At 55.6% G+C, this 49,233-nt stretch carries 48 protein-coding genes and 7 tRNA genes; 18 read left to right on the forward strand and 37 right to left on the reverse strand.

The window, feature by feature from the left end; genetic code table 11:
* Positions 1–310: 310 nt before the first annotated feature.
* The 7 genes from TH5_RS20615 to infA form a co-directional block, all read right to left on the reverse strand.
* Positions 311–1,381, reverse strand: coding sequence for a linear amide C-N hydrolase (locus TH5_RS20615; RefSeq protein ID WP_114123453.1), 1,071 nt, complete (start codon positions 1,379–1,381; stop codon positions 311–313).
* Positions 1,382–1,568: 187 nt separating this feature from the next.
* Positions 1,569–1,895 carry a hypothetical protein gene (locus TH5_RS20620; RefSeq protein ID WP_114123454.1) on the reverse strand — a complete coding sequence of 109 codons (327 nt, stop codon included), beginning with the start codon at positions 1,893–1,895 and terminating at the stop codon, positions 1,569–1,571.
* A 216-nt stretch (positions 1,896–2,111) separates the two neighbouring features.
* A tRNA-Phe gene (locus TH5_RS20625) sits at positions 2,112–2,187 on the reverse strand.
* 97 nt (positions 2,188–2,284) lie between these two features.
* The gene (locus tag TH5_RS20630; RefSeq protein ID WP_114123455.1) at positions 2,285–2,491 is read right to left on the reverse strand and encodes a DNA gyrase inhibitor YacG; all 207 of its coding nucleotides are present in this window, start codon (positions 2,489–2,491) and stop codon (positions 2,285–2,287) included.
* Between the two features lies 1 nt (position 2,492).
* The gene (locus TH5_RS20635) at positions 2,493–3,911 is read right to left on the reverse strand and encodes a ribonuclease E/G (RefSeq protein ID WP_114123456.1); all 1,419 of its coding nucleotides are present in this window, start codon (positions 3,909–3,911) and stop codon (positions 2,493–2,495) included.
* A gap of 2 nt (positions 3,912–3,913) precedes the next feature.
* A complete protein-coding gene (locus TH5_RS20640; RefSeq protein WP_114123457.1) occupies positions 3,914–4,492 on the reverse strand; it encodes a Maf family protein in 579 nt (192 codons plus the stop codon).
* Between the two features lie 129 nt (positions 4,493–4,621).
* Positions 4,622–4,840, reverse strand: a complete 219-nt coding sequence (gene infA / locus TH5_RS20645) for a translation initiation factor IF-1 (RefSeq protein WP_007092059.1) — start codon at positions 4,838–4,840, stop codon at positions 4,622–4,624.
* Positions 4,841–5,077: 237 nt separating this feature from the next.
* Between infA and TH5_RS20655 the strand changes: the two genes are divergently transcribed.
* Positions 5,078–5,584, forward strand: coding sequence for a GNAT family N-acetyltransferase (locus TH5_RS20655; RefSeq protein WP_114123459.1), 507 nt, complete (start codon positions 5,078–5,080; stop codon positions 5,582–5,584).
* A gap of 1 nt (position 5,585) precedes the next feature.
* Here TH5_RS20655 and TH5_RS20660 read toward each other — a convergent pair whose 3' ends face one another.
* The 7 genes from TH5_RS20660 to TH5_RS25685 form a co-directional block, all read right to left on the reverse strand.
* Positions 5,586–6,032 (reverse strand): arsenate reductase ArsC, encoded by a 447-nt coding sequence (locus TH5_RS20660; protein ID WP_062953316.1) that lies wholly within the window; start codon positions 6,030–6,032, stop codon positions 5,586–5,588.
* Between the two features lie 6 nt (positions 6,033–6,038).
* Positions 6,039–6,515 (reverse strand): UPF0262 family protein, encoded by a 477-nt coding sequence (locus TH5_RS20665; RefSeq protein ID WP_167443611.1) that lies wholly within the window; start codon positions 6,513–6,515, stop codon positions 6,039–6,041.
* Between the two features lie 50 nt (positions 6,516–6,565).
* Positions 6,566–7,861, reverse strand: a complete 1,296-nt coding sequence (gene hisD / locus TH5_RS20670) for a histidinol dehydrogenase (RefSeq protein WP_114123461.1) — start codon at positions 7,859–7,861, stop codon at positions 6,566–6,568.
* On the reverse strand, positions 7,851–8,510 hold the full coding sequence (hisG, locus tag TH5_RS20675) for an ATP phosphoribosyltransferase (protein ID WP_007092064.1): 660 nt from the start codon (positions 8,508–8,510) through the stop codon (positions 7,851–7,853). The genes hisD and hisG overlap by 11 nt, the downstream gene beginning before the upstream one ends.
* Positions 8,511–8,569: 59 nt before the next feature.
* Complete coding sequence (gene murA / locus TH5_RS20680) at positions 8,570–9,862, reverse strand: UDP-N-acetylglucosamine 1-carboxyvinyltransferase (protein WP_114123462.1); 1,293 nt, start codon at positions 9,860–9,862, stop codon at positions 8,570–8,572.
* Positions 9,863–9,944: 82 nt separating this feature from the next.
* The gene (dcd, locus tag TH5_RS20685; protein ID WP_037989813.1) at positions 9,945–10,499 is read right to left on the reverse strand and encodes a dCTP deaminase; all 555 of its coding nucleotides are present in this window, start codon (positions 10,497–10,499) and stop codon (positions 9,945–9,947) included.
* A 142-nt stretch (positions 10,500–10,641) separates the two neighbouring features.
* Positions 10,642–10,815 (reverse strand): hypothetical protein, encoded by a 174-nt coding sequence (locus tag TH5_RS25685; RefSeq protein WP_167443609.1) that lies wholly within the window; start codon positions 10,813–10,815, stop codon positions 10,642–10,644.
* A gap of 177 nt (positions 10,816–10,992) precedes the next feature.
* Between TH5_RS25685 and TH5_RS20690 the strand changes: the two genes are divergently transcribed.
* From TH5_RS20690 to TH5_RS20715, 5 genes are all read left to right on the forward strand, one after another.
* Positions 10,993–11,067 (forward strand) — tRNA-Thr (locus tag TH5_RS20690).
* Positions 11,068–11,096: 29 nt separating this feature from the next.
* Positions 11,097–11,171: transfer RNA gene (locus TH5_RS20695), tRNA-Thr, on the forward strand.
* Positions 11,172–11,200: 29 nt separating this feature from the next.
* Positions 11,201–11,275: transfer RNA gene (locus TH5_RS20700), tRNA-Thr, on the forward strand.
* 29 nt (positions 11,276–11,304) lie between these two features.
* Positions 11,305–11,379 (forward strand) — tRNA-Thr (locus TH5_RS20705).
* 224 nt (positions 11,380–11,603) lie between these two features.
* A complete protein-coding gene (locus TH5_RS20715) occupies positions 11,604–12,422 on the forward strand; it encodes a hypothetical protein (RefSeq protein WP_114123464.1) in 819 nt (272 codons plus the stop codon).
* A 14-nt stretch (positions 12,423–12,436) separates the two neighbouring features.
* On the opposite strand, the gene TH5_RS20720 is transcribed toward TH5_RS20715, so the two are convergent.
* Complete coding sequence (locus TH5_RS20720; protein ID WP_114123465.1) at positions 12,437–13,468, reverse strand: NAD-dependent epimerase; 1,032 nt, start codon at positions 13,466–13,468, stop codon at positions 12,437–12,439.
* A 198-nt stretch (positions 13,469–13,666) separates the two neighbouring features.
* On the opposite strand from TH5_RS20720, the gene TH5_RS20725 reads away from it, so the two are divergent.
* Both TH5_RS20725 and TH5_RS20730 read left to right on the forward strand, forming a co-directional pair.
* Positions 13,667–14,422, forward strand: a complete 756-nt coding sequence (locus TH5_RS20725; protein ID WP_244204991.1) for a putative metalloprotease CJM1_0395 family protein — start codon at positions 13,667–13,669, stop codon at positions 14,420–14,422.
* 286 nt (positions 14,423–14,708) lie between these two features.
* Positions 14,709–15,362 carry a response regulator gene (locus tag TH5_RS20730; RefSeq protein WP_062953309.1) on the forward strand — a complete coding sequence of 218 codons (654 nt, stop codon included), beginning with the start codon at positions 14,709–14,711 and terminating at the stop codon, positions 15,360–15,362.
* 53 nt (positions 15,363–15,415) lie between these two features.
* Here TH5_RS20730 and TH5_RS20735 read toward each other — a convergent pair whose 3' ends face one another.
* The 7 genes from TH5_RS20735 to TH5_RS20765 form a co-directional block, all read right to left on the reverse strand.
* Positions 15,416–17,374: a response regulator gene (locus TH5_RS20735; RefSeq protein WP_244204992.1), complete on the reverse strand. Its 1,959-nt coding sequence runs from the start codon at positions 17,372–17,374 to the stop codon at positions 15,416–15,418.
* Positions 17,375–17,471: 97 nt separating this feature from the next.
* Entirely contained in the window at positions 17,472–18,470 is a 999-nt protein-coding gene (acuI, locus tag TH5_RS20740) for an acrylyl-CoA reductase (NADPH) (protein ID WP_114123467.1), read from the reverse strand.
* Positions 18,471–18,562: 92 nt separating this feature from the next.
* On the reverse strand, positions 18,563–18,943 hold the full coding sequence (locus tag TH5_RS20745; protein WP_114123468.1) for a YkvA family protein: 381 nt from the start codon (positions 18,941–18,943) through the stop codon (positions 18,563–18,565).
* A 58-nt stretch (positions 18,944–19,001) separates the two neighbouring features.
* Positions 19,002–19,277 carry a hypothetical protein gene (locus TH5_RS20750; RefSeq protein ID WP_062958414.1) on the reverse strand — a complete coding sequence of 92 codons (276 nt, stop codon included), beginning with the start codon at positions 19,275–19,277 and terminating at the stop codon, positions 19,002–19,004.
* Positions 19,278–19,403: 126 nt separating this feature from the next.
* A complete protein-coding gene (locus tag TH5_RS20755; protein ID WP_114123469.1) occupies positions 19,404–20,336 on the reverse strand; it encodes a glycosyltransferase in 933 nt (310 codons plus the stop codon).
* Between the two features lie 27 nt (positions 20,337–20,363).
* Positions 20,364–21,308, reverse strand: coding sequence for a glycosyltransferase family 9 protein (locus TH5_RS20760; RefSeq protein ID WP_114123470.1), 945 nt, complete (start codon positions 21,306–21,308; stop codon positions 20,364–20,366).
* A 3-nt stretch (positions 21,309–21,311) separates the two neighbouring features.
* Positions 21,312–22,340: a glycosyltransferase gene (locus tag TH5_RS20765; protein ID WP_244204993.1), complete on the reverse strand. Its 1,029-nt coding sequence runs from the start codon at positions 22,338–22,340 to the stop codon at positions 21,312–21,314.
* 160 nt (positions 22,341–22,500) lie between these two features.
* On the opposite strand from TH5_RS20765, the gene ygfZ reads away from it, so the two are divergent.
* Positions 22,501–23,415: a CAF17-like 4Fe-4S cluster assembly/insertion protein YgfZ gene (ygfZ, locus tag TH5_RS20770; RefSeq protein WP_114123472.1), complete on the forward strand. Its 915-nt coding sequence runs from the start codon at positions 22,501–22,503 to the stop codon at positions 23,413–23,415.
* 85 nt (positions 23,416–23,500) lie between these two features.
* On the opposite strand, the gene ppdK is transcribed toward ygfZ, so the two are convergent.
* The 6 genes from ppdK to TH5_RS20800 all read right to left on the reverse strand — a co-directional run bounded on the left by ppdK (position 23,501) and on the right by TH5_RS20800 (position 30,850).
* The gene (gene ppdK / locus TH5_RS20775; RefSeq protein ID WP_114123473.1) at positions 23,501–26,164 is read right to left on the reverse strand and encodes a pyruvate, phosphate dikinase; all 2,664 of its coding nucleotides are present in this window, start codon (positions 26,162–26,164) and stop codon (positions 23,501–23,503) included.
* Between the two features lie 58 nt (positions 26,165–26,222).
* Positions 26,223–28,286, reverse strand: a complete 2,064-nt coding sequence (glyS, locus tag TH5_RS20780; protein WP_114123474.1) for a glycine--tRNA ligase subunit beta — start codon at positions 28,284–28,286, stop codon at positions 26,223–26,225.
* 3 nt (positions 28,287–28,289) lie between these two features.
* Positions 28,290–29,180 carry a glycine--tRNA ligase subunit alpha gene (locus tag TH5_RS20785; protein ID WP_007092414.1) on the reverse strand — a complete coding sequence of 297 codons (891 nt, stop codon included), beginning with the start codon at positions 29,178–29,180 and terminating at the stop codon, positions 28,290–28,292.
* A gap of 247 nt (positions 29,181–29,427) precedes the next feature.
* Positions 29,428–29,661, reverse strand: a complete 234-nt coding sequence (locus TH5_RS20790; RefSeq protein WP_097053101.1) for a hypothetical protein — start codon at positions 29,659–29,661, stop codon at positions 29,428–29,430.
* A gap of 85 nt (positions 29,662–29,746) precedes the next feature.
* Positions 29,747–30,532, reverse strand: coding sequence for a tRNA1(Val) (adenine(37)-N6)-methyltransferase (locus tag TH5_RS20795; RefSeq protein ID WP_114123475.1), 786 nt, complete (start codon positions 30,530–30,532; stop codon positions 29,747–29,749).
* Positions 30,533–30,592: 60 nt separating this feature from the next.
* Complete coding sequence (locus TH5_RS20800; RefSeq protein WP_114123476.1) at positions 30,593–30,850, reverse strand: putative signal transducing protein; 258 nt, start codon at positions 30,848–30,850, stop codon at positions 30,593–30,595.
* A gap of 235 nt (positions 30,851–31,085) precedes the next feature.
* On the opposite strand from TH5_RS20800, the gene TH5_RS20805 reads away from it, so the two are divergent.
* The 6 genes from TH5_RS20805 (at position 31,086) to TH5_RS20830 (ending at position 36,325) form a co-directional block, all read left to right on the forward strand.
* The gene (locus TH5_RS20805; RefSeq protein WP_167443610.1) at positions 31,086–32,096 is read left to right on the forward strand and encodes a polyprenyl synthetase family protein; all 1,011 of its coding nucleotides are present in this window, start codon (positions 31,086–31,088) and stop codon (positions 32,094–32,096) included.
* A gap of 87 nt (positions 32,097–32,183) precedes the next feature.
* Positions 32,184–32,260: transfer RNA gene (locus tag TH5_RS20810), tRNA-Pro, on the forward strand.
* 203 nt (positions 32,261–32,463) lie between these two features.
* Positions 32,464–32,540 (forward strand) — tRNA-Pro (locus tag TH5_RS20815).
* A gap of 605 nt (positions 32,541–33,145) precedes the next feature.
* Complete coding sequence (locus TH5_RS20820; RefSeq protein WP_062953294.1) at positions 33,146–34,207, forward strand: TRAP transporter substrate-binding protein; 1,062 nt, start codon at positions 33,146–33,148, stop codon at positions 34,205–34,207.
* A 115-nt stretch (positions 34,208–34,322) separates the two neighbouring features.
* Complete coding sequence (locus TH5_RS20825; RefSeq protein ID WP_114123478.1) at positions 34,323–34,910, forward strand: TRAP transporter small permease subunit; 588 nt, start codon at positions 34,323–34,325, stop codon at positions 34,908–34,910.
* Positions 34,911–34,933: 23 nt separating this feature from the next.
* On the forward strand, positions 34,934–36,325 hold the full coding sequence (locus TH5_RS20830; RefSeq protein ID WP_114123479.1) for a TRAP transporter large permease: 1,392 nt from the start codon (positions 34,934–34,936) through the stop codon (positions 36,323–36,325).
* Positions 36,326–36,450: 125 nt separating this feature from the next.
* Here the strand turns inward: TH5_RS20830 and spbR are convergent, their stop codons facing one another.
* On the reverse strand, positions 36,451–37,590 hold the full coding sequence (gene spbR / locus TH5_RS20835; RefSeq protein ID WP_114123480.1) for a SpbR family protein: 1,140 nt from the start codon (positions 37,588–37,590) through the stop codon (positions 36,451–36,453).
* Between the two features lie 266 nt (positions 37,591–37,856).
* Between spbR and TH5_RS20840 the strand changes: the two genes are divergently transcribed.
* Positions 37,857–38,252 (forward strand): c-type cytochrome, encoded by a 396-nt coding sequence (locus TH5_RS20840; protein ID WP_062953290.1) that lies wholly within the window; start codon positions 37,857–37,859, stop codon positions 38,250–38,252.
* Between the two features lie 75 nt (positions 38,253–38,327).
* On the opposite strand, the gene TH5_RS20845 is transcribed toward TH5_RS20840, so the two are convergent.
* Both TH5_RS20845 and TH5_RS20850 read right to left on the reverse strand, forming a co-directional pair.
* Positions 38,328–39,068 (reverse strand): DUF6969 family protein, encoded by a 741-nt coding sequence (locus TH5_RS20845; RefSeq protein ID WP_114123481.1) that lies wholly within the window; start codon positions 39,066–39,068, stop codon positions 38,328–38,330.
* 137 nt (positions 39,069–39,205) lie between these two features.
* A complete protein-coding gene (locus TH5_RS20850; RefSeq protein ID WP_114123482.1) occupies positions 39,206–40,075 on the reverse strand; it encodes a formylglycine-generating enzyme family protein in 870 nt (289 codons plus the stop codon).
* Between the two features lie 337 nt (positions 40,076–40,412).
* Here TH5_RS20850 and TH5_RS20855 point away from each other — a divergent pair, with 337 nt between their 5' ends.
* Positions 40,413–40,733: a hypothetical protein gene (locus TH5_RS20855; protein ID WP_208638502.1), complete on the forward strand. Its 321-nt coding sequence runs from the start codon at positions 40,413–40,415 to the stop codon at positions 40,731–40,733.
* Between the two features lie 85 nt (positions 40,734–40,818).
* On the opposite strand, the gene TH5_RS20860 is transcribed toward TH5_RS20855, so the two are convergent.
* The 6 genes from TH5_RS20860 to TH5_RS20885 form a co-directional block, all read right to left on the reverse strand.
* Positions 40,819–41,247, reverse strand: a complete 429-nt coding sequence (locus tag TH5_RS20860; RefSeq protein ID WP_062953286.1) for a universal stress protein — start codon at positions 41,245–41,247, stop codon at positions 40,819–40,821.
* Positions 41,248–41,261: 14 nt separating this feature from the next.
* Positions 41,262–43,853, reverse strand: a complete 2,592-nt coding sequence (locus TH5_RS20865) for a TRAP transporter permease (RefSeq protein WP_114123489.1) — start codon at positions 43,851–43,853, stop codon at positions 41,262–41,264.
* A 208-nt stretch (positions 43,854–44,061) separates the two neighbouring features.
* Entirely contained in the window at positions 44,062–45,039 is a 978-nt protein-coding gene (locus TH5_RS20870) for a TAXI family TRAP transporter solute-binding subunit (RefSeq protein WP_062953284.1), read from the reverse strand.
* A gap of 205 nt (positions 45,040–45,244) precedes the next feature.
* Positions 45,245–46,075, reverse strand: coding sequence for a beta-keto acid cleavage family enzyme (locus tag TH5_RS20875; protein ID WP_114123483.1), 831 nt, complete (start codon positions 46,073–46,075; stop codon positions 45,245–45,247).
* Complete coding sequence (locus TH5_RS20880) at positions 46,075–47,436, reverse strand: aspartate aminotransferase family protein (RefSeq protein ID WP_114123484.1); 1,362 nt, start codon at positions 47,434–47,436, stop codon at positions 46,075–46,077. Before TH5_RS20880 ends, TH5_RS20875 begins: the two co-directional genes overlap by 1 nt.
* On the reverse strand, positions 47,433–48,335 hold the full coding sequence (locus TH5_RS20885) for a MurR/RpiR family transcriptional regulator (RefSeq protein ID WP_114123485.1): 903 nt from the start codon (positions 48,333–48,335) through the stop codon (positions 47,433–47,435). The genes TH5_RS20880 and TH5_RS20885 overlap by 4 nt, the downstream gene beginning before the upstream one ends.
* Positions 48,336–48,611: 276 nt before the next feature.
* Between TH5_RS20885 and TH5_RS20890 the strand changes: the two genes are divergently transcribed.
* A partial coding sequence (locus tag TH5_RS20890; protein ID WP_114123486.1) for an ATP-binding response regulator occupies positions 48,612–49,233 on the forward strand: 622 nt, incomplete at its 3' end.

The raw sequence follows: 49,233 nt of genomic DNA on the forward strand, positions 1-49,233 counted from the left end.
GTGGGTAGTCTTTGGACCGTCTGCTGTCGGGGATGGCGAAGGCCAGCGGTGTGTCGAGGCTTCCGATGGTTGCGGGAAGTGCCATCATTGCCTGAGGCGACCGGAACGAGCAGCGAGCCAGCGGGCCGTCTGCTGGCGGGGGTGGCGAAGGCCCGCGATGCGTCGGGCTTCCGGGATGGCAGGAAATGTCGCCATGGCGGAAGTGAGCGGAGCGGGTCGGAAGCCCGAAGGTGGAACGGATGCTGCCCGATATCGGTGCGTGGTTCCTGTTACCCGTCAGCCAAACTTTCGGCCATGATTGCAGGCGTGCTCAGTCGGCAAGTCCCTGAAACCTGAACGGCTTTTCTTCTTCGAAGGACGGGGCGGCATCCCCGGCATAGACATTGCGCTGATCCGGCCCGAGGTCGAGCTTTTTCACCCTGCCGGTTTCCGGACTGAAATCGATATTCTTGAGATCGACCCAGAAGGTGTTCGGGGTCAGGGCGGATTCAAAGAAATACAGCATTCGCTTGTGATCGGCGACTGTGCGCCAGCGGGTGGAGGAAATGTTGGGTTCGTTTGGTGTTGAAATGCCAAACGGGACCGAGACATTGCGGATAACGCTGAACACACTGGCAAGGGCAACGACCGGGTCCTCGTCCTTGGGGATTGCGTTGATATAGAACGCGGCGCGGGCAAACCGGTCCGCGGACCGGTTGGTGCCGGGCAGCATCACGGTTCCGCCGACCTGCTTCCAATAGGCATTCTGCGCAAGCTGATGTTCGAAAATGGGCGAGTTTGTCATGACCTGATAATCGCGGTCATGATGGATGACCTGTTTGCCGTCGATATATTCGATAATCGCGCTGTCGCCCGTGGCATCCGAGATCGAGAGATGCAGGGTCGCGAGCCGGTCTTCGCCCGGCATTTGATCGGTGACGACGACAAAGGGTTCCTTGGCGAGTGCCGCAACCGCATCAGACACCGTCGCAAAATTATCGAGCACATATTGCGCCCATGCCGCAATCGAAAGACCCGGCTTTGTCCCGTCATAGGGCGGATATTCGGACTCGACCAGCCAAAGCACATTGGCCGACAATCCGGCTTCGTTCAGACCATCGGTCGTTGCGATGTCATAGGCGCTGGCGATGACGCTGCCATATCTGGAGACCCATCTGACGGAATTTGGCCCGACTTCTCCGCCCCGTTCCATACCGCGCGGGAAAATCCACAGATTGGTGGCAATATCGGATTTCCAGTCCATGGAGCGCGCGGTGATCACATCGTTATCCGCCCCGTGATAGACGGCCCGCGTGCAGGCACTGGCAACGGGAAGAAGGACGGCTGAGGACATCAGTCCCGAGACAATCATCATCGTTGCAATGCGTGTCCGTCGGTCCATCGGGTTCTTCCTTTGCGCAATCCGATTTCATCCTGCCTGATCGCGATTATGTCGGGCACAGCAACCAACCGCAACCATTGCGAAAGTGTTGAAGGATAAAATTCAATTTGACTGGAATTTGTCCAGGGGCGTGAAAATAGGTATGTGGTCCTACTTTATGAGCCCCAGATAAATGCAAAGGGTTCATTTATCTAACGTGAATCTCCACCAACAGCTGCGGCGTGAGGTAAAGAGACAGACTATCTTTGAACTTTTGGGCCTTCTCCTGCGACGTAAAGTGAAACTGCATACCAGACGCCGACTCAAAGTCGTCATCCGTTGCATTATCTGTCACACAAAATCCGTCAACATGCTCACCAAGAACGCGCAACAGCCCCGCAGCTATTTTCGCCTCCAACGGCTCATTCAATACCGAAAACAAAGCCGTCGAGGACGCCGCTCTATTTCTCCATCTCAAATTGACATTATATGTATGTGCACTGCATTCATTAACAGAGTCGAGTAAACCAGCCATCGTTTTCCTCCATCAATTAGTTGAGTCATGGGAAACGATACACGCAATTAGAGAAATGCACATTTTATATTAGTGAAAATCTTATATGAGCGGCGCTTACAACACATCAAACTGTGCAAAAAAGAATGCCAAACTATGCAAAAAGCCGCGCGCCGCTATAAATTGCAGGCACAAAAAACCCGGCCAGTGGCCGGGTCATTTTGGGCTACCTAAAGATGGTGCCCGGGGGCGGATTCGAACCACCGACACGCGGATTTTCAGTCCACTGCTCTACCAACTGAGCTACCCGGGCATTCTTTAAGCGTCTCCGTTTCCGGAGCGTTCCCTGCGGAACGAGCGGGGTTATACAAACTCCTTTGGGGCTTGTCCAGCCTCAAATCGCATTTTTTTTATGCGTGAAAATCTTCTTCATCTTCAAGGTCTTCAAGATACTCCGGCGGTTCGGTCGCCGGGACGGCGTAGCTTTCGTTCAGCCATTTGCCAAGGTCGAGATCGGCACAACGTTTCGAACAGAACGGCTTGTATTTTTCCACCACCGGCTTGCCGCACATGGCACAGCCCGAGCCTGCTGTTTTAACTGTGTTTTTTTCAACCATTTCAGAGTTTCTCCAGCCTGTAGTCTGCGCGTGACAGGGTTTCATCGGCGGCCAGTTCCGGCGCCATCCCCATCGCACGTTCAAGAATTTGTTGCCCAGAGCTGCCCGGCGCAAGGGTATCGACCATTTCCGGGGCGACATGAAGCCGATAACGCCCCGCCTGCCCTGCCCGCACATCGCGAGTCACAGAACGCAGGACAGCATTCAATGCGGCTGCCCGCGTTGGCACAGGATCGGGCCTAAATGCGTGCATCAGTTCGGCAAGGGCAATGCCGCCGCGCTGCCGGGTCAGTTCGAACAGGCCCAGCCGTGTAAAGCCGCCGAACTGGACCGCACCGTCCATTTCCGGGCCAAAGGCATCGCGAAGGGCGGTTTCGAACCGGTCGCGCGATGCCTTGCCGGCCATACGAAGCGGATCAATCACCACCAGACCGCCAATATTGCGCAACTGCAATTGCCGGACGATTTCGGGTGCGGCGCGCAGATTGACCTGTTCGGCACGCCGTGCCTGATCATGATCGGCATCCGATCCGCCCGCATTCACGTCAATCGCACACAATGCCGTCGTCTGTTCGACCGCGATCCAGCCACCGCCCGGAAGCGGCACACGCAGTTGCAGCGCGGTTGCGATATCGTCCTCGATATCCTGATCATCAAACAGCAGGCGCGCACCATCATGACGCACCAGATGGTCAGCTTCAAAACCACGTGCGCGCAGCAGGCCCCGCAGGCGAACAAATTCATCCGCTCCGTCGACCATGCATTCCCGGCCCGCCATGACATGACGTTCAATCATCTGATCGGCATCCGATAACGCCTTGAACACCAGAACCGGTTTTACGGGCGATGCAAGAGCGGTTTGGGCCCGCGCCCAGACAGCGCGGAGCTGCTTAAGCTCGCCAGTCAGGGCAGCGTCATCCCAATCGATTGCCAGACTGCGCAGCGTGATGCTTTCTTCGCGCGCGACCAGCCCCCTGAACAGGGCCGACAATGACGCACGCCGGTCTTCGTCCTTGAGCTTGCGCGGAAGTTCAATGACCCCGCTTCCGCTTCCTTTGGGTTCGTGAGGCCGCAGGATCATGCCGAGCCCCTCGATCGCAATACGACCGGTCAGCTTCGGGCCTTTATCCTCGAACCCAAGGCGGGAGATCTGCACGATGACCCACTGGCCTTCGTGAAGCGGGCCATCCACACGGTCAAACGGCAACAGGCCATCGGCAATGCCATCAAGGGCGACCATGGCTGCGGCCATTTCAGGAAGAATTTTGGAAACCCGGCCCAGATGAATGTCAAATCGCGCCGGACCACCACGATCAATCCACAAACGCGTCAGCCGGTCATCACGGATCAGGGCAATGCGCCGTTCGCATGCGACGGCATCAATCAGCAGGCGGTCTGTCTGAGTTCCGCCAGCGTCCATAATCACACATCCTGCCGGAAGCCAAGGCCGCGCAGCATACCGTCAACCTCGCACAGCGCCAGGCCAACCACGTTGGAATAGGACCCGGTGATGCTTTTAACGAAGGTTGCGGCATGTCCCTGAATGGCATAAGCGCCCGCCTTGCCCTGCCATTCGTCATGGGACAGGTATCGCGCAAGATCGTCTTCGCCAAGGCGGCGGAAAATCACCTGCGTTTCGATCACACGTGATCGGGTCGTACCATCAGGGGCAACCACGCAAAGACCGCCATAAACACGATGGCGACGACCGGACAACAATGTCAGGAATTTGCGGGCCTCGGCATCATCGGATGCCTTGCCAAGTGCACGACGGCCGCAGGCGACAACCGTATCGGCGGCAAGGACAAAGCTGCCCGCATGATCGGTGGCAATCGCACGTGCCTTTTCCTCGGCCAGGCGGAGTGCCAGCCGACGCGGACTTTCATCATCATGCGGTGTTTCGTCGATATCGGCAGGGATAACCTGATCCGGCACAATTCCGATCTGTGCCAGCAGCTCAAGACGCCGCGGCGATGCAGAGGCCAAAATCAGTTTCGACAAGTCGCGGCTCCCCCACAGACATCCAAAGCCAAACCAGAAGGGTTGTAGACACAGCAAAACGCAACCATGCGCGCAAACCTAAACTGCGCGCCCGGCAACGTCAATTTTTGCGGTATTACAGGTTCCGGATTACTTGAAACGGAAGGTAATACGACCCTTGGTCAGGTCATAAGGCGTCATTTCGACGCTGACGCGGTCACCAGCAAGAACACGAATACGGTTCTTGCGCATCTTGCCCGAGGTATGAGCAAGAATTTCGTGATCATTGTCCAGCTTCACGCGAAACATCGCATTGGGCAAAAGTTCGACAACGGTGCCCTGAAACTCGATAACGTCTTCTTTAGCCATGAGACTCCTAGCTTTCGTATTGCAATACCAACTACCGGTGGCCCGCAAACTGCTCCGAACGCGCAAAAAGGTCAAGCCCTTTCACGCAAGGCACAAAGCGGCCCTGCACTGCATTTCATTCATGCCCTTAAATTCGATGCCTTCATTGACGGGCCAAACATACAACGGGGAAATGATGTTGTTTCCCATCCCCGATCCCCTTTATGGTTCCAAGGCCCCCATCAAGGACCTTTGATCATGTCTGCCAACCATCCGATGCCCGTAAACCCGCCCCAAATCCGGCTCGCAACAGCGCGGGACGTTGACGACATTCATGCCATGCTGTTTGAAATTGCCCGAACCACCGGGTGCGAGGATAAATTCAAAAGCAAACCCGAAGACCTGGCGCGTGACGGGTTTGGTTCCCACCCGGCGTTCGAGGCGCTGATTGCACATGACGGGGATACACCGGTCGCACTTTGCCTTTATTTTCCAAGCTATTCGACATTTCGCGGCAAGGCCGGAATTTACATTCAGGACCTGTTTGTCGCCCCGGAATATCGCGGTGGCGGTTTTGCCCGTCACCTGATCGCACAGGCCGCCGCACGGGCCCGTGCGCAAGGCGGGCACTATATTCGCCTGTCGGTCGATGCCGAAAACGTCATCGGGCAGCGGTTCTATGCCCGCATCGGGATGCGACATGCCCATGATGAACGCATTCATGTGCTGGACGGGGATGCGTTTGACGCGCTGATCGACGGTTAGGTTAGACCTTGGGTGCCGGACCGACCGGAAACCGTTCAAGGATACGTTTTTTGATCTGGTCGCGGACCTGCCGATAGGCTTCAAGGCGGACTTCACGCGAACCTTCGACAATTGTGGCATCGAAGGTATTCCAGAATTCGACATCACACGCCATGGTGCGGGTCATTTCGACCGCCCTGTGCTGGGCTTCGGGTGACAGGGTAATGATCAGGTCGAAAAACCCGTCTTCAAGTTCGTCAAATGTCTTGGATTTATAAGTCGAGATATCCAGCCCGATTTCTTCCATGACCGCGACGGCAAAGCCGTCAAGATCACCGGCGCGCAAGCCGCAGCTTTCAACATAGACCTTTGTCCCGTGATAATGGCGCATGATTGCAGCCGCCATCACGGATCTTACAGCGTTGAAGCTACAGGCAAAAAGAACCGAACCGGGAAGTTCTTCTGCCACCGTGCCTTAACCCCGGATATGAAGGACGCAGATCAGGGTAAACAGGCGACGCGCGGTATTTTCATCAATCGTCACCTTTTCCGACAGCAGTTCGCGAAGCTGTTCCGATCCCTCGTTATGCAGGCCGCGGCGCGCCATATCGATGGTTTCGATCTGCGCGGCACTCGCCTTTTTGATCGCGTCGTAATAGCTTTCGCAGATCATGAAGTAATCCTTCACGATCCGGCGGAACGGGGTTAACGGCACGACAATGGTTGTCAGGTTTGCGGTATCGTCATCGCCGCGCACATCCATATAGATGCGGTTGTCTTCGATGCGCATATGAACCGAATACGGCCCTTCGAAGCCACCTTTCGGTTCGAAATGGTTGTCTTCGAGAAGGTCATAGATGGCCACCGCCTGCTCATGCTCGACCTCGGGGCGGCGACGCACCTTGTATTTCTCGTCGAGATAGATACCGGCAATGCATTGGTTATCTGCAATTTCTGCCATCTTAGTCTCCCTGCGATCCCTCGGCGCTGCACTGCAACAGCTTACATGCGGTTGGACCGGATCGCCACAGAAAGTCCGTGTGCCTGCAAACCTTCGCTTTCGGCCAGTGCAATCGCCGCCGGGCCGATCTTGGCCAGACTTTCAGGCGTGCATTTGATCAATGACGACCGCTTGATGAAATCAAGCACACCCAGACCCGACGAGAAACGCGCCGAACGGGCGGTTGGCAGAACGTGGTTTGGTCCGGCAACATAGTCGCCAATCGCCTCGGGCGTGTAACGACCCAGGAAAATGGCACCGGCATGATGAATGTCTTCGGCAAGTGCGTCCGGGTCATCCACGGCCAGTTCAAGATGTTCCGGTGCAATCCGGTCAACCAAGGCCGGAGCCTGCGTCAGATTTTCCACCAAGACAATTGCACCAAAGTCGCGCCAGCTTGCCCCGGCGATTTCCGCACGCGGCAGTTTTTCAAGATGCGCATCAATGGCTTCCTGCACGCGATCGGCAAAATCCGCATCATCGGTAATCAGGATCGACTGTGCGACCGGATCATGTTCGGCCTGCGACAGAAGATCAGCCGCGACCCAGCTTGGATCATTGCTGCCATCGGCAACCACCAGGATTTCCGACGGGCCGGCGATCATGTCAATCCCGACCTGCCCGAAAACGCGGCGCTTGGCGGCGGCGACAAAGGCATTGCCCGGACCAACGATCTTGTCGACCGGCTTGATGGTTTCCGTGCCGTATGCAAGGGCGGCAATGGCCTGCGCCCCGCCAATCCGGTAAATTTCGTCAACACCGGCAATGCGTGCGGCGGCCAGAACCAGCGGGTTCATCTTGTTATCAGGGGTCGGCACCACCATCACCAGACGTTCGACACCGGCAACCTTGGCCGGAATGGCATTCATCAGCACCGACGACGGATAGGATGCCAGCCCGCCGGGCACATAAAGCCCCGCCGCCGACACCGGACGCCAGCGCCAGCCGAGTTCGACCCCGGTCGCATCGGTATAACGTTCATCAGACGGCATTTGCCGATCATGGTAGGATCGAATGCGTTCAGCAGCCAGTTCCAGCGATTTCAGAAGATCCGCATCGATTGCGGCAACGGCGGCATCGACTTCTTCCCGGGTCACAACCATGCCGGCGGCATCGATATTCAGGCGGTCGAATTTGTTGGTGTAATCACATACCGCGATATCGCCGCGTTTGCGGACATCGGCAATGATATTGGCAACCGCGGCATCCACATCGGCATCAGATTCCCGCTTCATGCCCAGAAGCTTGACAAAGCCGTCCTCGAAATCGGCGTCCGTGATCGAAAGTTTAATCGGCATTGCGCACCTCGGAAAAACGGTCGATCCAGGGCTGAACATCGGTCGGGCGGGTTTTAAGGGCCGCCCGGTTGACGATCAGGCGCGAGGTGACATCGGCAATATGTTCAATTTCGCGAAGCCCGTTAGCCTTTAACGTGTTGCCGGTCGACACAAGGTCAACGATACGACGGCACAGGCCAAGTGTTGGTGCCAGTTCCATCGCCCCGTTCAGCTTGATGCATTCGGCCTGCACACCGCGCGCGGCAAAATGATTGCGGGTGACATTTGGATATTTGGTTGCGACACGAACATGCGACCAGCGCGACGGATCATCACCATCGATCATTTCCTCGGGTTCGGCCACGGCAAGGCGGCAATGGCCGATATCCAGATCAAGCGGGGCATAGATTTCGGAATAATCGAATTCCATCAGGACATCATTGCCGCAGACCCCGATATGGGCCGCCCCAAAGGCAACGAAGGTTGCTACGTCGAAGCTTCGCACACGAATGATATCGATATGCGGATGATTGGTGGCGAAACGCAGGGCCCGGGATTTCGGATCGTCAAAGGCGGCTTCCGGTTCGATACCGGCCGCGCGCACCAGCGGCATTACCTCGTCTAGAATGCGCCCCTTTGGCAGGGCCAGCACCAGCTTTTCGTCACTCATCAATCAGTCGCCTTACGCGTTTGTCTGTCGTCCCGGCCCCAAGGCCAATGATCCCGCAATTATGCAGGAACACGGACACGTTCGATCTGCGCCCCGCAGGCGCCAAGTTTTTCTTCCAGCCGCTCATAACCGCGGTCCAGATGATAGACACGGTTAATAATCGTCTCGCCCTCGGCTGCCAAGCCTGCAAGTACCATCGATACCGATGCACGCAGATCGGTCGCCATGACTTCGGCACCCGACAGCTTGGCGCTGCCGCGTACGATGGCGGACCGTCCATGCACGTTGACATCAGCGCCCATGCGGCTCAGCTCCGGGACATGCATGAAACGGTTTTCAAAAATCGTTTCGGTGATCATGGATGCCCCATTGGCCACCGCCATCAGCGCCATGAATTGCGCCTGCATATCGGTCGGGAAGCCCGGATAGGGTTCGGTCATGACATCGACCCCCTTAAGGGCGGCGCGATTGCCGCGCACGATCATGCCATCCCCGGTTTCCTCGATCTCGACGCCTGCCTTGCGCATGGACACGATCAGGCTTTCGATCAATTCGGCCTTTGTTCCGACCAGCTCGATCTCGCCGCCGGTGATGGCGGCGGCAATCGCATAGGTCCCGGTTTCGATACGGTCGGGCACCACGGAATATTCCGCGCCATGCAGGCGTGGCTTGCCGGTGACTTTCAATGTGTCGGTCCCGATACCTTCGATCTCGGCCCCCATCGCGACAAGGCAATGGGCCAGATCGCTGACTTCGGGTTCACGCGCAGCATTGGCGATTGTCACCACACCATCGGCAAGGGATGCCGCCATCAGGGCGTTTTCGGTCGCGCCAACGGACACCTGCGGGAACAGGACATGACCGCCCTTGAGCCCCTCTGGCGCGCGGGCTTCGATATAGCCCTCGGTCAGGTGGATTTCAGCGCCCATGGCTTCAAGCGCCTTCAGATGCAGGTCAACCGGACGGTTACCAATCGCACAGCCACCGGGCAACGACACACGCGCCACACCGCAACGTGCGACCAGCGGCCCCAGCACCAGAACCGATGCCCGCATTTTGCGGACCAGATCATAAGGTGCGGTTGTCGATGCGATTTCCTTGGCCGTCATTTCCAGAACGCGACCGGTATGCCCGCCATTGGGCGCATGACCGTTCAGATGCAACGCGACACCATGCTGCGCCAGCAGATTGGCCATCGATGTGATATCGGCCAGATGCGGCAGGTTCGAAAGGGTCAGCGTTTCATCGGTCAGAAGGGCTGCTGCCATCAACGGAAGGGCCGCGTTCTTGGCACCGCCAATTGCAATTTTGCCCTGCAACCGGCGGCCGCCGGAAATCTTGATCTTGTCCATTCAATCCTCGTATGACCATGCCGGTTGCGGCATGGCGGTTACTCGTGTCGTTGGCGATGCCACCTTTATGGCATTGCCTTTATCACAGGCGCGGCAGCGTGACACCTTTTTGGCCCATATATTTTCCTGCGCGATCCGCATAGGAGGTATCGCATTCGCTTTCGGCTTTCAGGAAAATGAACTGGCAGGCCCCTTCATTGGCGTAAATGCGCGCCGGAAGCGGCGTGGTATTGGAAAATTCAAGGGTCACGTGCCCTTCCCATTCCGGTTCCAGCGGCGTGACATTGACGATGATGCCGCAGCGGGCATAGGTGGATTTGCCAAGGCAGATCACCAGCGTGTCGCGCGGAATACGGAAATATTCCACCGTACGCGCCAGCGCGAAACTGTTGGGCGGGATCACGCAGACATCGGTCTGGCGATTGACGAACCCTGCATCGGAAAATTCCTTGGGATCGACAATGGCCGAGTCGACATTGGTGAAAATCTTGAATTCGTCGGCAACCCGGGCGTCATAGCCATAGGAACTGACCCCATAGGAAATGACACCATCGCGTTTGAAACCGTCGACAAACGGTTCGATCATGCCTTTTTCCTGCGCCATCTGGCGTATCCAGTGATCCGGTCTTACCGACATATCGCCACCCCTGTTGTGCTGATTGGCATTGTGCCATTGGTTTTACCCGCGGGGGGCATGCAAGATCAACCGGACGATGCGGGCAACGGGGCCAAATTGGCATTTTTCTTGAGATGGGGCTCTGAAACCGGTGGGAAGCGGACTAATCCTTGTCCGAACCGCTGCCCTGATCGTTGGCATCGGCATCCTGTTCCACGGCCTTGCGCGAACGTTGCTGCTGTTTTCGGCGCGCCAGATTGGCACGCAGGGCCTCGGCCTCGCGCTTTTTGCGCTCTTCATTGGTTGCGGGATATTGTTTGCTTTGCTGTGCTGTCATCTTGCCAATACGTTTCTGGTTCCAAAGGTCGGGCTTTTATAGAATATTCCGAGGCAGAATGCAGCCTTGACCAACAAAATTGCACCATCCGCGCAAGATCAAAAATCTTCGCATAATTCGGGCTTGACCAATTACCAGCCAGTGGCCTATAACCCGCCCGCACCGCAAGGGCTCGATGCTGCTGTAGCTCAGGGGTAGAGCACTCCCTTGGTAAGGGAGAGGCCGGGAGTTCAAATCTCCCCAGCAGCACCATTGCCCGAACGATCAGCCTTTTTTTAAGGGCTGCTGTAGCTCAGGGGTAGAGCACTCCCTTGGTAAGGGAGAGGCCGGGAGTTCAAATCTCCCCAGCAGCACCATTGCCCGAACGATCAGCCTTTTTTTAAGGGCTGCTGTAGCTCAGGGGTAGAGCACTCCCTTGGTAAGGGAGAGGCCGGGAGTTCAAATCTCCCCAGCAGCACCATTGCCCGAACGATCAGCCTTTTTTTAAGGGCTGCTGTAGCTCAGGGGTAGAGCACTCCCTTGGTAAGGGAGAGGCCGGGAGTTCAAATCTCCCCAGCAGCACCATTCTCAGCCAAACATTCCTGCCGGGTTCGAGCGACGCGCACATTGACTGCGCGAGGGCGCCTTTTGCCGTCCAAGATGCAATTTCTGCCTATTCCTTTGATGCGGAAGGCTATCTTTTGCATAGCAATTGATCCGATCCCCCTCTTCGAATGGCAACTTTTGCGTGTAAATCCCGGCATATTAATTGCTTGGATTGTTTCCTCAATTGCCATGGGGAATGCATCATGACCATCCTGACAAACACATATAGCGCCAGCTCGGCAAACGCGGCCTATGCGTCTTCGACGCAATCTTCAAACGGGTCACATCCGACCTTTAGCGAGGAAATGTATTCCGATCCGGAAATGCGCCCTTATCTCGAACAATATTACGAGAAAGCCTATGCCCCGATGCGCGAACGCATCGCGGCGATGCGCGAGGATGGATATACGCCCAAAACCATCCAGACCGAAGACGGTGGTGTCGCACAGGAAATTTCGGCGGATCAATATGAAGCCATGATACCGGATTTCGACAAATGGCTTGAAGGTCAGAAAACCATCATTCCGGGGCTTCATGACTCTGTCGACATATTCCGCGAAGGTGCGCAAAGGCATGTTGATTATCTGGAAAAACATCATCCGGACAGTCAATCGGACGTGCGGGCCGTATTTTCCAACGGTGATCAGATTCTGGGATATCTGTATGAAAACGGGGGAATGGTGACGCATGATAGAGGCAGCCATCTGCGGACATATAGCGATCAGGCAGACAAGCTGGGTTTGAGAGGCCAGGCGCGTGTTGATTACATCGCCGATGCCGTATCGCGCGATTATTCCAGTATCGATGTTTCGCGCTATGACGACCAGAATGCGCCGACACGGCGTGAATTTTCAGAACGCTGGTATCCTGATCACGATGTAGACCAGGGATACCAAGCCAACCTGCAAGAGGCACGATCACAGCTTGCAGCGGCGGAAGAACGCTATCGCCAGCAGCAAAGCAACATCACCGAGATGCATGGCTATCTTCTTGGCCTGATGGAACAGGAACAGCAGGCCTGAGCGGACCGAGTGCGTTATCCGTAAAAGGACCTGTACCATTCGACGAAACGACCGATGCCGGTTTCAATCGAGGTTTCCGGCTTGAAACCGACGGCATCGGTCAGGGCGTCAACATCGGCATAGGTCGCCGGAACATCGCCCGCCTGCATCGGCAGCATGTTTTTCTCGGCGGTCTTGCCAAGTGCCTTTTCGAGCGTTCCGATCATATGCATCAGCTCGACCGGGCTGTTGTTGCCAATATTGAACACCCGATACGGGGCAGAACTGGTTGCCGGATCCGGCTTGGCCGGGTTCCAGTCGGGATTTGGCGACGCGATGGTTGAAATGCAGCGATAAACACCTTCGACGATATCATCGATATAGGTAAAATCGCGGCGCATTTTACCTTCGTTGAAGACGTCAATCGGGCGGCCTTCCAGAATGGCTTTGGTAAACAGGAACAGCGCCATATCCGGACGCCCCCAAGGACCATAAACCGTAAAGAAACGCAGGCCCGTGGTCGGCAAGCGATACAGATGGCTATAGGTATGCGCCATCAGTTCATTGGCTTTTTTGGATGCGGCATACAGGCTGATCGGGTGATCGACATTGTGATGCACCGAAAACGGCATTTCGGTATTCATGCCGTAAACCGAACTGCTTGACGCATAGACAAGATGCTTCACGCCGTTATGACGGCAGCCTTCAAGGATATTGGTAAATCCAACGAGGTTGGCATCAATATAGGCATGCGGATTTTCAAGCGAGTAACGCACACCGGCCTGGGCCGCGAGGTTAACGACATAGGTCGGCTTTTCCGTCGCGAACAGATCAGCAATACCATCGCGATCTTCAAGGTTCATGCGGACAAACCTGAAGCCGTTGCGCCCTTCAAGCCGTCCAAGGCGGGCTTCTTTAAGCGACACGTCATAGTAATCGTTGACGTTATCCAGACCGACCACCGTACTGCCCTGATCCAGCAGTTTCTGGCAAAGGTGCGATCCGATAAAACCGGCAGCCCCGGTTACCAGAACCTTTTCATTCGCGGGAATGACAAAGTCGGACATCACGATCAGTTTTCCTGTCTTGGAAGGTTGCTGCCATAGAATATCGGCGCACTAAAAGCACAGGCATTCCTGTAACAGGACAGGCTTTGCCGTGCAAGACAGCATGCTTCGGCTCAGACATCACAGGCGACCTCAGAGACACCGGACGAGACTCCCGGTAATTTTCCTGCTATCCTTAAGTATCGAGTTCGCATCACCATGGAAAACCGTTTCGATCCGATGATTACGACCGGTCAAGCCATAACCAACCCGGCCAGCGGCGGATTGGGCATCGTCCTGAATGTCAGGGAGATTGCACAAACCGCTGATGGCAGCGTTTTGGCCGAATATGACGCGATCGAAGTCAGACGGGGTCAGGAAGCCGGCCTGTCGAATGGACCTTATGGCATTGGTGGCGAAGCGGCGGGTAGCGGGCTTCGCACACGCATCGTTGATCCCAGAACCCTGACCGAAGCGCAGGCCGTTGCCAATGGTGTGAGCCGAAGTGAATATCGCGAGGCCCTTGAGGCAAGTGATCAGCAGGCCGAAAGCAGCAATGCGGGATCAAAAAACCCTGCTGATCTGAATGCGGCCGAAAAAGCCGATATTGCGCGATTGCAGGCGCGTGATTCTGCCGTGAAGCAGGAAGAGAAAGCGCATGCCGCAGCGGCAGGTCAATATGGCTCTGCCCCGCAATATGAATATCAGATCGGGCCGGACGGGAAGGCATACGCCATTGGCGGGCACGTTGATGTCTCGGTAAATATTTCGGGTAGCGCAGAAGACAAGGAACGCGCCTTGGCAACGCTTCAGAATGCAGCCCTTGCCCCGAATGCTCCATCAGGGGCTGACATGGCCGCCTTCCGGCAGGCAAGCCTGCATCGTGCAACAACCACTAGCGATGAACAAAATCCGATCCCCGGCTATGGACAACCAAAAAACGACGCGAACGACATTTTTTCGATTTATGCCTGATCTCTAAAGCAAGAGACTTCAAAATTCAGCCGGTTTCACTATGCAACACGCGATAAACATTTTATCATTTCCTGACAAATACTATCCTCACGGATAGCATCACCCCCTGAAATCCATCCTGCAGTTTGACAGGACATCAGAATTATTTAATGCTGCGCTCGCGTCCGGGGGGACGCGAAATTTGGAAGATGACAACTTTGCGCGATTCCGTATCACTTGGGTTCGGAGCGCGATACCGGTACCGCCTTTTGCGGGAGACGGCTAAAAACGGGTACGGCACAATAACATGAACATCCTGCTAGCGGACGACCACGACCTCGTCAGAGACGGGATCACATCCTTTCTGAAAACGGCAGCCCCGGAAGTCGAAATTGCCCAGGCAAAGGATTTTGCCGAGGCACTTTCCATCGTTGATGGCGACACGCCGGTCGAACTGACGATCCTTGATCTCAACATGCCGGGCATGAACGGCCTTTCCGGGTTAACCGTAATGCGCCAGAAGCATCCGGAAATTCCGGTTGTCATCCTGTCGGGCTCGGTCAAACGCAGTGATGTGCTCAATGCACTTGAACATGGCGCGTCGGGTTATCTGCCCAAAACGCTGTCTGGCAAATCGCTGATCAATGCGCTTCGCCTGATCCTGTCGGGCGAGAAATACATTCCGTCAGCATTGCTCGAAGATGATGGCAGCAATAGCCGCCCGGGTGAGATTGATCTGGATGGTCTGGCACCGGACAACCCCCTGCGTCAGCTTACCAACCGTGAACGCGAAGTCCTGGCGCTGCTGACCAAAGGTCTGTCGAACAAGGAAATCGCCAAGCAGCTTACGGTACGCGAAATCACGGTTAAGGTTCACCTGACCGGTATTTTCAAAAAGCTCGGTGCCGCCAACCGCACGCAGGCAGTGAAAATTGCCATGCAGCTTGGCTGGGAAGCTTGATCTTCCAACATATCCTGAAGCTTCCAGAACCCGGCCAGTGGCCGGGTTTTGTTTTAACCGGCCACGACTTCGGAAATTTCGTCAAGCGTGGCCAGAAGCTCTTTCAGATCAAGCGGCTTTGACATTACCATCACCGGTGCGTCGTCCCCGTCCTCGACCGGGCGATCGGCGTCTCCGGGATGGCCGGTCATAACGATGACCGGCAAGGCAGGATTGCGTTCCCGAAGGGCGCGAACCAGACTGTTTCCATCCATCTGGGGCATCCGGATATCGGTAATGAGAATATCGGGCTGGACCACACCGGCCATTGCCAGGGCATCCTCGCCATCACTTGCCGCGGAAACGGAAAATCCCTGTGCTTCCAGATAGGCCGCGATAATTTCCATCGCGTCAATTTCGTCATCGACAACCATGATGCGCAAATTTCGGGATCGGGTTTCAGGAAGCCTTTCCTGCTGCGGCAGCAACGGCACATCATCAGGATCGTCAACGTCGTTGCCGGCATTTTCACCGATATGAACTGCCGGCAATACGATTTCGAAACAGGCACCATCACCTTCGTTGCGAACATCAATATGTCCGCCCATACCCTCGACAATGCCATAGCTGACCGAAAGCCCAAGCCCGGTTCCCTTGCCAACATCCTTGGTTGTGAAAAACGGGTGGAAAATAAGACCGATGGCGTCTTCCGGGACCCCGCCGCCATTATCATTTATCGCAATCCGCAACACTTCCTGATCCGCATCCAGCATCGCGGTCAAACGAATCAATCCACCAATACCACCGGCATCATCGCCATTTTCCGTGATCGCATCGCGGGCATTGGTCAGCATATTGACCAGAACCTGTTCCAGTTGCACCTGACGGCCAAGGACCTGACAGTTTTCCGCAGCAGGAACAACATCGACGACAATCCCCGCCAGACGGCAATCATGTTCCACCATGTCAACAGCACGGGTAACCGCGCGCATGGGATCGAAAAGCTCGAAATCATCTTCGTCCGGGCGACTGTAAATCTGCAAATGCCTAATAATTTCGGCCATGCGCCGGGTCTGACCGCTGATCAGGGACAATCGCTCTCGCTGGAACGAGGGTTGAACCTTTTCAAGTTCATATTGCAGCGCGCAGGTATCGGCCGCCATCCGGATAACGTTAAGCGGCTGGTTCATTTCATGCGCCACGGATGCGGCCATTTCACCAAGTGTCGCAAGCTTCGATGTCTGAACCAGCTGCCTTTCGATCTTGCGCTTTTCCGTCACATCCTCGGCAAGCATCAGCATCGCCGGAGCCCCTTCATGGGTGAAGGCAATGGCAGAAACCTCAAGCTCCACATTCTCCCCGTCGCCCCGACGGCACATGATAACGAAATCAGCCCGCCCGGTATAACCACCGGCATAGCGCGCAATATATTCGCCCATGATTTCGCGGCTATCGGGATGGACCATTTCCATAAAGCTGCGTCCAACCAGTTCCGAACTGTCGCTGCCGTGCAGAATGGAAACACCCTGCTGATTGATATAGGCGATTTCTTCTCCGCTCAGCACGGAAATCAGTTCGGGCGCAAGCTCCACCAGCTTGCGATACCGTTCCTCGCTTTCCTTTAGCGCCTGTTCGGCCCGCGAACGTTCAATCGCATAACGGATTGACCGCCGAATGGTTCGGCCGTCGGGGAATTCCTTGGTCAGATAATCTTCTGCGCCGTGCTGAAGGGCTTCAAACGCCAGTTCCTCATCCTTATGCCCGGTCAGAACAACGACCGGGGCACTGTTGGCACAACTTCGAATGCGGCGAATGGTTTCGACCCCCGATGAATCCGGCAGGGTCAGGTCGAGCAGAACAACATCAAACGCCCCGTCCGGCGACACATCATTCAGCAACGCCATGGCCGAGGCGAGGTCGGATCGGTGTTCGATTTCGAACCGTTCACCGGTTTCCTCCAGCAATGTCTTTACAAGAAAGGCATCGCCGGGATTATCTTCGACCAGAAGGATACGAAACCGGTTTTCGGTCATAAGGCGCGGCCCATTCATTTCAGTACTTTGACAAGCACCGCCAACACATCATCGTCAACGGCCGGGTTCAGTCGGATTCTGCATTTATTTGCGCCGACTAGCAATCCTGCACATCAATCAGCAACCGCCCCCTGACCTGCCCTTTGAGGATTTTTTCGCCCCATGGCAGGATATCGCGAAGCCCGACCTTTGTTGTCACAGTATCGAGTTGCGCCATCGGCAACTCCTGTGCCAGACGTTTCCAGGCTGTGACGCGCTTTTCATAGGGGCACATCACGGAATCAATTCCGATCAACCGGACCCCGCGCAGCAGAAACGGAATAACCGTTGCAGGCAAATCCGGCCCGCCTGCCAGCCCGCAGGCGGCAACGACACCATGATACTTCATTTCAGATAAAACATGGGCCAGTGTCGTGCTTCCGACACTGTCAATCGCGCCAAGCCAGCGCTCGCGCAGCAATGGTTTGCTGGCATCCGTTAACGCCGCGCGATCAATAATCGACGTTGCACCAAGTCCACGCAGATAATCATATGTGTCAGCCCGGCCAGTCGACGCCGCAACGCGATAGCCAAGATTTGCCAGAATGCTGACCGCAACCGACCCGACACCGCCTGCAGCCCCGGTAACAAGGACTTCACCATCCTGATCGGGGGACAGCCCCTGCTCTTCCAGTGCCATGACCGCCAGCATGGATGTAAAGCCTGCGGTACCGATGGCCATGGCGTGTGCGCCATCAAGTCCATCTGGCATTGGCACCAGCCAATCCGCGTTGACGCGGGCATATTGGGCATATCCGCCCCAATGTGCTTCGCCGACCCGCCATCCGGTCAGGATGACCTGATCGCCGGAGGCATAACGCGGATCATCCGATGAAATCACTTCGCCGGCAAAATCAACGCCAGGCACATGCGGATATTGCCGGACAAGACGGCCAAGCCCGTTCAGGATCATGCCGTCCTTGTAATTCAGGGTCGACCAGTCAACCCGGACAAGAACCTCGCCCTCGGGCAGGTCTTCAATCGCGATATCCTGAAAACCGGCCAGAACCGTTTTATCCTGCTGGGTTAGAACCAGCCCGCGGAACGCCTTTTTCATGGTTGCTTCCCCGTTTTTCGTTACGTGACCGGGAAAGAAGATTAATGCTCGATGGCAAAGGCTGTCAAAGACGCAAAGGTAGTGCTTTGCTCTTAACCGCCGGATGGATTTTTCAGGAAGGATTCATCGGGCCCTGTCAGCAGTCCGATACCGATCAGAACAACGATCAGAACCACCAGATAAAGCCATTTGCGCGAGGTTGCTGGATTATTGGCACTGTCGGGACTATCGGTTGCCATGCCTTCCTTTATGGGTGGCGGCAGACTGCGATAGGAAAGCCAGCCAAGCAACGGCACAATAACCAGATCGTCAATCCATCCGATCCCGGCAATCACATCGGGCAAAAGATCAATCGGACTGACGAGATAGACAATCCCCATCACCAGCAAAATCTTGCTGCGTATCGGCACATCGGACCGAAACAGGCTGCGTAAAAGATTGGGGATGATCGCCCAGACGGATGCCTTGGCCATGGGATACTCCGGAAAATGACCCGTTACGCAACCATTCTGACAGCTTGCAGGGAAAATGTCAGCGACGCGCAGTGCTTTCCGGCAAGCTGGCCTGCATATAGCCACTTTCAAACCCGGCGGCCTTGGTCAGATCAAACGCCCCGCACATGCTGCCGCAAGAGGCTGCCTGCGACGGATTATGCCGTATGGCATAGACTTCAAGACCGCTTCCATAGTCGGGAACCGGCACAAGCATGGCCCTGGCCCGCTGATCCTCTACCGACACCTGAAGCCATGCAATCGCGATGGCAAACAACAAAACAAACAACATTGTCATATTATCAGCACGGATCATTGGTCTGGTCCGGGTACAGTTGGAACAAAAGTCACATGCACAGCAAATGCGCCAGCGTGTGATTTGTTCCCGGTTGACCAAAGAAATCCGGTACGACCTGTTCGTCAGGGCCTGAAGCCCCTGCGCTCAAACTCTTTGAGGCTTGGCAATACTTAGCTTCTCACCTGCAAACGATGGATAACGATAATTGACCGACACGGTGTCCCCACCGGTCGTTTCGATCTCTGTTTTCACGTTTCTGTCGGCCCGAATATCGTCGACACCTGACAGGTGCATTATTCCGATAGTCGTATGCGGTTCGTTGGGCTCGACAAAAACCGATTTCTCTGCATCCCAGAATGGCTTGTGCTGGCATTGCCACATTGCATAGGCCGGCAGGTATTCGGCCTTATATCCTTCAATGTGAATGATCTTTCCCAAAGATAACTGTTCGGCCGGAAACATCTTTCCCTTCATGGCAGCTTCAACAATAACTTCCTGCCAGCGTTTCCAGTGTGGTGCCTTTGCCGCAATCGCGAATGTCGCCGCAGACAGCACATAATGGGGAATCATTTTCTTGGCCGTCGCCCAGCCAAACGCCTTTTTGCCATTGGCGTTATAGAAGCTGCCTATTTTTCGGGGCCATCTTCCAAGCCACGAAATACGGATCGGCTTTGGATAGGATCGATCCGCTCCGTTCGTGATCGCCAGACGGTCGCCTTTCGCCGCGGATCGAATGAACATCTCTACAGATGACCAGTCCTGAACCCAGGTATCACAATCCATCCACAGATATACGTCATATCCGGGGAATATCTCGGGGATGAAGGGGCGGCAAATACACGCCTTGAGGTATTCCTTGCCCTTTGATTTTTCTTCCGAAATGCCTTCGGGCCAATCGGGGATAACGAGCTGGTTCACCAGCGGTGACAGTTCTTCCCTCTGGGATTCAGCCAAACCCGCATCCATCACGCAGATGTCGATATTTCGGTCGACAGAGAATTGCCTGACCGAATGCACCATTTCGATCAACAAAGGAAAATAGTTTTTGTCGGAACCTGAAACGATGGCGATCCGCATGCTTCCCCGCTTAAACAAACCGATAATTTATTTTAAAAACTTACATGAAAATTCAAAAACTTTGTCAACAGACAGGTCCGTCATCAAAGACTTCTGAGATTTCCAGTCGACACCGTCAGCCAAAATCTGATCATAGTTGCGATCCGTGCAGACATAAGCTGTCTTCTTACCATATGGCGCATAGTTTTCCGGTCGGGATGGACCAAAAAGCCCCACGGTGGGAGAACCGGAAGCAGCCGCCATATGCATCAAGCCGGAATCATTACCGATATAAAGATCCGCCTTCTCCAGACAGGCTTGCACGGTCAATAAATGCTCGGTTCCAAAAACAACAGTCCTCCGATCATCCGCAATGGATGAAATCAGTTCCTGCGCCTTCTCGATTTCAGAAGGTGCGCCAACCAGCAAAACATACGCATCCGGCAAAGGCCCAGCCAAGGACGTCAGCCGCCCGACAAGGTCCTGAAAACGATCAATCGGCCACATCTTCCCGCCCCAGTTTGCCGTCGGGCCAACCACAAGAAGCGGTCGCCCGGCAAAAGAGGAAAGAATTTCCTGAGCCCGTTTCACATGTATCGGATCAAGCCAGATTTTGGGATTTAGAGGACGATCAACACCGATCAGACGTGCAAGCTGCTCTACCCGGTGGACGCTGTCGTCGTTGCCTTTGAGCACCACCCGTTTCCAGCCCGGAAGCACATAGGCCGTGGCACTGCCGCGCAGGTCGACGATGATGTCCCACCAGCGAAACGCGACCGATTTCCAAAGCTTCCACCAATGCCCGCCGCGTTTCTGCTTTGGCATTTCGATGAGGCGTTCAAGCCCCGGCACCGATTCAAAAATCGGGGCGGCGACCGGGCCGCAGGCAACCGTTACCTTGATGCCAGGATAGGTTTCGACATAGTGGCGCAGCACCGATGTCGAAAGAACGGCATCGCCGAGCCGGTTCGAGGTGATGAACAGTAACCGCACGGTTTAAAGTTTCTCCAGCTCGCCAGCGACATTAAGCCATTCACGACGGCTGTTGCGGGCCGCTTCGGACTGGCTGGCAAAAATCTGCCGGTCGGCCAGCAACTGCATCACCAGATTGCCATAGGCGGTTTCATCGGGAACGATATAGCCGGTCTTGCCATTTTCAACCCGCGTTTTGGCAATGCCGCCATAGGACACAACCGGTGTTGCCGCCGCCAGCGCATCGTAAATCCATTGCCCGACCTGATCATTGCCGTATTTGCCGTGATGCAGGAAGGCACGCGCGGTTGCAATACGTTCGGCCATGTCGGCCTCGGGCATCGGGTGGCAGACGCGGACACCCTTGTCGATGTTATCGCGCACCATATCGACGAGTTCTTCGGAAACATCGTCATTTTCGCCCGCCATCGCCGAGAACAGGTCGGAAGCATAGATTTCCAGAATGGCACCGGGCACCTTGGGCGCGACATAAGCCGACCAGATGCGGATGATCTGGGCAATGCCGGTTTTGCTGTTGGCGACCGTCACCGCAAGATCTTCGCGGCTTTCGAATGCCCAGTGCATGTTTGACGCCATGGCAAAGGCCGGGCAGGCGCCCGGTGCGATCACAATCGGGCGTTTGGCGGTATCGCCATCAAACGCCTTGCCCTGATCCTCGTGGGTAAAGATCACCTGCGCGCCGGTTTCAAGCAACGCCAGACGCGCCTTATCCGCATTCAGATCGGATGCCATGCCATCAAACCAAAGCCAGCAATCGCTACCTTCGGGGATTGAGGGATGACGCAGCAGCTCCGCATCGCGCCACACCAGAACCCGATCCACCGGGTCGCCACCAAAGGGCGGCATGGCACTGTCAAGCTGACGCCATGCAGCGCCATGATGATCAAGGTCGATGCCACCATTCCGGCGGGCTTCTACCTTGTGGCCACGGGCAACAAGGGCCTCGGCCAGCGCGATAAATCCGCGTTGGCGCGATCCCAGCGGGCGGGCTTCACGATCCTTGGGATCAAAGCCGATGGAACGGTCGAGCATCAATATTTTCATACATTGCGTTCTATCGGTTCCCGCGCAATTTATGAAGGCTTTTCTTGTGGTGGGTTGCTTTTGCCTTTGCCAAACCACCCCTTGCCAAATGCCCCCCATTGCCCCACATTTCGGCCAACAATTCCGATAAACCGGAGCCATAAGAATTATGAGTGAGACTTTATACGCCCCCCTGCCTGACCGGGCCGTTATCCGGGTCAGCGGGCCTGATCGCATCAGCTTCCTTCAGGGGCTGGTGTCGAACAATATCGAAAAAATCACGGCTGATCATTCCGGCTATGGCGCGCTTCTGACGCCGCAGGGCAAGTTCCTGTTTGATTTCTTTGTCTATCAGCAGGACGAGGACAGCCTTCTGATTGAATGCGAACGCGGCGAAGATGGTGCGCGCGCAGCCGAACTATTCAAAAAACTGCGCATGTATAAATTGCGCGCCAAGGCAGAACTGTCCGACGTCACCGAAAGCTATGACGTCGTTGCCGTTTTCGGCGATGGTGCCCTGAGCGCTCTTGATCTGCCCGATACGCCGGGTGCCACGGCACCGTTTGCCGACGGGATCAAGGCCGTCGATCCGCGCCTGAGTGCGATGGGCGCGCGCGTGTTACTGCCCAAGAACGAACTGGCACAAATGGCTGCCATCGGTGCCACCGAAAGCGATGAGAACACCTATCATCAGCACCGCGTCCTGCTGGGCCTGCCCAATGGCAGCGAGGAAATGGAAATCGACCGCGCCATCCTGCTTGAAAACGGGTTCGAGGAACTGGGCGGCGTTGATTTCAAAAAAGGCTGCTATATGGGGCAGGAACTGACCGCGCGCACCAAATATCGCGGGCTGGTTCGCAAACGCCTGCTGCCGATCACGATCACCGGCCCGGCCCCGGAAATTGGCACCCTGATCATGAATGGCGACAAGGAAGCCGGCACCATCCGCAGCATCCATGGCAATGCGGGCCTTGCCCTGATCCGGCTGGAACGGATCGGCGATGATGCCGACCTGACGGCGGGTGATGCCAAAGTTTTGGTCCACATTCCCGACTGGGTCAATCTGCCGGAAACGGCAGCCTGATAAGCCAATCATCAGCTTCATCAAACACAAACGGCGGCAGAAATTCTGCCGCCGTTTGCTTTATCAGTACTGCCTGTCAGCAGCCTTATTTCTTCAGCGCGGCCTGTGCAGCGGCCAAACGCGCAATCGGCACGCGATAGGGCGAGCACGAGACGTAATCCAGCCCCTGCGCCTCGCAGAACGCGATGGAGGATGGATCACCGCCATGTTCGCCGCAGATGCCAAGCTTGATGTCAGAACGCGTTTTACGGCCACGTTCCGCGGCGATGCTGACCAGCTCGCCCACACCTTCCTGATCAAGTGATACGAACGGATCACCGGCAAAGATATCCTTGGAAATATAGGTGTCCAAGAACCGGGAAGCGTCATCACGCGAAAGACCAAAAGTCGTCTGGGTCAGATCGTTGGTCCCGAAGCTGAAGAATTCGGCTTCTTCGGCGATTTCACCAGCCCGAAGGGCGGCCCGCGGCAATTCGATCATGGTGCCGACAAGGAATTCGAGCTTGGCCGATTTTTCGGTTTCGACCTCGCCTGCAACCTTGATGATCACAGCCTTGAGGATTTCAAGTTCCTTCTTCCCGACAATCAGCGGGATCATGATTTCCGGTATCACCGGATCGCCACCATCCTTTGAAACCTCGATCGCGGCTTCGAAAATGGCGCGGGTCTGCATTTCATAGATTTCCGGATAGCTGATGCCAAGACGGCACCCGCGATGCCCCAGCATCGGGTTGGCTTCCGACAGTTCCAGCAAACGGCGACGCACGACAACTTCTGCCACGCCCGCCGCATTGGCGACCTCGGTAATTTCGTTGTCGCCATGCGGCAGGAATTCATGCAATGGCGGGTCCAGCAGACGGATCGTGACCGGCAATCCCTTCATGATCCGGAACAGATCAATAAAGTCCTGCCGCTGATAGGGCAAAAGTTTATCAAGCGCCGTACGACGGCCCTTTTCCGTATCGGCCAGGATCATTTCGCGCATGGAAATGATGCGTGCCGGATCAAAGAACATATGTTCGGTCCGGCAAAGGCCGATCCCCTCGGCGCCAAAGCCACGTGCAGTTGCCGCGTCATCGGGCGTTTCCGCGTTGGTGCGGACCTTAAGGCGGCGCACACCATCCGCCCATTCCATCAATTGCGAAAAATCACCCGACAGGTCTGGTTTCAGTGTCGCCACCTCGCCCAGCATCACTTCGCCGGTCGCACCATCAAGGGTGATGACATCCCCTTCTTTCAGGGTCACACCGCCCGACATCATGGTTTTGTTGGCATAATCAATCTTGACCTGACCGGCCCCGCAAACACATGGCGTCCCCATACCGCGTGCCACGACGGCCGCGTGACTGGTCATGCCGCCGCGCGAGGTCAGAATGCCTTCGGCGGCATGCATACCGGCAATGTCTTCAGGGCTGGTTTCAATACGCACCAGAATGACCTTGCGACCGCGGTTATGCACCCAGTCCTCGGCCACCTCGGCGGAGAAAACAATCTGCCCTGATGCCGCTCCAGGCGATGCCGGAAGCCCCATGCCGATCACCTTCCGGTCTGCATCGGGATCAAGGGTTGGATGCAGCAACTGGTCAAGCTGTGCCGGATCAACACGGCGAAGGGCATCTTCGCGCGAGATCACATTGGCCTGGCACATCTCGACCGCGATGCGAAGGGCGGCCTTGGCGGTGCGTTTGCCCGCACGGGTCTGGAGCATGTAAAGCTTGCCGGACTCAACGGTAAATTCCATGTCCTGCATGTCGCGATAATGGGATTCAAGCCTGTCACGAATATCGCAAAGTTCGCCAAAGACGCCGGGCATGGCTTCTTCCATCGACAAAAGGTCCGAACCGGACTCTTCACGTTCGATTTTGGTCAGCGGTGCCGGGGTGCGAATGCCCGCCACAACGTCTTCGCCCTGCGCATTGATCAGATATTCGCCGTAGAAACGGTCTTCACCGGTCGACGGATTGCGCGAGAAGCAGACACCCGTCGCACAATCATCGCCCATATTACCGAATACCATGGCCTGAACGTTGACCGCCGTGCCCCAGCTTGCCGGGATATTGTGCAGGCGACGGTATGTATTGGCGCGTGCATTCATCCAGCTTCCGAAAACAGCCCCAATCGCGCCCCAAAGCTGTTCGCGCGGGTCCTGCGGGAAGGGACGCCCAAGTTCGGCATCGACCTTTTTCTTGAAGCCCTGAACCACCACCTGCCAGTCATCGGCACCCATTTCGGTATCAAGGACATAGCCCTTGTCTTCCTTGTGGATTTCAAGGATTTCCTCGAAATGGTAGTGATCAACGCCAAGGACCACATCGCCATACATCTGAATGAAACGGCGATAGCTGTCATACGCAAAACGGCGATCCCCAGAGACCGCCGCCAAACCTTCAACCGTTTCGTCATTCAGGCCCAGATTGAGAACCGTATCCATCATGCCGGGCATCGAGGCACGCGCGCCGGAACGAACCGAAACCAGCAACGGGTCCTTGGGATTGCCAAATTTACGACCGACCAGGGCTTCGACAGCAGCAAGCGACTTTTCGACTTCGGCTTCAAGACCATCGGGATAGGCACGGTCATTGTCATAAAACGCCGTGCAGACTTCGGTCGTGATGGTAAAGCCGGGCGGGACCGGAAGGCCGAGATTGCTCATCTCGGCAAGGTTGGCACCTTTACCGCCCAAAAGCTCGCGCATATCGGAACGTCCCTCGGCGCTACCGCCACCGAAGCCGTAAACCCATTTGGTCATCTTGCCTTTTCCTCATCTGGTCAAGGCGTTCCGGAATTCCGGGCGACCCCGACCTTATTTATGACTCGATCTTCGAGAAATCGGCAATGTCATGCAAAGCAGTCCGAATTTGCGCCAGCAGTTTAAGCCGGTTGGCACGTTCGTCTGCCTTGTCACTATTTACCGTGACCCCTTCGAAGAATGCATCGACCGGTCCGCGCAGATGCGCGAATTCGGCCATAGCCTCGGCATAATTCTCGGCCCGCAGAAGCGGCAAAGCCTTATGCCGGACATTGATGAGCGCCTCATAGAGCTTGCGTTCCTCGTCCTGCGTCAGAAGATCGGCGGACACATCCGCATCATAGGATTTTTCATCCTTCTTCTCTTCGATACGCAGGATATTGGACGCGCGCTTGTACCCGGCCATAAGGTTGACGCCGCTTTCACCCGACACAAAATCGGCAAGCGCATCAACACGGGCCAGAAGGCGGACAAGATCGTCCTCGCCATCCAGTGCAAACACGGCAGACACCAGATCATGGCGCACACCCTGTTCACGCAGATGGACTTTCAGGCGGTCGGCAAAGAATGCCAGAAGTTCGTCAACCGCCTCGTCACGACGAATGGAGGCCGGATATTGGGAAACGGCAAAGGCAAATGCGCGACGCAGCGGCACACGCAAACCGTTTTCCAGAACCAGCCGGATGACACCCAGAGCCGCACGACGCAGCGCGAACGGGTCTTTTGAACCGGTCGGCTTTTCATCGATGGTAAAGAACCCGGCAAGGGTATCGAGCTTCTCGGCCAAGGCAACAGCCACCGAAACAGGTGCGGTCGGACACATATCCGACGGACCGGCCGGTGCATAATGCTGCGCAATGGCGTTGGCGACTTCGGGGGCTTCGCCGTCATTCTCGGCGTAGTATTTCCCCATCAGTCCCTGAAGTTCGGTAAATTCGAACACCATGTTCGACACCAGATCGGCTTTGGCAATTTCCGCCGCCCGATCGGCAAGTTTGACATCGCAGCCCGGAATATCGGCTGAAAGTTCGCGTGCCAGTCCGCGCAGGCGCAAAACACGCTCCGCCAGCGAACCAAGTTTGGCGTGGAACACGATGTTATCAAGTTTCGGCAGACGCGCTTCAAGCGTCACTTTCCGATCCTGATCCCAGAAGAATTTCGCATCATGCAGACGGGCACGCAAAACGCGTTCGTTCCCGGCAATGATCTGTGCATTGGCATCCAGCGTCACCATGTTCGAAATGGTGATGAAGCGCGCGGCCAGTTTGCCATTGCTGTCTTCGACGACGAAATATTTCTGATGTTCCCGCATCGAGGTTTCCAGAACCTCGCGCGGGATATCCATGAACTGGTCATCGACCTTGCCCATGACGGGTACCGGCCATTCGACCAGACCGCAAACTTCCTCAAGCAGCCCGTTATCTTCCAGAAGCGTAAAGCCTTCTGACTGGGCAAGCTTGCGCGCACCGTCCAGAATGACCTTCTTGCGTTCTTCGCGGTCCAGCATCACCTTGGCAAAGGCAAGCTTCGCCTTGTATTCCGCTGCATTGGCAACGCTAAAGGTGGCCGGTGCCAGGAACCGATGGCCGCTTGTGATATTGCTTGCCGTTACCGGGCCAAAGGATGCCGGGATCACCTTGCCGTCAAACAGGCAAAGGATACGGTCAAGCTGACGGACCCAGCGGACTTTCTGATCGGCCCAGCGCATCGATTTCGGCCAGGGCAGTTTTGCCATGGCGTCTTCGATGATGTCCTTGATGACGTCCGCACTGTCGCGGCCCTTTTGCTCGACAATCGCGAACAGGAAAACACCCTTGGGCGTTTCGCGCTTTTCACATTGTTCCAGCGTCACACCATTGCCAGCAAGGAAACCGGCAATCGCCTTTTCCGGGGCATCGGCACGCGGGCCACGGCGTTCTTCGCGCAGGTCCGGCTGTTTGTCGGGCAGACCGTCAATGATCAGGGTCAGGCGGCGCGGTGTCACCAATGCCTCGACTTTATCAAAACCAAGGTCGGCAGCCTTCAGGCCATCGGTGACCAGTTTGGTCAGATCCTCGGAAGCACGCGCCTGCATGCGGGCCGGAATTTCTTCCGAAAACAGTTCAAGCAGCAATTCGGCCATGACTTATGCCTCCTCTTTCAAATGCCCGCGCGAACGAAGCCATGCTTCGCAGCAGGATTTCGACATGTCGCGGACGCGGCCGATATAGGCCGCACGTTCGGTGACCGAAATCACGCCGCGCGCATCGAGGAGGTTAAAGATATGGCTGGCTTTCATCGCCTGCTCGTAGGCAGGCAGGGCAAGGCCGCGTTCGATATTGACCGCACATTCGGCCTGCGCGTCCTTGAAATGCTGGAACAGCATATCGGTATTGGCGACTTCGAAGTTATAGGTCGACTGTTCCTTTTCGTTCTGAAGGAACACGTCGCCATAGCTGACGCCATTGCCGTTATAATCAAGGTCATAGACGTTTTCGACGCCCTGGATATACATCGCCAGACGTTCCAGACCATAGGTCAGCTCGACCGGAACCGGGTCGCATTCAAAACCGCCGACCTGCTGGAAATAGGTGAACTGGGTGACTTCCATCCCGTCCAGCCACACTTCCCAGCCAAGGCCCCACGCGCCCAAAGTCGGGCTTTCCCAGTCGTCTTCGACGAAACGGATGTCATGCGCCATCGGGTCAATGCCCAGATGCGCCAGCGAGCCAAGGTAAAGCTCCTGCGAATTGGCCGGTGACGGCTTCATCAGGACCTGGAACTGATAATAGTGCTGCAAGCGGTTCGGGTTTTCGCCGTAACGACCATCGGTCGGGCGGCGCGACGGCTGCACATAGGCCGCATTCCAGCTTTCCGGACCCAGCGCGCGCAACGTGGTTGCGGTGTGGAAGGTACCGGCACCGACTTCAAGGTCATAGGGCTGCAGGATGACACAACCCTGATCGGCCCAATAGCTTTGCAGTCGAAGAATGATTTCCTGGAATGAAGGGGGACGTTGCGACCCGTCGAGCGCCATTGCGCGAACTCACTATTATGTTATCGGTAAATTTAGAGCGGCAAGCTACCGCCCCACCCCGTCGGGGTCAAGAACGCAAAAGCCCTGAGTGGGCCTGAATTTAGCGCTTTTTATGACGCCCCGCCGAATCTTATACCGCGTTGCAGCATACAACATCCCTGCAACAACCCGTTTTTCCAAGCGAAATCACGGCCTGTTGGGCGAAAGTCGAAGAAATCAGCAAATGAAAATATGCAGTGCGCGCAACTCAGACTTCGCAAACATGCGCGCTGCCTTCGGCGTGATAGACACCGCATTTCGGGCATTTTTCAAGATCATGCGCCACAGCTTCCTGTTTCTGCTGCTTGGCTTTTTTGTCATGCGCGGTCTGTTTTGGCTGCTCCTGCCCGGAAACCTGATTCTTGCGGGTAAACAGCTTGAAGCCCTGCCATACCACCACAACGATCAGTGCGGTAAAAAGGATTTTCGATAAACTCAGCATGGCATTTCCCAAAGCATCAAGGTTTCTGCGCCGCAAAGGACCAGCAACGCACTTTATAGTACCCTTATATTAAACCAAGCCCGATTTAGAAACCGGGCAATGCAGATGGTGCGCGCAAAAGCGCATCACATTCCGGCAGATAAACCCCGGCCTCGTCATGCAGAACAATTCCGCGTCGCAGGGTAACCGGCGAGGAAACGCCCTTGCGCGCCGAAACAATCACACGTAACGGCGCATCGGCACTGGCCTTGCTCCAGATCGGGTAAATGGTCATGTCGCCCGCCCGACCATGCAAAAGCCCGATGATCCGGTCCAGATGATCCGCCCGATGCACGATGGTGATCCGGCCCTTCTGGCGCACCATCCGAAGGCAGAAATTGATCCAGTCTTTCAGATCGGCGGTGCCTTCCTGATGCGCCCTCGCCCGGCTTTCATTGGCGGGGCGTGTGCCCCCGGCATAATAGGGCGGGTTTGAAATCACCTGATCAAAACTTTCGGCCATAAGCGGCAGGGACCGGTCATTGATATCGCCATGAACCGGCGTTACCCGACCCACCAGATCATTTTCGACAATGTTGCGGCAAAACAGCGCATAGAGATCGTCCTGCAGTTCGACCCCGGTCACATCGGCATCCGGCAGGCGGCGGGCCACGCATAACCCGGCCGAACCGACAGCCGCCCCGACATCAAGTATTTTCTGATCCCGTCTGGAATTGATCGTCACGGACGCGGCCAGCAAAACAGCATCGACCGCAGCCCGATATCCATCCACCGGCTGCTTTAACGTCACCGAACCGCCCAGCAGAAAATCATGGCTGATGCGTTCTTCCGCAAAATCGGGAACATGAAATGCGCTATCGGGTCGGGTCATAAATGTCTTAAATCCTGCAACCTTGCCAATCCCACAACCTTGCCAGGCACGGACCGATTTTCAGTCCTGGACTTCCTCGGCATCGGGATCATGTTGTGCGTTATGCGCATCAAGTTCACGTCTGGCAATATCAAGGATGTATTTCGCCCGGCTTTCTTCCTGGGGATCAACCATCAAACGCCTTGGAAGTGCGCCAATGGATCCTTCCAGAATGCTGGCATGGTAATCAAAAATATGGCTGGCGATGCCTTCGTCGGCGAGAACCGATTGCGCCCAGCTAAGCTCGATCGGGTCGTTGCTGCGAAATAGCTCCATCATACGATTTATGCGCCCCGGTTGGTTATTGTGTGATTATGCTATCCATATATATGTGTCCGACCACAGACATTCGGGTAAAACTGACACCAAAGTGGTCATTGTTGCGTGGTTGGCAACCATTTGTCCACTTGACCGTCACCACCCGGCATCTCTATGTTGAGGCCGCCCACTGAAATCAGCGTTACCCGTCCCGGTGGGCGGGGTCAATACGCGAGAAATTGTTTCGGATTACAGCGTGACCAATATCGCAACGCAGCAGACGACCGAACCCAGCCTTGACTCCCTGATCCGCCTTGTCGATGCCGACATGAAGCGCGTCAATCAGGTCATCATCGACAACATGCACAGCGAAGTTGCGCTGATCCCGCAGTTGGCAAGCCATCTGGTTGCCGCCGGTGGCAAACGCATGCGCCCGATGCTGACACTGGCATCCGCCCAGCTTTGCGGTTATCAGGGCGGCACATCTGCTGTTGATCTTGCGGCCTGTGTCGAGTTTATCCACACCGCAACGCTTCTGCATGACGATGTTGTTGATGAAAGCCTTTTGCGCCGTGGTCAGGCATCGGCCAATGCCCTGTTTGGCAACGAAGCCAGCGTTCTGGTCGGTGACTTCCTGTTTGCGCGCGCCTTTGTCGTGATGGTCAAAAACGGCTCGCTCAAAGTTCTTGATATTCTGGCGAAGGCGTCCGCCGTCATTGCCGAAGGCGAAGTTTTGCAACTTTCGACCGCCAACGACATGGCGACCACCGAAGAAGCCTATCTTGAGGTCATCACCGCCAAAACCGCGGCCCTGTTTGGTGCCGCATCGCAGATCGGTGCGGTCATTGCCAATCGTTCGGCCGAGGACGAAGAAGCGCTCCGTCTTTATGGTATCTATCTTGGCACCGCCTTCCAGCTGATCGACGATGTTCTGGATTATTCCGCCCATCAGGCGACGCTTGGCAAAACCGTTGGCGATGATTTCCGTGACGGCAAGGTGACCCTGCCGGTGATCATTTCCTATGCCAAGGGCGACGACGAGGAAAAGGCCTTCTGGCGCCGCTGCATGGAAGATCAGGAATTCAAGGATGGCGATCTTGATCGCGCGCAGGAACTGATCCGCAAATATGATGCGCTTAGCGCATCCATGGACCGCGCACGCGAATTTGGCCAGCTTGCCATTGATACCCTGACGCGCTTTGACGATGGCGCGATCAAGGATGCAATGATCGAGGCGGTCGAATTCTGCATTTCGCGCCCATACTGATATCGCATGCCGGGGTCCCGGCGTATCGGCACAAAAAACCCTTGCGTCGGTCCGTATTTGGGATTATCACCCGGCTTCGCAGAATGACGGAGCGTAGCTCAGCCTGGTAGAGCACTGTCTTCGGGAGGCAGGGGTCGGAGGTTCGAATCCTCTCGCTCCGACCATCATTCAAAGGCCCTGAAACGGTTTCCGTTTCGGGGCCTTTTGCGTATTGGCACAAACCCCGCCGAATTCACCCGCAAAGCGATTGATCCCCACACCGCGCAACCGTGAAATCATCTGCCGGAAAACGGCAAAGTTTTTCGCGCCCACCGACCGGTTTATGCTTGATCCAGCCCGAAAGAAGGGCTAAACAACCGCCCACTGACGGAGCGTAGCTCAGCCTGGTAGAGCACTGTCTTCGGGAGGCAGGGGTCGGAGGTTCGAATCCTCTCGCTCCGACCATCAGTCGGGAAGTCTTTTTCAAAGGCTTCCCGTTTTCATTTCCGGTCGTTTTTCCGTCGTCAAATCTCCTTGCTGCAAGGCCTGATGAAAAGTCATTGGGCGATCAGCTTTGTCAGCGGATCAATCAGCAGCACCGCGCTGCAACAGGGCTGTGCATTACCGTTCGCAGGCGCAAGTTTTCCATCAGGCCTTCACAGCGCTTTCTTTCCTGGCACCAATGCCCGCCGCCCCGGCATTACGATATACAGGCAATCAGAAACCAGTCACTCGGCCAACCGATTCGCAACCATAGCGGGGGTTCGCGGGCTTTTTTGCTATAACAACTTTAAATGAGAGATATGCAACATACTGAAGACCGTATAAATACGCATTTCCATGCGGAAATTCCGGTTTTTTGAGCGGAATCAAGTCATTTTTGTGCGTTCGCGAAGATATTTTCTTGCGCGGCGGGCGAAACAAACTTGCTCATACTTGCCAAATACGCTTAAGCTTCGCCCTGCAACACAAGGAACGGGAAGATTCCGCCTGCAATAATAAAAGCAAAAGGCGGCATTCGACCCAACGTGGTAATACCAATTTCGGACTTCTTAGGGAGGAAGCTACGAATGAAATTTGCTAATATTTTGAAGTCTGCAACCTGTGTAGCCGTACTTGCAGCGGCTGCTTTGACGACGGTTGCACCTGATGCGGATGCGGCTGATCGTGTTCGCTGGAAAATGGGCTCTACCTATCCGGGCAGCCTGACCCAGCTTGGCACACTCGGCAAACGCGTTGACGAAAAAATCGACGAAGTTTCCGGTGGCAACATTCAGATTAAATTCTATGAGCCGGGCGCGCTTGTTCCGGCACTTGAAGTATTTGATGCGGTTTCAACCGGTTCCATCGATGCGGCCTTCTCCACCCCGGGTTACTGGGCGGGCAAGGTTCCGGCATTGCAGCTTTTTGGTGCCGTTCCGTTCGGTCCGCAGGCTGGCGAATATCTGGCATGGGTCAAATTTGGCGGCGGTCAGGAAATCTTTGACAAGCTTTATGCCGAACATGGCATCAAGTCGCTGTTCTGCGGCCTGATCGCGCCGGAAGCTTCGGGCTGGTTCTCCAAGGAAATCAACACGGTTGAAGACCTTAAAGGCCTGAAAATGCGCTTCTTTGGCCTTGGTGCGAAAGTCATGGAAAAGCTCGGTGTCTCGACCCAGCTTCTGGCAGGTGGCGATATCTATCCCGCCCTTGAACTCGGCACGATTGATGCGACCGAATTCTCGATGCCGGCAATCGACCTGAAACTCGGCTTCCACCAGGTTGCCAAATACTATTACTTCCCCGGCTGGCATCAGCAATCCACCCTGTTCGATCTGATGATCAACAAGGAAAAGTGGGATGGGCTCGACAAAACCCAGCAAGCCCAGATCGAAGCGGTTTGTAACGACAACCTGGCTTATGGTTTTGCCGAAGGCGAAGCCATCCAGTTCGCAGCCCTTAAGGAACTTAAGGAAAAAGGTGTGAACATCAAAACCTGGTCCCCGGAAATGCTCGATGCAATGCGTGGGGCATGGGAAGAGGTTGCCACTGAACTTTCCGCAGAAGATGCCGCCTTCAAGGAAGCTTACGATAGCCTCCAGTCTTTCCGCGAAAACTATAAAATCTGGAAAGATATCGGATATCTGAAGTGATTTTTCCGGTGTCTGGTATCCTTGATACCAGATCATAAGAGAAGTCTCGGCAAGGCCGGGCGCCAGACGGCCCCGGCCTTGACCGCGATCAAGAAAAGACCCGGGAGGCTTTTTAATGGAAGCGCTACTAAAACTGAGTGACGGCATTGATGCCTTCGTTTCCCGTATCGGGAAATGGGCTGCCCTGCTCGCAGTTCCGCTGATGCTGACGATCATGTATGACGTGATCCAGCGCAAATTTGGCGGCCAGGGATCCATCAAATTGCAGGAACTGGAATGGCATCTCCATACCGGCCTGTTTATGCTGTGTTTCGGTTTTGCCTATATCCGCGATGCGCATGTTCGTATCGAACTCATCCGCGACAATCTGCGTCCGCGCACACGCGCCATCATCGAAATGATCGGGGCGATCATCTGCATTCTGCCGTTTTGCGCGCTGGTGCTTTATTTCGGTTTTGATTTTGTTCTTCGCTCTTACGAAAACCACGAAGTTTCGGCCGCAACAACCGGCCTCACCCATCGCTGGGTCATCAAATCAACCATCCCCGTCGGCTTCGGCCTTCTTGCCATGGCCGGTCTTTCGGTCTTCCTGAAATGCTATGTCTTTGTGTTCGGACCAAGCAACCTGCGCAATCGCGCCGGTTATTATGTCGGCACACATCATGCTGATCTTGGCGACGCTGCCGCCAAGCTCGAAGACTGATCGCGGAACGGGGATAATTCCAAATGGAAAACTTCTATATCGAAGACTGGTTTCCGCTGATCATGTTTGCCTCGCTGGGCATTCTGGTCTTTTCGGGGCTGCCGGTTGCATTCGTCATTTCAGGCATCGGGATCGCCTTTGGCTTCCTTGGCATGGCCTATGACGTTTTCTCATTCATTGAATTCTTCAACATCGTATCGCGCATCTGGGGTGGCATCGCCGAAAACATGGTGATGGTTGCCGTGCCGATGTTCATCTATATGGGCACGATGCTGGAAAAAAGCGGTGTTGCCGAAGACCTGCTGGAATGCCTGAACGTGCTGATGCGCAAGGTGCCCGGCGGTCTGGCACTGTCGGTTACCCTGATGGGCACGATCATGGCCGCGACCACCGGCATTATCGGTGCGTCGGTTGTGATGATGACCCTGCTTGCCCTGCCGGTCATGATGCGCCGTAATTATGATCCGTCACTTGCGACCGGGACGATTGCGGCATCGGGTACGCTTGGCATTCTGATCCCGCCAAGCATCATGCTGGTTCTGATGTCTGACCTGATGTCGGTTTCTGTTGGCAACCTGTTTCTGGCGGCCGTCATTCCGGGCCTTCTGCTGGCATCGCTCTATACCATCTACATCTTTGTCCGCTGCCAGCTTCAACCCCATCTTGCCCCGCCGCTGCCCGACGCCGAAGCGGTGCATGGCACCGACATGGTGCGCATGATGCTGCGCAGCTTTATCCCGCCGGTTTTCCTGATTGTGCTGGTTCTGGGCTCGATCTTTGCCGGTTTTGCCACCCCGACCGAGGCCGCAGGCGTCGGCGCACTTGGTGCCACTTTCCTCGCACTGGTCAAAGGGCGTCTGAAATGGGATGTGCTCAAAGACGTCTGTGAACGGTCGGCCCTGACCGGTGCCATGCTGTTCTTCCTGTTTGCCGGTGCGACGGTCTTCTCTTATGTGTTCCGATCACTGGGCGGGGATGATCTGGTCATTGATCTGGTCGATAGTGCCGGCCTTGGGGCGTGGGGCGTTCTGTTCCTGCTGATGCTGATCGTCTTTATACTTGGCTTCTTCTTCGACTGGGTCGAAATCACCCTTATCGTGTTGCCGATCTTTGCCCCCGTCATTGCCCAGCTTGATTTCGGCGACCACCTTGCCGTCGCAGGCGTTGGCCCCACCGAAACACAGGTTCTGACCTGGTTTGCCGTCATGGTTGCGGTAAACCTGCAAACCAGCTTCCTGACACCGCCATTCGGGTTTGCCCTGTTCTATCTCAAGGGCGTTGCGCCGAAATCGATCACCATCCAGCAGATATACAAAGGCATCATTCCCTTTGTGATCCTGCAGGTGATCGGGCTTCTGCTGGTGATGTATTTCCCGGAACTGGCACTTTGGATGCCAAATACCATTCTGGAATAGGCTGAAACCCAAGACATCAAAGGCGCCGTGCAAACGGCGCCTTTTTTGTTTCCGTCATCTGCTGCGCAAAGAAAAACCGCCCCGAAAGGGCGGCTGTAATCTTTAAGATCGAAAGGGATGCCGGTCTATTGCTGCGGCAGGTTCCGCTCGCTTGGCAATTGCAGCATGCGGCCCATCAGGTAATCGACATCGTCTGAATCGAATTCGACACCAAGATCACCATACTGGGTCAGAACCCGTTCAATCATCCGGCGTGAATAACGTTCCCGGTCGCGTTCCCCGCCATCCAGATCGGTTTCACGCGCCACTTCAACCGCCGCCCGGACCCCCGGGAAGAAATGAGCCGGCATTTCGGCCTTGTTATAAATGGCTTCAAGGCCGAACGGGCCGCTGTCGTGGATCAGAATGCGGGTATTGATCAGCGATACCCCGGCACGACGCGCAAGGGCGGCCTCGAAAAAGGCAACGTCCCCCATGCAAAGCGCACGCAGGATCAATCCGCTGGTCAGGCGATTGTTGGTATGAAGATGTTCGACCAGCAATTCGACATCGCGTTCTTCCGCACCATCCCCCAGAAGCCCGATGGTCGCACTTTCCTGCGACTGGGTCATGACCGCGTTGACGATCCCCTCGGGGATGTGGCCGCGTGCAATCAGTTCCGATCGCATCCGGTCGGACACCAGCGTCACCAGCCGTTCAGCAATCGTGATCGGCAGATGGTTGCGTTCGATCATCGGTTTCTGGATGCGTTCGTTTTCGCCGAATTCGTCGACAACCTTTTGCAATGACCGTTCGCTGATCTGCGCACCGTCATTTGAAATCAGGTCAACCATCACGTCTTCATGGCCGATATCAACCAGTGTGGCCGAAACAATTTCCGACACATGCGGGCGCGATGCGATGGCACGCTGCTTTTCAACGCTGTCGGCATTGTCACCAATGATGTCGACCAGATCGTCATCATTCAGAACTTCGGAAAATTTCAGGATCGGCAGGGCCACATCATCCACGTCGCGCGCCAAAGTCGCGGCAACATCGTGGGGCACCAGCGGGGTCTGCTTCAGGTTTTTGGCCAATGCCTTGCGCACGCGCACCTCGGCATCGCGCACCATCAGACGAAAAATGTCTTCGGCAAGCACACGTTCGCTGTCGCTCAGGCTTTCGGCAGAAAATTCACGGCTGATCTTGTCGGCCGTTTCGGCACGATTCTTCCCGGAAGGATCCTGGATCAGATTGTTAAGATCTTCTTTGGTTATACGCGGCAATGGAGCTCTCCCGGCACGCTAAGCAATCGGCTGCCAACCATTTGTATATCGTTATACACCTTAGGGGCGATTGACTAAACGCAAATTATTCAGTTCCTGCATGTGGTAAATGTCGTGTCGAATTCGGGAAACTCAACAGTAAGCCCATCTTTTTTAACGAAAAGCGAATTTTTGCTTCTGTTTGTGTTTTTCGGTTCACTTGGGAACCAACCAACGACAGAATGCAGTGGGGACCCTATCACTGCAGACCAAGAGAGGCCCGCAATATGAAATTGACCAAAACACTTACCATTGCCGCCACAATGGCCGTGCTTGGCATGGCACCGGCAATGGCCGGTGACGCTGCAAACGGTGAAAAAGTATTCAAGAAATGCGCTGCCTGCCACAGCGTGGAACCCGGCCAGAACAAGGTCGGCCCGTCGCTGGCCGGTTCATTCGGCGCACAATGTGGCCATGTCGCCGATTACAAATACGGCAAAGGCTATCAGGCAGCTTGTGACAAAGGTTTCACCATCGATGAAGCCTTCCTGGTTGACTACCTTCAGGACCCGTCCGAAAAGCTCAGCGAAATCGCGGGCTCCAAGGAACGTTCGAAGATGACCTTCAAGCTGAAAAAAGAAGACGAAATTGCCGATGTCATCGAATATCTGAAAGCGCACTAAGCCCTTTCGATATCCGGTACCGGATTAAAAAACGGCCAGTGCATCTGCATTGGCCGTTTTATTTTACCGGTAATCTCACGCCGCAGCACGCCGCCGACCGAGTTCCTCGGTAATCGCGCGGATCTGTTCCTCGACCCGGATATCAATGGTCGATGTCACTTCCAGATCACGATCTTCGTAAACGTCGCGATCGGGATATTTTTCATGCCATTCACGGATCGCCACATCGCGCAGCCGGATCAGTTGTTCGATCTGTGGCCGGTACAAAAAGATGATCCCCGATATCCAGCGGTTGACCGGCCAGGAAGGCTGCGCATGATCAATGATGAAGTTTTCCAGCATATTGACCACGGTTTCACCATCATACCAGACCTCGCCGGTGACCCAGCGGTTGGTGGTAAACAGGCGTTGGGCAAAACCGTATTCATCCATCGATACCGCAACCAGATGCGAAAGCGCGTCATTCGGACCTTCGGGATAGTCAAATCCTTCGATCGGTAACGGTTTGGACCCGGCAGGCATGCCGCGCGGGCGCAGGAACGTATGAAAATGCCCATGCTCGTTCCAGTCTCGCTGCTCGTCCTTGGGGTGGGCATGATAATAGAACTGGGCGTGCGAATTGCGGTCATATACGTCCCCTTCGGGATAATGCGACCATTCGTAAAATGTGCCACCCGTCTTGATCAGTTCGCCGACAATATTATCGCCGGTAATCGTCAAAACCCGGTGGCATTCCATAACATCGCGCCCCGCGACCAGCATCCGTTCAAGCCGTCCTGTCGGAAGCGATGTCCAGTCAATTGCAATCTCGGTCATTCCAACACCAGTAACCTTGCGATGAGAACCCTATCCGCAACGGCAGAAATAACCTGTCCCTGACCATGTCGGCCAATTAATCCCGTTCAAGAATTAGTGATTCTGTCGGAATGTGCAAGCATGCTTCGAAGCAGGTGCTATTCATACATCAGCCGGAAACCGATCAGGATATGCTGCATATGTTCGGGCCGGCCATGGCGCGCAGCCGGGCGACAGACACCGCAGCCACGGTCATCCCAGGATCCACCCTTAACAATCCGGTATCCGGCCTGAGAATTGGTTGCGGTCCATTCAAACACCTGCCCCGCCCCGTCATACAACCCGTAGGGTCCCGGTTCGAACTGCCCGACCGGCACGGTATCGAACGGACCGCGATCGGCACTGTTTAACTGCAACGGGTCATAGATATTGCCCCACGGATAGAAAATGCCATCCGGACCGCGAACCGCCTTTTCCCAATATATCTCTTCGGGCAATCGCCATTTCTTGCCGGTCTTTTCGCTGAGCCATCCGGCATAATCCTGCGCATCGCGCCATGACACCAGAACAACCGGATGGTTTCCCTTGCCACGTGGCGGTTCGCCGTTTTTCCATGCAAACGGGCGTGTCGCATCGTACCCGTAAATCAGTCCAAGACTTTGCCAATCCTCTTCGCTGATATCAGGCGCATCACGCCCCGTATCGCGGATAAAGGCGGCATACTGGTCATTGGTGACCGGTGTTTTCATGATGAAATAGTCGGGCAGATAGATACGCCATTTATCGACTTCGACATCGTACCAACGATTGCGACGGCTGACGTCATGGCCATAGACCTGTTCGTCGATCTGATAGGCATATTGTCGCTCGACCCCGTCCGACCCCTGAAAGAACCACCCGGCCGGAATTTCCGCCACATCGGGTATAGGTACGTCCGCGGACTGCGCCAATCCCGAACCGGGCAAAGATATTGCGGCCAAAACAGCCGCAAAAAGCCCCCCGAACATGTGACTGCATTGTTTTTTCATTGTCTGTTCCGGTCTCCGTGACGGCTGTTCTCACGGTTTCTTCAACCGCGCGCCATGCTCCGCTACCTGTATCCCTGATTTCTTAAATGTGGAAAATCTATCGGTTTTTCAATCGTTTTGATACCAAAGCATAAAAAATGAAACATAAATTGCTCGCCGGCCGTTCAACCCGAAGCATCTTTTGACCGCTTCTCTCACACGGTTCTCTCACACAACAGTGAAACCATGTGACGTTTCGCGCCAAACGATTTGGCGCATATTGGCCTCCGTCGGACGACACACATTCAGGCGTCCGGGCAATCACATTGAAATGAACGCTTAATCAGTGAGGCAATCCATGTCCAAAAAATCCAGCATCTTCTCCCAGTCGGCCCTGATCCCCGCGATTGCCGTTGGCGCCGGCCTTGCCATGGCGGCCCCGATGGCAATGGCAGCCCCGCTGCCTACGCCGACCGCCGAAGTCGCAACATGCACCGCCAATCCCTGTGCGGCGAACCCGTGCGCGGCAAATCCCTGTACCGCTAACCCCTGTGCTGCCAAAAAGGTCGTCAATCCTTGCAGCCCGTGTGCCGCCAATCCCTGTGCAGCAAACCCGTGTGCAGCTGCAAACCCCTGCGCGGCCAATCCGTGTGCAGCAAATCCCTGTGCTGCCAAATAACCGCCGGTATGTCGGCCTGACATGCAAAAGGGGCAGTGCGCATGGCACTGCCCCTTTTTTATCTGTCTGACAGGGTTGATCGCAATCAGTCGCGAACAACCATCACCGAACAATCGGCATGACGCACAACGCGCGCGGCGTTCGGTCCCAAAAGGTAATCCTTCAATTCCGGGCGATGCGCCCCGATGACGATCAGATCGCAATTGGTCTTTTTCGCCATTTTCAGGATCACTTCATAAACCGTTCCCTGGCCCACGATATGCTGAACCTTAAGGTCGGACGGAATATGTTCGGACACGAACTGATGCAGCCTTTCGTTATAGGCATCGAGAACCTTTTTCTCGTAACCCTTCGGAAAGAACTGCCCGACCATCGACATCCCGACCGTGGGAACCACGGTCAGGACATGAAGGCGCGCGTTGAATGCCTGGGCTTGCTTGATGGCGACCGGAATGGCTTTTTTCCATGACGAGTCATGATCAAGATCCACTGTAACCAGAATATCCTTATACATGGACTTGGCCCTCCTTAGGCCGCTTCGGCACGACGGCGACGGCGTTGCAACACGATGATCCCGCCCAGCACGATGAATGCCGGGATAAAGAACACCTCTTTGGGCATGCGGTCGGCTTCGATCTTGATCGCGGTGATTTCAAAGTCGAAATCAAGTCCCGCTTTCTCGGCCGGGCCACCAAACACCAGATCATCGATAAAGACCTTGCCGTCTTCGGTGCGAACTGCAATGCCCGCATTGTAAAGACGATCTTCACCCGATGCTTCCGGCCCCAATGGCAACATCACCGATTTGGTGACTTCATCGCCTTCCAGGTTAATGCCCTCGACATCCAGAAGAATGCTGGTATTGGCGGGCATATCGGCCGCCTTTTCAACAATCTCGGTCGCGGGCAGGTTTTCATAGGGCGGCTCGATCAGGTCAAGCCAAAAACCCGGACGGAACAGGGTAAAGGCAATCAGCAGAAGTGCCGCACTTTCCCACAGTTTCGAGCGGGTAAAGAAATACCCCATCGTCCCTGCGGCAAATACCAGCATCGCAATGGTCGAAACGACAATCACCATCACCACATCAAGCGGATGATCAAGCCCGATCATCAGAAGCTGCGTGTTAAACAGGAACAGGAACGGCAGGGCCGCCGTCCGCATGCTGTAAAAGAATGCGACGAAGCCTGTCTTCATCGGATCAGCCCCTGAAACCGCCGCAGCAGCAAAGGATGCCAGACCAACCGGCGGCGTCACATCGGCCATGATGCCGAAATAGAACACGAACAGATGCACCGCAATCAACGGCACGATCAGGCCGTTCGCAGCCCCCAGTTCGACAATCACGGGTGCCATCAGGCTTGACACAACGATATAGTTCGCCGTCGTCGGCAACCCCATGCCAAGGATCAGGCTGATGATCGCGGTAAAGACCAGGATCAGCATTAGATTGCCGCCCGAAATCAGTTCCACAAACTCGACCATCACCTGACCGATCCCGGTCAGCGACACCGTGCCCACGATGATACCGGCGGCCGCCGTCGCCACCCCGATCCCGATCATGTTGCGCGCCCCGGTGGCAAAACCGTCAATCACATCGACAATGCCTTCCTTCACACTGGCCATATAGTCCGGCTGTTTGCGGAAGAACGCCTTGACCGGACGCTGGGTCAGCATGATGAACAGCATCAGAACCGTCGCCCAGAAGGCCGACAATCCGGGTGATTTCAGTTCAATCATCAGGAACCAGACCAGCACGACGACCGGCAGCAGATAATGCAGGCCGGACTTGGCGGTTTCGCCCAGTGCCGGAAGCTCCAGCACCGGCTTGTTGGGATCATCCAGTTCAAGATCGGGATATTTCGCCGCATAATAAAGACCGGCAAAATAGACCACCGCACATTCGACCGCGACAATCCAGCCAACCGCGTTACCGAATATCTGTTTCTGGAAACTGATTGCGTAGTAAATCGCACCCGCAAGAATAACCAGCGTCAGCACGAACAGAAGCGAACGGATCAGCACCTGCTGAACGGTCGATGTATGACGTTTCGGCAGGCCTTTCATATTGGCCTTAAGCGCCTCGAGATGGACGATATAGATCAGCGCGATATAGGAAATCGTCGCCGGCAGGAAGGCATGCTTGATGACTTCCGGATAGGGAATGCCGACATATTCCACCATCAAAAAGGCCGCAGCCCCCATGACCGGTGGCATGATCTGCCCATTGACCGAAGATGCGACTTCCACCGCACCGGCCTTCTCGCCCGAGAAACCGACACGTTTCATAAGCGGGATGGTAAAGGTCCCGGTCGTCACCACGTTGGCAATCGATGAACCGGAAATAAGCCCGGTCATTGCCGATGCCAGAACGGCTGCCTTTGCCGGACCACCGCGCATGTGACCAAGGGCGGCGAACGCCACCTTGATGAAATAGTTGCCAGCCCCCGCTTTATCGAGCAACGAGCCAAACAGCACAAACAGGAACACGAAGCTGGTCGAAACGCCAAGTGCAATGCCGAACACGCCTTCTGTCGTGATCCACTGATGCGACATCGCCTTGGAGAAACTCGCCCCGGCCCACTGCAAAACATCGGGCACCCACGGCGCATTGCCAAAGAAAACATAGGCAAGGAACACCATCGCGACAATCATAAGGGGCGGGCCAAGCGCACGGCGCGTTGCTTCAAGCAACAGCGCCAGACCGGCACCGGCCACCACAAGGTCCTGCGTAATCGGCAGGCCCGGACGCGACGACAGCTCGCGATAGAAAATATAGATATAAAGGGCACAGAATGCCCCGGCGGCTGCCAGAACCCAGTCAAGAACCGGGATATAGCTTCGCGGCGAATTCTTGAAGGCCGGATAGGCCAGAAACGCCAGGAACACGGCAAAAGCCAGATGGATCGACCGTGCTTCGGTCGAGTTGAAAACACCAAAACTGAAAATGTAGGGCAGTGGTGATGCCAGCCAAAGCTGGAACAGCGACCATGCCACGGCGACATACAGCAAAATGCGTGCTGTCATGCCGGTAGGCTGACGCGCGCCGGTATCATTTTCCGCGATAAGATCCTGAAGATCCTGGTCCGATGGACCCTGTGTCGCGCTTTTATCGTCGGTCATTGCAAACTCCCGGTCTGAACGCGGTTTCTGTTTCGGGCGGCCCAAACCGATAGCCCAGAAACAAAAAACCTCCGTCGACACTTACCCGGTCGCCCACGGAGCATTTCGGCACATCATTGTGTGCCACTTTGACAGAATTTTATGATGCCCTCGGGGGCGCAAGAAAAATGAAACGGGAGGCACGCCGTGCCCCCCGTTTCAGCCCGTCTTACATCAGGCCAGCTTCTTTGTAGTATTTGACAGCGCCGTCATGCAGCGGTGCCGAAAGGCCGTCTTTGACCATTTCTTCTTTGACGAGGTTTTCAAATGCCGGGTGCAGCTTTTTGAAGTCGTCGAAGTTTTCAAAGACTGCTTTGACAACGTTGTAAACGATGTCTGCATCGGTTGCGGTCGAGGACACGAAGGTCGCGCCAACACCGAAGGTCTGAACGTCGTCCGGGTTACCGCGATACATGCCACCCGGAATGGTGGCAACACGGTAATACGGGTTGTCGGCAACCAGTTTCTCGATTTCCGGACCGGCAACTTCAACCAGAACCGAATCACAGGCAGTGGTGGCTTCCTGGATCGAACCGGACGGGTGACCGACGGTATAGATCATCGCGTCGATCTTGTTATCGCAAAGTGCCTGGGACTGTTCGGCCGGCTTCAGTTCGGATGCCAGTGCGAAATCGTCAAGGGTCCAGCCCTTGGCATTCATCACGATGTCCATGGTGTCGCGCTGACCCGAACCCGGGTTACCGATATTGACACGTTTGCCTTTGAGGTCATCAAAGGTTTTGATGCCGGCATCTGCACGGGCAACAACGGTGAACGGCTCCGGATGGATCGAGAAGACGGCACGAAGATCTTCGAACGGGCCGACTTCTTTGAATGCTTTTTCACCATGCAGGGCATAGTACTGGATATCAGACTGGGCAACGCCCAGATCCAGCTCGCCCGAACGGATGGTGTTGATGTTGTAGGACGAACCACCGGTAGACTCGACCGAGCAGCGAATGCCATGCTCTTTACGGTCTTTGTTGACCAGACGGCAGATCGCGCCACCGGTCGGATAGTAAACGCCCGTCACGCCACCGGTACCGATGGTGATAAAACGGTTTTCCTGTGCCGATGCCTGTCCGGCGAACAGCGATGCACCTGCCAAGGTGGCAATGGCACCCGCTACAGCGATAAGTTTCTTCATCAGGATTAGCTCCCTTTACACCCTGTTATAGAGTTTTCAACCGTACCGTTAAGATACAGCAGAAAAACATGGAAACATCAGATAAATCAGATGTTTCGGCGATGGGATTATAATGACGAGCCCCAAGAATTGAAACCCTATAACCCCGAAACCCCCTGATACTTTTACAAAAGTAACCAGTCTGTTTTCATTGGCGTGCCGCAGGCTACCACTGCGGTTGCATGATCTTTCGCGCCTGATCGCCGGTCGCAACAGTCCGACCCATGAGATGCGCACCTTCGCGCGCCTGAACGATCAAAGCAGCATTATCGACCGCACGGGAACGGTCAACCAAAAGATGATTATTTTCGAACCCAATACGCGCATGACCACCCAATCCGGCAGCCGTCAACGCACAGGCATTTTCATACGCCCCGAATGCACACAACATCCATTCCGACACAAAGGGCGATGTCTCAAGATACGGCAAAAGGTCCTTGGGATCGGACACCTGTCCGGTGGTGTAACGGCCCAGAACATAAAGCACCGGCAGCTTTTCACCGGGAATGACGCCATCATGGACAAGCTGGTTGAACCGGGTCACGTCTTCTGGTGCATACAGGATGAATTGCGGCAGAATATTTGCCTCGCGCATGAAGGCAAAGAAATCGCGCAGTTCGTTCAGGTCGGCATCTTCCGGCGCAATTTCGCGCACTGCAATCGAAACGGCTTCGGGCACAAGCCCGCGAATCATCGCCATCTGGTCCTGCGCGCTATACATGCCGACCGCCTCGCTCGTGACCTGAAGCAGCATGTCATCCCCGACACTGGCCCTGACCTCGGTCAGCATTTCGCGATAACGCCCCACATCAATGCTGTGCTTCTGATCGTCATCGCGCACATGCAGATGCATCATTGCCGCCCCGGCGGCCTTGCAGTTGGCGGCTTCCTTGGCCAGTTCGGCCGGGGTTATCGGAATATTGGGCAGATCGGCCTTGGTCTTGCGGGCACCATTGGGGGCCGATGCGATCAGAAACGGGGTATCGCCATACGACATTACGAAAGCCCCTCGGCGGCAAAGACATCATTCATCGCCAATTCAAACAGATCGACAATCTTGGCAACATCATCCTCGGTCACGATAAAGGGTGGCGCAAACAGCACATGGTCGCCGCGCACGCCATCAATCGTGCCGCCCATCGGATAGGCCATCAATCCGCGGGCAAAGGCCGCCTTCTTGATTTTAGCGTTGATCTTGCGCGACGGATCAAACGGGTCCTTGGTTTCGCGATCCGCGACCAGTTCGAGACCGCGGAACAGTCCCCGGCCCCGAATGTCGCCGACAAACGGGTGCTGCCCGAACCGTTCGCGCAGCCCATCGGCCAGCAATTCGCCCTGCTTGACGACATTGGCCAGAAGGTCGCGGTCGCGAATGGTCCGCTGGGTTGCAAGGGCCGCGGCACAGGCGGTTGCATGCCCCTGATAGGTATGGCCGTGCTGGAAGAAACCCGATCCATTGGCAATCGCGTCATCGATTTTCTTCGACACCAGGATCGCACCAATCGGTTGGTATCCGGCCCCCAGCCCCTTGGCGATGGTTTGAAGATCACCCGCAACACCTTCCTGTTCAATCGCATGCAGGGTGCCCGTGCGGCCCATACCGCACATGACCTCGTCAAGGATCAGCAGCACACCATACTGATCGCAAATCTCGCGGATGCGTTTGAAATATCCCGGCACCGGGGCCAAGGCACCCGATGTTGCGCCGACAACCGGCTCGGCGACAAAGGCGGCAACGCTGTCGGCCCCGAGTTCAAGGATCGCGGTTTCAAGTTCGTTGGCGACCCGCAAACCATACGCCGCGTCACTTTCGCCCGGCATCTGGTCACGATACGGATAACAGGGCGCGATATGGCTTGCCGTAATCAGCAGCGGCTCGAACTGCTTGCGACGCCACATATTCCCGCCAACCGAAAGCGCGCCCAGCGTATTGCCATGATAGGACTGGCGGCGCGCAATCACGTATTTCCGGTCCGGCTGCCCGATTTCAAGAAAATATTGCCGCGCCATTTTAAGCGCCGCCTCTGTCGCCTCCGACCCGCCCGAAACGAAATATGCCTTGGCAATGCCTTCGGGGGCATGGGTTACAAGGTCTTCGGCCAGTTCTTCCATCGCATCGGTGGAAAAGAAACCCGAATGGGCATAGGCAATCTGATCAATCTGGGCATGCATGGCCGCACGCACCACCGGGTCGGAATGCCCAAGGCATGAAACTGCGGCACCTCCGCTGGCATCCAGATAACTTTTGCCATTCTGATCAAAGATATAAACACCTTCGCCCCGCACCGCACGCGGCGGGATCGCAAGACTGTTGCGATGAAGGACATAGGTTTCGGGCTTGCTGTGGGGCTGATTCATGATCGGGAATTCCGGGTGGGGGCGGCTTCTTCATGATAGGTATCGAAAGCCGCAAGTTGTTCTTCCGCAACGGCAATCCGTTGCAGTACCTTTTGACCGCCGCGCGCAACCAGAAGGGCGACAAGCGCCTGCATAACCGAAACGCTGGTGGTAAAGCTTTGGAAAAAGGATGGGGAACTGTCTGATACGACCAGCTTTGCAACCGCATCGACCGCAATCGGCGCAACGTCAGAATCACAAACCGCAATCACCGGGCAATGCTGTTTGCGGGCAAACGCGACCGCGCGCACCGTATCGCGAATATAGGGCCGTGCCCCGACGGCAATCAGAACGTCCCGCGGGCCAATCCCGCGCAACTGGTCCCCGAATGCCCCTGCATGCCCGTCAACCAGAACACCATTTTCGTTAAACAGCCGATAGGCATAGGCAAACTGATACGCCGCCGGATAGGCCGCGCCACGCCCGACGACAAAAACCTGACGGGCGCGCGCAATATGTTCACACGCGTCCTTCATGCGTTCGCACATTTCCGGTGCGAATGCCTGACCGATATTGGCAATCTCGGCCTGCGCGATGCTTTGCAGCAGATGTGCATCGCGATGGATATCGGCTTCGCTGTTTTGCAACGCGCGCGCCCGGTGTGCGTAACTTGCCGGCAGGTCAAGCAACCGGTTCTGGTAACTATCGCGGAACTGCTGCCACGTATCGACACCAATCGCTGCCATCAGGCGGGTAACCGTACTGGGCGGCACATTGGCCGCCCGTGCAAGGGCGCGCATCGAACGCAGGGCCACATCATTGGGATGATCAAGGATATGGCGCGCCGCCTTCTGCATTTGCGGGCTCAGTGTCGCATAATCGGAAATCAGCTTTTCGCGCAAATCGGTGTAAACACCCATTTTCCTGCGTTCCTGTGGTCAGTTGATCGAAAAACTACGCCACAGCAGCCCGGATTTTACAACAAATGTTTCGTATTAATACTTTAATGAAACATTTGTTTCGATAACTGTTTCATCGAAAAAACGGCATTGCGTGCGGGGAATGGTAAAAAACATGGACTTATAAGAAAAAAATGTAACAATACCAGCTTCGCGGATGAAACGTTCCCGTTTCATATAATGATACAAAACTATACCCGCGATACGGGACTGGGCACCGAATCGATAAGGTGGCCAATGAATAATCAGCTGATCGATGCACTGTCGCAGACAACTGCGGGCATCGCCCTTTTTGACAGCAATGAACGAATTATCTATGCGAACCCGGCTTGGGAACAGCTGATTACCGGCGTTGCCGAAGAAGACCTGCTGTTTTCCGAGACCGAGCTTGCTGACGGCGGAATGATTTCCGTCTGCTTTGTCAAACCGCAGGCAAAGCTCGCCCACCCGATTGAGCTGCCCGCATCGGCCAATGATTCCAAAATCGGTACCGTCATCATCGCCGATGACAGCGAAAGCAACCGGATGGTCGCACGGCGCATCCTGCAAGCCGAAGGATACGGCATTGTCGAGGCCACCAACGGCCAGACCGTTCTGAATATGCTGCGTCGCGGGGTTACGGCCGATCTGATCCTGATGGATGTCGAAATGCCTGATATGGACGGCCTGCATACAACGCGACGTATCCGTCACATGCAGGGCCCGGTTGCCCATACCCCGATCATTGCCCTTTCCGCCCACCAGTCGCGTGACTGGAACGTGATTGCGCGTCAGTCCGGCGTGGACGAATTCATCAACAAGCCGATCCAGCGGACCAAGCTGCTTGATACCATCCGCGACCTCATCAGCCGGTCCCCGG

The sequence above is a fragment of the Thalassospira xianhensis MCCC 1A02616 genome, assembly GCF_003326475.1.
Taxonomy (GTDB): Bacteria; Pseudomonadota; Alphaproteobacteria; order Rhodospirillales; family Thalassospiraceae; genus Thalassospira; species Thalassospira xianhensis.

Bases quoted from the DNA above. Each gene is read 5' to 3' on its own strand.
- TH5_RS20865 (WP_114123489.1), bottom strand. From the start codon at position 43,853: ATGACCGACGATAAAAGCGCGACACAGGGTCCATCGGACCAGGATCTT.
- TH5_RS20790 (WP_097053101.1), bottom strand. From the start codon at position 29,661: ATGCTGAGTTTATCGAAAATCCTTTTTACCGCACTGATCGTTGTGGTG.
- TH5_RS20840 (WP_062953290.1), top strand. From the start codon at position 37,857: ATGAAATTGACCAAAACACTTACCATTGCCGCCACAATGGCCGTGCTT.
- TH5_RS20825 (WP_114123478.1), top strand. From the start codon at position 34,323: ATGGAAGCGCTACTAAAACTGAGTGACGGCATTGATGCCTTCGTTTCC.
- TH5_RS20885 (WP_114123485.1), bottom strand. From the start codon at position 48,335: ATGGGTGTTTACACCGATTTGCGCGAAAAGCTGATTTCCGATTATGCG.
- acuI (WP_114123467.1), bottom strand. From the start codon at position 18,470: ATGAAAAAGGCGTTCCGCGGGCTGGTTCTAACCCAGCAGGATAAAACG.
- hisG (WP_007092064.1), bottom strand. From the start codon at position 8,510: ATGAGTGACGAAAAGCTGGTGCTGGCCCTGCCAAAGGGGCGCATTCTA.
- TH5_RS20725 (WP_244204991.1), top strand. From the start codon at position 13,667: ATGGAAAACCGTTTCGATCCGATGATTACGACCGGTCAAGCCATAACC.
- TH5_RS20630 (WP_114123455.1), bottom strand. From the start codon at position 2,491: ATGGTTGAAAAAAACACAGTTAAAACAGCAGGCTCGGGCTGTGCCATG.
- TH5_RS20860 (WP_062953286.1), bottom strand. From the start codon at position 41,247: ATGTATAAGGATATTCTGGTTACAGTGGATCTTGATCATGACTCGTCA.
- ygfZ (WP_114123472.1), top strand. From the start codon at position 22,501: ATGAGTGAGACTTTATACGCCCCCCTGCCTGACCGGGCCGTTATCCGG.
- TH5_RS20750 (WP_062958414.1), bottom strand. From the start codon at position 19,277: ATGATCCGTGCTGATAATATGACAATGTTGTTTGTTTTGTTGTTTGCC.
- TH5_RS20730 (WP_062953309.1), top strand. From the start codon at position 14,709: ATGAACATCCTGCTAGCGGACGACCACGACCTCGTCAGAGACGGGATC.
- TH5_RS20715 (WP_114123464.1), top strand. From the start codon at position 11,604: ATGACCATCCTGACAAACACATATAGCGCCAGCTCGGCAAACGCGGCC.
- TH5_RS20615 (WP_114123453.1), bottom strand. From the start codon at position 1,381: ATGGACCGACGGACACGCATTGCAACGATGATGATTGTCTCGGGACTG.
- TH5_RS20880 (WP_114123484.1), bottom strand. From the start codon at position 47,436: ATGAATCAGCCCCACAGCAAGCCCGAAACCTATGTCCTTCATCGCAAC.
- TH5_RS20845 (WP_114123481.1), bottom strand. From the start codon at position 39,068: ATGACCGAGATTGCAATTGACTGGACATCGCTTCCGACAGGACGGCTT.
- TH5_RS20850 (WP_114123482.1), bottom strand. From the start codon at position 40,075: ATGAAAAAACAATGCAGTCACATGTTCGGGGGGCTTTTTGCGGCTGTT.
- glyS (WP_114123474.1), bottom strand. From the start codon at position 28,286: ATGGCCGAATTGCTGCTTGAACTGTTTTCGGAAGAAATTCCGGCCCGC.
- TH5_RS20720 (WP_114123465.1), bottom strand. From the start codon at position 13,468: ATGTCCGACTTTGTCATTCCCGCGAATGAAAAGGTTCTGGTAACCGGG.
- dcd (WP_037989813.1), bottom strand. From the start codon at position 10,499: ATGTCGGTAAGACCGGATCACTGGATACGCCAGATGGCGCAGGAAAAA.
- TH5_RS20655 (WP_114123459.1), top strand. From the start codon at position 5,078: ATGTCTGCCAACCATCCGATGCCCGTAAACCCGCCCCAAATCCGGCTC.
- hisD (WP_114123461.1), bottom strand. From the start codon at position 7,861: ATGCCGATTAAACTTTCGATCACGGACGCCGATTTCGAGGACGGCTTT.
- TH5_RS20755 (WP_114123469.1), bottom strand. From the start codon at position 20,336: ATGCGGATCGCCATCGTTTCAGGTTCCGACAAAAACTATTTTCCTTTG.
- TH5_RS20620 (WP_114123454.1), bottom strand. From the start codon at position 1,895: ATGGCTGGTTTACTCGACTCTGTTAATGAATGCAGTGCACATACATAT.
- TH5_RS25685 (WP_167443609.1), bottom strand. From the start codon at position 10,815: ATGACAGCACAGCAAAGCAAACAATATCCCGCAACCAATGAAGAGCGC.
- TH5_RS20855 (WP_208638502.1), top strand. From the start codon at position 40,413: ATGTCCAAAAAATCCAGCATCTTCTCCCAGTCGGCCCTGATCCCCGCG.
- TH5_RS20735 (WP_244204992.1), bottom strand. From the start codon at position 17,374: ATGACCGAAAACCGGTTTCGTATCCTTCTGGTCGAAGATAATCCCGGC.
- TH5_RS20765 (WP_244204993.1), bottom strand. From the start codon at position 22,340: ATGCTCGACCGTTCCATCGGCTTTGATCCCAAGGATCGTGAAGCCCGC.
- TH5_RS20870 (WP_062953284.1), bottom strand. From the start codon at position 45,039: ATGAAGAAACTTATCGCTGTAGCGGGTGCCATTGCCACCTTGGCAGGT.
- infA (WP_007092059.1), bottom strand. From the start codon at position 4,840: ATGGCTAAAGAAGACGTTATCGAGTTTCAGGGCACCGTTGTCGAACTT.
- TH5_RS20875 (WP_114123483.1), bottom strand. From the start codon at position 46,075: ATGTCGTATGGCGATACCCCGTTTCTGATCGCATCGGCCCCCAATGGT.
- TH5_RS20820 (WP_062953294.1), top strand. From the start codon at position 33,146: ATGAAATTTGCTAATATTTTGAAGTCTGCAACCTGTGTAGCCGTACTT.
- murA (WP_114123462.1), bottom strand. From the start codon at position 9,862: ATGGACAAGATCAAGATTTCCGGCGGCCGCCGGTTGCAGGGCAAAATT.
- TH5_RS20800 (WP_114123476.1), bottom strand. From the start codon at position 30,850: ATGATGGAGCTATTTCGCAGCAACGACCCGATCGAGCTTAGCTGGGCG.
- TH5_RS20795 (WP_114123475.1), bottom strand. From the start codon at position 30,532: ATGACCCGACCCGATAGCGCATTTCATGTTCCCGATTTTGCGGAAGAA.
- TH5_RS20830 (WP_114123479.1), top strand. From the start codon at position 34,934: ATGGAAAACTTCTATATCGAAGACTGGTTTCCGCTGATCATGTTTGCC.
- ppdK (WP_114123473.1), bottom strand. From the start codon at position 26,164: ATGACCAAATGGGTTTACGGCTTCGGTGGCGGTAGCGCCGAGGGACGT.
- TH5_RS20635 (WP_114123456.1), bottom strand. From the start codon at position 3,911: ATGGACGCTGGCGGAACTCAGACAGACCGCCTGCTGATTGATGCCGTC.
- TH5_RS20745 (WP_114123468.1), bottom strand. From the start codon at position 18,943: ATGGCCAAGGCATCCGTCTGGGCGATCATCCCCAATCTTTTACGCAGC.
- TH5_RS20785 (WP_007092414.1), bottom strand. From the start codon at position 29,180: ATGGCGCTCGACGGGTCGCAACGTCCCCCTTCATTCCAGGAAATCATT.